The organism is Enterococcus avium ATCC 14025 (genome assembly GCF_000406965.1).
GTDB classification, from domain to species: Bacteria; Bacillota; Bacilli; order Lactobacillales; family Enterococcaceae; genus Enterococcus_A; species Enterococcus_A avium.
Genome location: NZ_KE136363.1, coordinates 57,672 through 111,433 on the forward strand (window position 1 = coordinate 57,672; position 53,762 = coordinate 111,433).

58 protein-coding genes and 2 riboswitches (1 of these 60 only partly in view) are annotated in these 53,762 nt (G+C 39.1%); of the genes, 53 read left to right on the plus strand and 5 right to left on the minus strand.

Annotated elements, in window-relative coordinates; all coding sequences use genetic code 11:
* The 12 genes from OMU_RS10395 to OMU_RS10460 all read left to right on the plus strand — a co-directional run.
* A protein-coding gene (locus OMU_RS10395; protein WP_034877103.1) for a GrdX family protein crosses the window boundary here: on the plus strand, window positions 1-94 show its 3' end. 293 nt of this gene lie to the left of the window's left edge; 94 of the gene's 387 nt are visible here — the last part of the coding sequence; its start codon lies beyond the left edge, outside the window; the stop codon is at window positions 92-94.
* A 40-nt stretch (window positions 95-134) separates the two neighbouring features.
* Entirely contained in the window at window positions 135-1,421 is a 1,287-nt protein-coding gene (locus OMU_RS10400) for a glycine/sarcosine/betaine reductase component B subunit (protein ID WP_016179870.1), read from the plus strand.
* Between the two features lie 23 nt (window positions 1,422-1,444).
* A complete protein-coding gene (grdA, locus tag OMU_RS10410; protein WP_081638476.1) occupies window positions 1,445-1,918 on the plus strand; it encodes a glycine/sarcosine/betaine reductase complex selenoprotein A in 474 nt (157 codons plus the stop codon).
* A 17-nt stretch (window positions 1,919-1,935) separates the two neighbouring features.
* Complete coding sequence (gene grdB, locus OMU_RS10415) at window positions 1,936-3,237, plus strand: glycine reductase complex selenoprotein B (RefSeq protein WP_081638477.1); 1,302 nt, start codon at window positions 1,936-1,938, stop codon at window positions 3,235-3,237.
* 62 nt (window positions 3,238-3,299) lie between these two features.
* Window positions 3,300-4,268 (plus strand): NAD(P)/FAD-dependent oxidoreductase, encoded by a 969-nt coding sequence (locus OMU_RS10425; protein WP_016179875.1) that lies wholly within the window; start codon window positions 3,300-3,302, stop codon window positions 4,266-4,268.
* Window positions 4,265-4,588, plus strand: a complete 324-nt coding sequence (gene trxA / locus OMU_RS10430; protein ID WP_016179876.1) for a thioredoxin TrxA — start codon at window positions 4,265-4,267, stop codon at window positions 4,586-4,588. The genes OMU_RS10425 and trxA overlap by 4 nt, the downstream gene beginning before the upstream one ends.
* Window positions 4,589-4,600: 12 nt before the next feature.
* Window positions 4,601-6,136 carry a glycine/sarcosine/betaine reductase complex component C subunit beta gene (gene grdC / locus OMU_RS10435; protein ID WP_016179877.1) on the plus strand — a complete coding sequence of 512 codons (1,536 nt, stop codon included), beginning with the start codon at window positions 4,601-4,603 and terminating at the stop codon, window positions 6,134-6,136.
* 11 nt (window positions 6,137-6,147) lie between these two features.
* The gene (gene grdD / locus OMU_RS10440; protein ID WP_016179878.1) at window positions 6,148-7,308 is read left to right on the plus strand and encodes a glycine/sarcosine/betaine reductase complex component C subunit alpha; all 1,161 of its coding nucleotides are present in this window, start codon (window positions 6,148-6,150) and stop codon (window positions 7,306-7,308) included.
* Window positions 7,309-7,477: 169 nt separating this feature from the next.
* Window positions 7,478-9,748, plus strand: a complete 2,271-nt coding sequence (locus OMU_RS10445) for an ATP-binding cassette domain-containing protein (protein WP_016179879.1) — start codon at window positions 7,478-7,480, stop codon at window positions 9,746-9,748.
* Between the two features lie 233 nt (window positions 9,749-9,981).
* The gene (locus OMU_RS10450; protein WP_171030587.1) at window positions 9,982-10,257 is read left to right on the plus strand and encodes a hypothetical protein; all 276 of its coding nucleotides are present in this window, start codon (window positions 9,982-9,984) and stop codon (window positions 10,255-10,257) included.
* The gene (locus OMU_RS10455) at window positions 10,238-10,456 is read left to right on the plus strand and encodes a hypothetical protein (RefSeq protein WP_016179881.1); all 219 of its coding nucleotides are present in this window, start codon (window positions 10,238-10,240) and stop codon (window positions 10,454-10,456) included. The genes OMU_RS10450 and OMU_RS10455 overlap by 20 nt, the downstream gene beginning before the upstream one ends.
* A 122-nt stretch (window positions 10,457-10,578) precedes the next feature.
* Window positions 10,579-11,445 carry an arginase family protein gene (locus tag OMU_RS10460; protein WP_016179882.1) on the plus strand — a complete coding sequence of 289 codons (867 nt, stop codon included), beginning with the start codon at window positions 10,579-10,581 and terminating at the stop codon, window positions 11,443-11,445.
* Window positions 11,446-11,474: 29 nt separating this feature from the next.
* On the opposite strand, the gene OMU_RS10465 is transcribed toward OMU_RS10460, so the two are convergent.
* Window positions 11,475-11,912, minus strand: a complete 438-nt coding sequence (locus tag OMU_RS10465) for a VOC family protein (protein ID WP_016179883.1) — start codon at window positions 11,910-11,912, stop codon at window positions 11,475-11,477.
* Window positions 11,913-11,935: 23 nt separating this feature from the next.
* A complete protein-coding gene (locus OMU_RS10470; protein ID WP_016179884.1) occupies window positions 11,936-12,664 on the minus strand; it encodes a DUF2087 domain-containing protein in 729 nt (242 codons plus the stop codon).
* Between the two features lie 142 nt (window positions 12,665-12,806).
* On the opposite strand from OMU_RS10470, the gene OMU_RS10475 reads away from it, so the two are divergent.
* From OMU_RS10475 to OMU_RS10495, 5 genes are all read left to right on the plus strand, one after another.
* The gene (locus tag OMU_RS10475; RefSeq protein WP_016179885.1) at window positions 12,807-13,715 is read left to right on the plus strand and encodes a DUF2268 domain-containing putative Zn-dependent protease; all 909 of its coding nucleotides are present in this window, start codon (window positions 12,807-12,809) and stop codon (window positions 13,713-13,715) included.
* Between the two features lie 63 nt (window positions 13,716-13,778).
* Window positions 13,779-13,870, plus strand: a riboswitch (TPP riboswitch).
* A gap of 175 nt (window positions 13,871-14,045) precedes the next feature.
* The gene (tenA, locus tag OMU_RS10480; RefSeq protein ID WP_016179886.1) at window positions 14,046-14,702 is read left to right on the plus strand and encodes a thiaminase II; all 657 of its coding nucleotides are present in this window, start codon (window positions 14,046-14,048) and stop codon (window positions 14,700-14,702) included.
* Between the two features lie 114 nt (window positions 14,703-14,816).
* Window positions 14,817-16,502: a biosynthetic-type acetolactate synthase large subunit gene (gene ilvB / locus OMU_RS10485; RefSeq protein ID WP_016179887.1), complete on the plus strand. Its 1,686-nt coding sequence runs from the start codon at window positions 14,817-14,819 to the stop codon at window positions 16,500-16,502.
* Window positions 16,489-16,989 (plus strand): acetolactate synthase small subunit, encoded by a 501-nt coding sequence (ilvN, locus tag OMU_RS10490; protein WP_016179888.1) that lies wholly within the window; start codon window positions 16,489-16,491, stop codon window positions 16,987-16,989. The genes ilvB and ilvN overlap by 14 nt, the downstream gene beginning before the upstream one ends.
* A gap of 11 nt (window positions 16,990-17,000) precedes the next feature.
* Entirely contained in the window at window positions 17,001-17,573 is a 573-nt protein-coding gene (locus tag OMU_RS10495; RefSeq protein ID WP_016179889.1) for a TetR/AcrR family transcriptional regulator, read from the plus strand.
* A 66-nt stretch (window positions 17,574-17,639) separates the two neighbouring features.
* On the opposite strand, the gene OMU_RS10500 is transcribed toward OMU_RS10495, so the two are convergent.
* Together OMU_RS10500 and OMU_RS10505 are read right to left on the minus strand one after the other, a co-directional pair.
* Entirely contained in the window at window positions 17,640-18,092 is a 453-nt protein-coding gene (locus OMU_RS10500; RefSeq protein WP_016179890.1) for a precorrin-2 dehydrogenase/sirohydrochlorin ferrochelatase family protein, read from the minus strand.
* A gap of 25 nt (window positions 18,093-18,117) precedes the next feature.
* A complete protein-coding gene (locus OMU_RS10505) occupies window positions 18,118-19,629 on the minus strand; it encodes an amino acid permease (protein ID WP_016179891.1) in 1,512 nt (503 codons plus the stop codon).
* Window positions 19,630-20,198: 569 nt separating this feature from the next.
* A riboswitch (cobalamin riboswitch) is annotated at window positions 20,199-20,368 on the plus strand.
* A 470-nt stretch (window positions 20,369-20,838) separates the two neighbouring features.
* Here OMU_RS10505 and OMU_RS10515 point away from each other — a divergent pair.
* From OMU_RS10515 to OMU_RS10690, 36 genes are all read left to right on the plus strand, one after another.
* Window positions 20,839-21,339, plus strand: coding sequence for an ECF transporter S component (locus tag OMU_RS10515; protein WP_016179892.1), 501 nt, complete (start codon window positions 20,839-20,841; stop codon window positions 21,337-21,339).
* Between the two features lie 21 nt (window positions 21,340-21,360).
* The gene (gene cobD / locus OMU_RS10520) at window positions 21,361-22,425 is read left to right on the plus strand and encodes a threonine-phosphate decarboxylase CobD (RefSeq protein WP_016179893.1); all 1,065 of its coding nucleotides are present in this window, start codon (window positions 21,361-21,363) and stop codon (window positions 22,423-22,425) included.
* Window positions 22,422-23,411 (plus strand): GHMP family kinase ATP-binding protein, encoded by a 990-nt coding sequence (locus OMU_RS10525; protein ID WP_016179894.1) that lies wholly within the window; start codon window positions 22,422-22,424, stop codon window positions 23,409-23,411. The genes cobD and OMU_RS10525 overlap by 4 nt, the downstream gene beginning before the upstream one ends.
* On the plus strand, window positions 23,302-24,657 hold the full coding sequence (locus tag OMU_RS10530) for a cobyrinic acid a,c-diamide synthase CobB (RefSeq protein ID WP_034877091.1): 1,356 nt from the start codon (window positions 23,302-23,304) through the stop codon (window positions 24,655-24,657). Before OMU_RS10525 ends, OMU_RS10530 begins: the two co-directional genes overlap by 110 nt.
* A complete protein-coding gene (cbiB, locus tag OMU_RS10535; protein ID WP_016179896.1) occupies window positions 24,654-25,610 on the plus strand; it encodes an adenosylcobinamide-phosphate synthase CbiB in 957 nt (318 codons plus the stop codon). Before OMU_RS10530 ends, cbiB begins: the two co-directional genes overlap by 4 nt.
* A gap of 15 nt (window positions 25,611-25,625) precedes the next feature.
* A complete protein-coding gene (locus OMU_RS10540) occupies window positions 25,626-26,276 on the plus strand; it encodes a cobalt-precorrin-8 methylmutase (protein ID WP_016179897.1) in 651 nt (216 codons plus the stop codon).
* Window positions 26,276-27,397, plus strand: a complete 1,122-nt coding sequence (gene cbiD, locus OMU_RS10545; RefSeq protein ID WP_016179898.1) for a cobalt-precorrin-5B (C(1))-methyltransferase CbiD — start codon at window positions 26,276-26,278, stop codon at window positions 27,395-27,397. Before OMU_RS10540 ends, cbiD begins: the two co-directional genes overlap by 1 nt.
* Window positions 27,394-28,005, plus strand: coding sequence for a cobalt-precorrin-7 (C(5))-methyltransferase (locus OMU_RS10550; RefSeq protein ID WP_016179899.1), 612 nt, complete (start codon window positions 27,394-27,396; stop codon window positions 28,003-28,005). The genes cbiD and OMU_RS10550 overlap by 4 nt, the downstream gene beginning before the upstream one ends.
* Window positions 27,995-28,549 carry a decarboxylating cobalt-precorrin-6B (C(15))-methyltransferase gene (locus OMU_RS10555; RefSeq protein WP_016179900.1) on the plus strand — a complete coding sequence of 185 codons (555 nt, stop codon included), beginning with the start codon at window positions 27,995-27,997 and terminating at the stop codon, window positions 28,547-28,549. Before OMU_RS10550 ends, OMU_RS10555 begins: the two co-directional genes overlap by 11 nt.
* A gap of 4 nt (window positions 28,550-28,553) precedes the next feature.
* Window positions 28,554-29,321 (plus strand): cobalt-precorrin-4 methyltransferase, encoded by a 768-nt coding sequence (locus tag OMU_RS10560; protein ID WP_016179901.1) that lies wholly within the window; start codon window positions 28,554-28,556, stop codon window positions 29,319-29,321.
* On the plus strand, window positions 29,314-30,372 hold the full coding sequence (locus OMU_RS10565; protein ID WP_016179902.1) for a cobalt-precorrin 5A hydrolase: 1,059 nt from the start codon (window positions 29,314-29,316) through the stop codon (window positions 30,370-30,372). Before OMU_RS10560 ends, OMU_RS10565 begins: the two co-directional genes overlap by 8 nt.
* Window positions 30,351-31,076 carry a precorrin-3B C(17)-methyltransferase gene (gene cobJ / locus OMU_RS10570; RefSeq protein ID WP_016179903.1) on the plus strand — a complete coding sequence of 242 codons (726 nt, stop codon included), beginning with the start codon at window positions 30,351-30,353 and terminating at the stop codon, window positions 31,074-31,076. Before OMU_RS10565 ends, cobJ begins: the two co-directional genes overlap by 22 nt.
* On the plus strand, window positions 31,073-31,843 hold the full coding sequence (gene cobK / locus OMU_RS10575) for a precorrin-6A reductase (RefSeq protein WP_016179904.1): 771 nt from the start codon (window positions 31,073-31,075) through the stop codon (window positions 31,841-31,843). The genes cobJ and cobK overlap by 4 nt, the downstream gene beginning before the upstream one ends.
* Before the next feature lies 1 nt (window position 31,844).
* Complete coding sequence (gene cobA / locus OMU_RS10580) at window positions 31,845-33,275, plus strand: uroporphyrinogen-III C-methyltransferase (RefSeq protein WP_016179905.1); 1,431 nt, start codon at window positions 31,845-31,847, stop codon at window positions 33,273-33,275.
* Window positions 33,272-34,054: a sirohydrochlorin cobaltochelatase gene (locus tag OMU_RS10585; protein ID WP_016179906.1), complete on the plus strand. Its 783-nt coding sequence runs from the start codon at window positions 33,272-33,274 to the stop codon at window positions 34,052-34,054. The genes cobA and OMU_RS10585 overlap by 4 nt, the downstream gene beginning before the upstream one ends.
* Window positions 34,047-34,760, plus strand: a complete 714-nt coding sequence (locus tag OMU_RS10590) for a cobalt-factor II C(20)-methyltransferase (protein ID WP_016179907.1) — start codon at window positions 34,047-34,049, stop codon at window positions 34,758-34,760. The genes OMU_RS10585 and OMU_RS10590 overlap by 8 nt, the downstream gene beginning before the upstream one ends.
* A gap of 4 nt (window positions 34,761-34,764) precedes the next feature.
* Window positions 34,765-35,508 (plus strand): energy-coupling factor ABC transporter permease, encoded by a 744-nt coding sequence (locus tag OMU_RS10595; protein WP_016179908.1) that lies wholly within the window; start codon window positions 34,765-34,767, stop codon window positions 35,506-35,508.
* Window positions 35,495-35,794 carry an energy-coupling factor ABC transporter substrate-binding protein gene (locus OMU_RS10600; protein WP_016179909.1) on the plus strand — a complete coding sequence of 100 codons (300 nt, stop codon included), beginning with the start codon at window positions 35,495-35,497 and terminating at the stop codon, window positions 35,792-35,794. The genes OMU_RS10595 and OMU_RS10600 overlap by 14 nt, the downstream gene beginning before the upstream one ends.
* On the plus strand, window positions 35,781-36,458 hold the full coding sequence (cbiQ, locus tag OMU_RS10605) for a cobalt ECF transporter T component CbiQ (RefSeq protein WP_016179910.1): 678 nt from the start codon (window positions 35,781-35,783) through the stop codon (window positions 36,456-36,458). Before OMU_RS10600 ends, cbiQ begins: the two co-directional genes overlap by 14 nt.
* 25 nt (window positions 36,459-36,483) lie before the next feature.
* Window positions 36,484-37,287: an ATP-binding cassette domain-containing protein gene (locus OMU_RS10610; protein ID WP_016179911.1), complete on the plus strand. Its 804-nt coding sequence runs from the start codon at window positions 36,484-36,486 to the stop codon at window positions 37,285-37,287.
* A 5-nt stretch (window positions 37,288-37,292) separates the two neighbouring features.
* Entirely contained in the window at window positions 37,293-38,792 is a 1,500-nt protein-coding gene (locus OMU_RS10615) for a cobyric acid synthase (protein WP_016179912.1), read from the plus strand.
* Complete coding sequence (locus OMU_RS10620; protein WP_016179913.1) at window positions 38,789-39,355, plus strand: cob(I)yrinic acid a,c-diamide adenosyltransferase; 567 nt, start codon at window positions 38,789-38,791, stop codon at window positions 39,353-39,355. The genes OMU_RS10615 and OMU_RS10620 overlap by 4 nt, the downstream gene beginning before the upstream one ends.
* Window positions 39,356-39,393: 38 nt before the next feature.
* Window positions 39,394-40,338 carry a hydroxymethylbilane synthase gene (gene hemC, locus OMU_RS10625; protein WP_016179914.1) on the plus strand — a complete coding sequence of 315 codons (945 nt, stop codon included), beginning with the start codon at window positions 39,394-39,396 and terminating at the stop codon, window positions 40,336-40,338.
* Between the two features lie 10 nt (window positions 40,339-40,348).
* Window positions 40,349-41,053: a uroporphyrinogen-III synthase gene (locus OMU_RS10630; protein WP_016179915.1), complete on the plus strand. Its 705-nt coding sequence runs from the start codon at window positions 40,349-40,351 to the stop codon at window positions 41,051-41,053.
* 106 nt (window positions 41,054-41,159) lie between these two features.
* Window positions 41,160-41,897: an AIR synthase related protein gene (locus OMU_RS10635; protein ID WP_016179916.1), complete on the plus strand. Its 738-nt coding sequence runs from the start codon at window positions 41,160-41,162 to the stop codon at window positions 41,895-41,897.
* Between the two features lie 6 nt (window positions 41,898-41,903).
* Window positions 41,904-42,491, plus strand: coding sequence for a bifunctional adenosylcobinamide kinase/adenosylcobinamide-phosphate guanylyltransferase (cobU, locus tag OMU_RS10640; RefSeq protein ID WP_016179917.1), 588 nt, complete (start codon window positions 41,904-41,906; stop codon window positions 42,489-42,491).
* A complete protein-coding gene (gene cobS / locus OMU_RS10645; RefSeq protein WP_016179918.1) occupies window positions 42,488-43,249 on the plus strand; it encodes an adenosylcobinamide-GDP ribazoletransferase in 762 nt (253 codons plus the stop codon). Before cobU ends, cobS begins: the two co-directional genes overlap by 4 nt.
* On the plus strand, window positions 43,246-43,818 hold the full coding sequence (locus OMU_RS10650; RefSeq protein WP_016179919.1) for a histidine phosphatase family protein: 573 nt from the start codon (window positions 43,246-43,248) through the stop codon (window positions 43,816-43,818). The genes cobS and OMU_RS10650 overlap by 4 nt, the downstream gene beginning before the upstream one ends.
* Before the next feature lie 304 nt (window positions 43,819-44,122).
* A complete protein-coding gene (locus OMU_RS10655) occupies window positions 44,123-45,016 on the plus strand; it encodes an LCP family protein (protein ID WP_016179920.1) in 894 nt (297 codons plus the stop codon).
* Between the two features lie 167 nt (window positions 45,017-45,183).
* Window positions 45,184-46,059: an LPXTG cell wall anchor domain-containing protein gene (locus OMU_RS10660; protein ID WP_016179921.1), complete on the plus strand. Its 876-nt coding sequence runs from the start codon at window positions 45,184-45,186 to the stop codon at window positions 46,057-46,059.
* Window positions 46,060-46,219: 160 nt separating this feature from the next.
* Window positions 46,220-47,368, plus strand: coding sequence for a radical SAM family heme chaperone HemW (gene hemW / locus OMU_RS10665; protein ID WP_016179922.1), 1,149 nt, complete (start codon window positions 46,220-46,222; stop codon window positions 47,366-47,368).
* A 122-nt stretch (window positions 47,369-47,490) separates the two neighbouring features.
* The gene (gene hrcA, locus OMU_RS10670; protein ID WP_016179923.1) at window positions 47,491-48,531 is read left to right on the plus strand and encodes a heat-inducible transcriptional repressor HrcA; all 1,041 of its coding nucleotides are present in this window, start codon (window positions 47,491-47,493) and stop codon (window positions 48,529-48,531) included.
* A 33-nt stretch (window positions 48,532-48,564) separates the two neighbouring features.
* Window positions 48,565-49,122, plus strand: a complete 558-nt coding sequence (gene grpE / locus OMU_RS10675) for a nucleotide exchange factor GrpE (protein WP_016179924.1) — start codon at window positions 48,565-48,567, stop codon at window positions 49,120-49,122.
* Between the two features lie 49 nt (window positions 49,123-49,171).
* Complete coding sequence (dnaK, locus tag OMU_RS10680; protein WP_016179925.1) at window positions 49,172-51,001, plus strand: molecular chaperone DnaK; 1,830 nt, start codon at window positions 49,172-49,174, stop codon at window positions 50,999-51,001.
* A 149-nt stretch (window positions 51,002-51,150) separates the two neighbouring features.
* Window positions 51,151-52,311, plus strand: a complete 1,161-nt coding sequence (dnaJ, locus tag OMU_RS10685) for a molecular chaperone DnaJ (protein WP_016179926.1) — start codon at window positions 51,151-51,153, stop codon at window positions 52,309-52,311.
* 89 nt (window positions 52,312-52,400) lie between these two features.
* A complete protein-coding gene (locus tag OMU_RS10690; protein ID WP_016179927.1) occupies window positions 52,401-53,396 on the plus strand; it encodes a plasmid pRiA4b ORF-3 family protein in 996 nt (331 codons plus the stop codon).
* A 120-nt stretch (window positions 53,397-53,516) separates the two neighbouring features.
* Here OMU_RS10690 and OMU_RS10695 read toward each other — a convergent pair.
* On the minus strand, window positions 53,517-53,762 hold a 246-nt coding region (locus tag OMU_RS10695), incomplete at its 5' end, for an ISL3 family transposase (protein WP_016178671.1).

Genomic DNA, 53,762 nt, shown 5'->3' on the forward strand with positions numbered 1-53,762 from the left:
CCCTAATTGGTCCTTAGCGGTGCTCAACGATTTTGCTTTTGTAGATTTTTATATCGCGCAGAGTACGTTGGATAGAATGGGGGTGGCTAGATAGGATTCAACGGTCTGCAACCAATAAGAACTGAGGTGAATAAATGAAACTCGAAATTGGTAACATTGAAATCAAGGAAGTTGTTTTAGGCGAAGAAGAGAAAATTGAAAATGGCAGATTAACCCTCGATCCTTCGAAAATCAAAGAGTTAGTTTTGGAAGACGATCGATTAATCAGCTGTGAGATCGAAATCGCTAAACCAGGCGATAGTATCCGTATCACACCAGTCAAAGATGTGATCGAACCAAGGTGCAAGGTCGGTTCAACAACCGGAATTTTTCCTGGTGTGATCAATAAAGTGGATGTGGTTGGCAGTGGTCGTACCCATGTATTGAAGGGCTGCGGCGTTATGACAGTCGGTAAAATTGTCGGCTTTCAAGAAGGAATCGTGGATATGCAAGGCCCTGGGGCTGAATTAACGCCATTTTCTCAATTGATCGAAATTTGTTTAGTGTTAAAACCGCAAGAAGAGTTAGATCCTCATTTATACGAAGAAGCGGCACGTTTTGCGGGACTCAAAATAGCTGATTATATCGGCAGGTTAGGTGAAAAGGTTGAGCCCGACAGCATTGAAACCTTCGAAACATTACCTTTGTTAGAACAGATCCAGCAATATCCTGATCTGCCTAAAATCGGTTATGTGTACATGCTGCAAACACAAGGGCTTTTGCATGATACGTATGTTTATGGAACAGATGTCAAGCATATTGTACCAACGATCCTCTATCCAACAGAAGTCATGGACGGTGCGATTATCAGTGGTAACTGCGTGTCTGCGTGTGATAAAAACACGACGTATCACCATTTGAACAACCCAGTTATCGCTGATTTGTATAAGCAGCATGGGAAAGAAATCAATTTTGTCGGTGTGATTGTCACCAACGAAACCGTTTATTTAAAAGATAAACATCGTTCTAGTGATTTTGTTGCAAAATTGAGCGAGTATCTTGGATTGGATGGTGTGATTATTTCTCAAGAAGGCTTTGGAAATCCGGATACAGATTTGATTATGAATTGCAAGAAAGTCGAAGAAAAAGGGATTAAAACAGTAATTGTTACAGATGAATATGCTGGAAGAGACGGAGCTAGCCAGTCGTTAGCAGATGCGGATAAATTAGCCACTGCAGTCGTTACTGGCGGAAACGCGAATGAAACGATCCAATTACCAAAAATGGATCGCTTGATCGGACAATTAGATTATGTCGATGTCATTGCAGGCGGCTTTGATGGCAGCTTGAAACAAGATGGCACGATTGAAGTTGAAATCCAGGCAATTACCGGTGCAACAAATGAACTTGGTTTTAACAAAATGTCTGCAAAAGGCGTTTAAATCATAATAGGGAGGAAATACTAATGACTTTAGATTTAAAAAATAAAAAAGTCTTAGTGATCGGCGACCGTGATGGTATCCCAGGTCAAGCAATCGAAGCTTGCATTGAGGGTACCGGAGCTGACGTAATATTCTCATCCACAGAATGTTTCGTCTGAACGGCCGCTGGGGCAATGGACTTAGAAAATCAACGTAGAGTAAAAGAAGCAGCAGAAAACTTCGGAGCAGAGAACGTGGTCGTTCTGATCGGTGCTGCCGAAGGAGAAGCAGCTGGATTAGCTGCTGAAACTGTAACGAACGGAGACCCTACGTATGCAGGTCCATTGACCAATGAACAGCTAGGTTTAGCTGTATATCACGCTGTAGAGCCAGAATTTAAAGAAGTTGTCGACTCAGATGTTTTTGAAGAGCAGATTGGCATGATGGAAATGGTTTTAGATGTTGATGACATCATTGAAGAGGTTTCTGAAATGAGGAATCAATACGGGAAATACTAATAATAAAGGAGCGTCTTATGACTAAGTTTAAAGTTGTTCACTACATCAACCAGTTTTATGCTGGAATTGGTGGTGAAGAAAAGGCGGATATCCAACCATTCTCAAAAGCTGAAGTAGTAGGACCAGGTCTTGCTTTTATGAATTCATTTGGCGATGAGGCAGAAATCGTCGGCACCGTCGTGTGTGGCGACAGTTTCTTTAATGAGAACTTGGATAGTGCCAAAAAGGATGTATTAGATCGGATTAAACAATTTGAACCAGATATCGTTATTGCAGGACCAGCGTTTAATGCAGGCAGATATGGTATTGCTTGCGGGGAAGTTGCTCAAGCAGTCATGTCTGAACTTGGTATTCCAGCAGTGACCGGTATGTATGAAGAAAATCCGGGAGTTGAGATGTACAAAAAGGCTGCCTATATCGTACCGACCAGAAACAGTGCGGCTGGTATGAGAAAGGCGGTACCTGTGATTGCCAGTCTTGCGTTGAAATTGTTGAAAAAAGAACAAGTTTCGCCAGAAGCGGATAATTACTTTGTTCGTTATCGTAAAAATTTTCAGGATGAAAAACGTGGTTCAGCAAGAGCCGTTGAAATGCTCGTGCGTAAATTGAAGGACGAGGAATTTACGACTGAATACCCAATGCCTGAATTTGATAACGTCGCGCCAGCCACCGCGATAAGTGATCTGTCAAAAGCGAGAATTGCGCTTGTAACTTCTGGCGGAATTGTTCCTAAAGGCAATCCAGATCGAATTGAATCGAGTAGTGCATCAAAGTATGGAACCTATTCCCTCGAGAATGTTGATACACTAACGGCAGATTCTTACGAAACGGCTCACGGCGGGTATGACCCTGTTTATGCAAATCAAGATCCAAACCGTGTTTTGCCATTAGATATAGTGAGAGAAATGGAAAAAGAAGGCGTGATCGGCAGCCTGCATAATTACTTCTATACAACGGTTGGTAACGGAACGGCTGTTGCCAATGCGAAGAAGTATGCGGCTGAGATCGCTCAAAAATTAGTAGCAGATGGAGTCGACGCTGTTATTTTAACCTCCACCTGAGGAACCTGTACGCGTTGCGGTGCAACGATGGTGAAAGAGATTGAAAAAACAGGCTTACCTGTGATTCACATTTGTACAGTTGTTCCAATTTCACAAACCGTTGGCGCGAATCGAATCGTACCAGCAGTTGCAATTCCTCATCCTTTAGGAAATCCAAGCCTAAGCTTGAAGGAAGAACAAAAACTACGTCGCGGCATTGTCGAGAAAGCCTTAAAGGCAATGACTACACCAGTAGATGAACAAACCGTTTTTGAATAAATGAATACTGCCTGAGTGAATCATCACTCAGGCGGTTAATTGAGCAGAAAGGAGTTCACTTAATGTATGACGTAATAATCATCGGCGGCGGTCCTGCTGGATTAACCGCGGCTATCTATAATGCAAGAGCTCGTTTGAATGTTTTACTTTTAGAAAAAACAAAATTAGGGGGACAAATCGTTTCAACCCATGAAATCGCCAATTTTCCCGGATCAATCAAACAAACTGAGGAAGAAACCTCTGGACCAGAATTGATCAAACGTATGGCTGAACAGGCTGAACAATTCGGGGCTGAGGTTCAGCTTCGGAAAGAAGTAACGGATTTAGAACTTGATGGGAAAATCAAAAAAATCACTTGTAAAGATGGTAGTGTCTACGAATCCCATGCAGTTATCTGTGCAAACGGTGCGTTTCCAAGAGAAATTGGCTGTAGAGGTGAGCGAGAATTAGCTGGAAAAGGCGTCTCCTATTGTGCAACCTGTGATGGGGCCTTTTTTGAAGATATGGAAGTTTATGTAATCGGAGGAGGAAACTCGGCGGTTGAAGAGGCAATGTTCATTACCACTTTTGCTCGCAAAGTTCACATTATTCAAAATCTGAGTGAGTTAACGGCAGACGCAATTGCTGTCGAACAAGCCAAGGCCAATGACAAGATCGACTATATTTTCGATTCCGTAGTAGAAAGTATCGAAGGCGACGGAATGGTCGAGGCGATGACAATTCGTAATACGAAGACCGGTGAGTTCACTCGTTTTGAAGCAGACGAAGAGGATGGCTTATTTGGAATTTTTGTCTTTATCGGCAATGTGCCCAGCACCAAATTATATGAAGGCAAAGTTCCATTAAATAAATACGGATACATGATTACTGATGAGGCGATGTGTACGCCAATTGAAGGCGTCTTTGCGGCTGGCGATATGCGACCAAAAGTATTGCGACAAGTGGTGACTGCGACTGGTGATGGTGCGATCGCCGCCTTCTCAGCTCAAAAATATGTAGAAAAAATCAAAAGGGAGGTACCAACAGCATGATCGAGTTAACTATTGATAATTTTGGTGTAGAAGTATTGGAACAGGAGACGCCTGTATTAGTAGATTGGTGGGGAGAGACCTGTGAAAACTGTCTAGCTTTGATGCCTGATGTGGAAGAACTGTATGACCAGTACGGAGATAAAATTCGTTTTACAAAATTTAATACCTCGCAGAAAAAAGTTCGTCGTTTTTGCATTCAACATAAGATTTTAGGGCTGCCGGTTATTTCGATTTATAAAAATGGTGAAAAGGTCGATGAAGTAGCGAAGGATGACTGCACGAAAGAAGCCATCGAAGAAATGATTCAGAAATACATTTAGGGCGGGATGCTTATGAATTATGCGACTTTACGTGGAGCGAGTTATGTTTTAGTTCATACACCAGATATGATCGAGCACAACGGCACCACACAAACAACAGAGAAAATTACAACCCCAGATAGTCCATATTTGGCAAATCTATATGATCATATCCGTAGTTATGATGAGGTAGTCAATTATGCACCAAACCAAACATTTATTGGAAATCTAAGCTATCAAGAATTGAAAAATCTGCCACAGCCATGGGTAAATCATTCCATTGAAGGCAAACGTGAAGGGAAATTCGGCGAGATTATGCCGGAATTAGAATTTTACGGCTTATTACAGATTGCCGATGTTTTTGAATTGGTGCATTTAGAAGAAGCTTTTGCAGAAGAAGTTCGAGCGGCTTTGGCGGCACATTCGCTTTTTAAGGAGGATGTAGATAAAATTAAAAGTGAAAAACCGCTTGAGTGGATCGAAAATGAGTTGGCTGAAAATGATGCCGAAGGATTATACTATGATCGAAAATTAGTCGGCTGTGTCAGTCCTGCTCACCAGATTGACGCGAATTTAAACGCTCATGTGATGCTGGAAAATCTTGTGGTAAAGGCAAGTGGTGTTTTGGCATTGCGACAATTGATAGAAAAGCATCAGCTTGATCCTAAAGAAATTGATTATGTGATCGAGTGCAGCGAAGAAGCTTGTGGGGATATGAATCAACGAGGTGGCGGTAATTTCGCTAAATCGATCGCTGAGTTATGCGGCTGTGTCCATGCGACAGGTTCCGATATTCGCAGTTTCTGTGCTGGCCCGACACATGCGTTGATTACCGCAGCTTCTCTAGTAGCAGCGGGTACGCATAAAAACGTCGTGCTAGTAGCCGGCGGGGCAACTGCCAAACTAGGAATGAACGGAAAATCACATGTTGGCAAAGGCTTTCCAATTTTGGAGGATGTCTTAGGTGGATTCGCCGCACTGATCAGTGAAAATGATGGCGTGCATCCGATTTTGCGACATGATTTGACTGGTAAACATGAAGTTGGCAGTGGATCGAGTCCTCAGGCGGTGACAACGGCCTTGATCGCCAGTATTTTAGAAAAGGCTCAATTAACCATCAAAGATGTCGATGTTTACTCAGTAGAAATGCAAAATCCCGATATTACGAAACCAGCAGGAGCTGGGGATGTTCCGTTAGCAAACTTAAAAATGATTGGCGCAATCGGCGTTTTACGGAAAGATATCGAGAAAAAAGATTTGATGACTTTTGTTAATGAAAAATCACTAGTTGGTTGGGCGCCGACGCAAGGACATATTCCTAGTGGGATTCCTTATTTAGGGTTTGCCGCTGAAGATTTGGTTGCTGGTGAGAAAAATCGTGCCATGATCGTTGGAAAAGGTTCGCTCTTTTTAGGACGAATGACAAATTTATTTGATGGTGTATCGATCTTAATTGAACGAAACAATGGAAAAGTATCAGATGAGAATCAGCAGGATTTAGAGGAACTAGTTAAACGAGAAGTTGCGCAGGCCTTGAGAAGTTTCGCTGCCAATCTTTCAGTAGAATAGAGGTGGATTCAATGTCTGATCAAGTAAAAGAAACAGTCAAGAAAGTGTTTGAAGATTTGGCGACTAGTCTAGAAACCGGACGAATGGAGTCCAGACTCAAAATTGGCTTGACCATTGATGGCAGTGAGCTCGGTATGGCTGTGATGAAACAGGCTGCTTATACCAGTAAGCAAAAGAATCTTTTTGATGTTGTATTGATCGGAAGTGACGTTGACTGGGCGAAAGATTTCGAGCACTACTCGACAGCCGACTGTCAAAAGGAATCCTCTGAGTTAATGGAGGAATTGCTAGACAGCGGAGAAATACAAGGATGTGTCACGTTACATTATAATTTTCCAATCGGTGTTTCCACTGTCGGAAAAGTTGTTACTCCAGCTCTTGGTCGTGAAATGTTTATTGCCACAACGACCGGGACGACTAGCGGTGTTCGCAACGAAGCGATGGTGTTGAATGCGATTAATGGAATTATCGTAGCAAAAACTTGCGGTATCAAGCAACCAACTATTGGGATCTTAAATATTGAGGGAGCAAAAACAGTTGAACGTTCATTGACTGAGTTACAAGAAAAGGGGTATGAAATTAACTTTGGCGAAAGTCAACGTGAGGATGGCGGAAAAGTTCTACGAGGGAACGATTTGTTATTAAGCAGCGTTGATGTTGTTGTTTGTGATAGTTTGACTGGCAATATTTTGATGAAGCTTTTCTCAGCAAGTTCAAGCGGAGGAAATTACGAAACGACAGGCTCAGGCTATGGTCCAGGAATCGGAAGAAATTATGATCGCAATATTTGTATCATCTCTCGTGCTAGCGGCGCTCCTGTGATTACTAATGCTTTAGAGTATGCTTACGAGTTGGCTAAAGGAAAACTTGATAGGGTAAGCTTGACGGAATATCGGAAAGCTGATGAAGCTGGACTGAAGCAAATTTGCTCAGAGCTAACCGCAACTGCAGTACCCGAAGCGAAGAAAGAGATTGATCCGCCTGCTAAGGAGATCGTTACCAGTGAAATTGCTGGGATCGAAATCATGGAGTTGGAGGATGCGGTAAAAATTCTGTGGGAAGCTGAGATTTATGCTGAAAGCGGAATGGGCTGCACTGGGCCAATCATCTTAGTTAATGAGAAAAATCTGATAGCTGCTCAAAATGAATTGAAAAAAGCGAATTATTTATAGTGAGGGGACCAGTTCAGTAATTGAGCTGGTTTTTTGCTTTGTTAAAGCAAGAAGTTTTTACTTTAAAGGTTCATTAGAATTAGATGGAATGTTTTAAAAAGAATTTCAATCCCGCCTTGACTCTCCAGTTGCGGAAGAGTTTAGACTAGATTGGTAAGGGGGGAATCAGATGAAACCATTGAGATTAATCGGTCTCACACAAAACAATTTGCAACATCTTTCATTAGAGATCGAGAAGAACAAGCTGATTGTATTTACAGGGGTGTCAGGTTCGGGAAAATCTAGCCTAGTATTTGATACAATCGCGGCTGAAGCACAACGACAGATGAATGCAAATTACTCTGCATTTGTACGGAATCGGATGCCTAAGTTCATCAAACCGAAAGCAGAAAGGATTGAGAATCTGAATCCTGCAATCGTGATCGATCAAACTCCTTTAGGTGGGAATCAACGCTCTACAGTTGGTACGATTACCGAGACCTATTCTCTATTACGTTTGTTATATTCCAGAATCGGTCAACCCCACATTGGGTCGGCGAGCCAGTTTTCATTCAATCATCCTCAAGGCATGTGTCAAACATGCTCTGGACTAGGCCGTGTAAATCAAATCAATCTTGAAAAATTAATCGATCGTGAAAAATCTTGGAATCAAGGCGCGGTTAATGATACTAGATACGCGGTTGGAAATTGGTACTGGAAGCAGTATGCAGCGGCAGACTTTTTTGCTAACGATCAGCCGTTAAAGGATTTAACCGTCTCTCAATGGAATCAGTTAATCTATGGGCATCCAGAAAAGGATTCGATTCCACTTAATCCGAAATTGGAAGGAATCTGTCGCAATTATGAGCGGATTATTTTGAAGCGCGATCTGTCCGAGCGCAGCAAAATGTATGAGGAAAAATTGAAGGAATTGTTGTATGAAGCGCCTTGTCCGGATTGCGAAGGTCGCCGTTTGAATCAGGAAACCTTGTCTGTGAAAATTAACGAGTGCTCCATTGCAGACTGTGTTCAGATGGATATGAATCAACTACTACTGTTTCTAAATCAACTATACTATCCTGAAGTGAAAGAGGTCATCGATGAAATTAAGCGACAGGTTCAACGGCTAATCGATATAGGATTGGATTATTTACAATTAGATCGGCAAACTCCGACCTTGTCTGGTGGAGAAGCACAACGAGTGAAATTGGTGAAACATATGGGAAGCGCGTTGAACGGCATGTTCTATATCTTTGATGAACCAAGCACCGGAATGCATGCGCGTGATGTTTCTCGTATCAATCGGCTGCTACAGGATCTTCGAGATAAGGAGAATACGGTATTTGTGGTGGAGCATGACCCAGATGTTATTGCAATTGCTGATGAAGTCATTGATATTGGTCCCTTGGCAGGGAAACAGGGCGGAGAAATCATTTTTCGTGGAGATTATCCAGCTCTACTTCAATCAGACAGCCTAACGGGAAAAGAAATTTGTCAGACATTACCCATCAATACTGAGCCTCGCAGCTGGCATGAAAAAATGACAATCAAAGAAGCGAATTTACACAATTTAAAAAATGTGACAGTCGATATTCCCAAATATGTATTGACAGTCATCACTGGCGTAGCTGGCTCAGGAAAATCTACACTAATTACAAAAGTCTTGCCCGAACAATTTCCTAATGAAATCTCCATCATCAATCAAGCACCAATCAAAGCGACGAATCGTGCCACTCCAGCTACGTATTTAGGTATTTACGATGAAATTCGTCGGACCTTCGCTAAAGCAAACAATGTCCCAGCCGGTATGTTCAGTTTTAATTCAACTGGAGCTTGTCCAACGTGTCATGGCAAGGGAGAGACACTGGTGGAGTTAGTTTTCATGGACCCTATTGTAAATGAATGTGAAGCTTGTGGAGGGAACCGATTTTCCGATGAAGCGTTAAGCTACCGTTTAAGAGGCTGTACAATTTTAGATGTACTAGACATGACACCGAAAGAACTGCAAGATTTCTATGAAGGGCTTGGCAGTAGAAAATTAATCGAAAAACTTCAAGCCATGATTGATACAGGACTAACCTATTTGCCAATTGGTCGAAATTTAGTCACACTTTCTGGCGGTGAACGTCAGCGGTTAAAACTAACCAAAGCAATCACACAAAATGAGTCTGTGTTTGTTTTAGACGAACCGACAACTGGTCTACATCTATCAGATATTAAAAAATTAAACGAACTATTTCAACGAATGGTAGAAAACGGGAATACATTGATCATCATTGAACACCATAGTGAAATTATCAAGCAAGCCGATTGGATCATAGATATTGGGCCAGATGGTGGTGTGAACGGTGGCAACGTTGTTTTTAGCGGTGTGCCTGAAGATTTATTAGAAAGCGGAACGATCACTGGTGAATACTTGAAGAAAAGTAGTGAAATGATCAAAAACTCGATCTCCTGCTAAGGCAGCAGGAGATTTTTGTTTAACAGAACTTGGATTGGTTAATTTTTTGCGGTCCAGTCTTTGATAAAAAACAGTTCACAGATTATAAGTTAAAAAAACGTTTAGATTGACTTTTTTAAGGCCACAAGTTCAAATAGTCTTAGTGAATATTCTTTCATTTTTTAAAAGATATTGGATGGATTTGTCACTTTTTGAAAGCCTTTTTTTGTTATACTTAAGAGGGGATGATTGTGATGGATCGATTAAAAAATATCTGTTGCTATGCACCCATGATGGTGTACGCAACACCAGAAGTAGAACTAAAAGTAGATAAATTGTGTTTGGATATGGTTACATTAGCCGCAAAAGGCTGGAGTGTGGATCAGTTATATTATTATGTTTTGGCACGCAGCAGTGAAGTAACAGGAATAGAAATGGTATTATCGGCGGATTCTAAAGGATTAGTCATTGTCTTTCGGTCAGAGCAAGAAAAACAGGAGGTGGAAGAATATGCCAGTGAATACTTTTAATTTAAGCCTCATTCATCAAAAGATGTGTGATGAATTTATTGCAGATATCTGGATTTTTGCCATTCAAAAATGCATGGATTTGCCTGAAGCATTTGTTGCGGCAAGAGAAGATGAACAACTTAAATACTTCTACCGTTTGATTGATCAGAATGAAGAAATGTCTTTGTATGTACATGAAGAATTGGGACTTGATTGTTAGTCCCGATTCTTTTTTCTTTTCAAGAGCAATTGCTTCTCATAGCAGAAGGCTTGTATACTTAAGGGAATAAATCCGTATCGGGTAAAGGTGTGAAGAAAACGGAATTGAAGGAGGCAAATTTTATGAGCAAAACGCTCCGATTAGTATTTCCTCAATGGCAGGGAGGAAATAATCCAAATTATCTTTTTGGTTCTGAATTGTTGAGACATATTGTTCCGCAAAGTAATAAAGCAGAGACAATTCAAATCACAGTTGATGAAAATACCTCAAAAGAATTACTGCTTGAAAATGGTGTAATTGGTGGGAATAGTTTATTAAAACAGCTGTCAGAGGCTTCGAGGGTTCTAACGGAAAAGCAACCTGAAAAAGTCATTACTTTGGGTGGGGATTGTTCCATTTCTCAAGCTCCCTTCGATTATTTACATGGAAAATATTCTAACTCGCTGGGAATTCTTTGGTTGGATGCGCATTCCGATATGTCGACCATTAATGACAGTCAAAAAGGGCACATGCATGTACTGGGGAATCTTTTAGGTCACGGAGCACCACAGTTTGCCGAAAAAATTCGCCACCCCTTCACAGTCGAGCAGGTTATGCTCGCGGGGCTAAAATATGAAGAACTGCGTCCGTGCGACCACCAAGTCGATGATTTGAAGATGAATTATCTCACACCAGATAAATTGGTGGAGGATAGTTATGCAATCATTAATTGGATGAATCAAAATCAATTGAAGCACTTGGCGATTCATTTTGATTTAGATGTATTGTCTCCTCTGGACTACCGGTCGATTAATCCTGGTAAACCATACTTGGATGTAGAAAAATTTCTTGCCCCGATTGGAACAATGACACTCGAACAAATTGCCCGGATCATTAGGGATGTTTCTGAAAGAGCTGAAATCGTAGGGTTTAGTATCGGTGAATATTTACCTTGGGATGCGATCAATTTACGCAAAACTTTAGAGAACGTAGAGATATTTAAAGAATGAAAAAAGTCAGCGTGGATTCGCTGACTTTTTTAAACATGATCATCATTATTCACGATCTCATACTTGATTCCATCTGGATCGTTAAAAAAAAGAGCATAATAATTTGGTCCATGTTGCGGAAAAATTTGTGGCTCATCTAAAATCTCAGCACCAAGTTCAAGTACCTTTTGATAGATTCGATTGACTTCATTTCTAGAAGGAGCTTGGAAGGCGATATGATGAACCGCTCCGGGTTTTCGTCTATGGATTGTTTCCTCTTGATACTCTTTAAGAGGTGAACAGATACCAAAATCATAGGATTGATCGAGATATTCGATAACATTCATATCCAAATCTTCTAAATAGACGTTGATTTTTTTATTCAAATCAAAGCCCAAAGCCTCCATCAACCCATCATAAAATACTTCAGCCGTATCAATATTCTTCACCGTAACTTGCAGATGATCCACTTTCATAGGTAATGCCATTCTTAACTCTCCCTTCAAAAAAGCTATAGTTTCCAATAAGTCCTGCCATCAACAGTTCGACCTAAAATTCCGTATTCTATGAGATATCGTCTAATCGTAACATAATCTTCGAACATCCTCGAAATAATCTCATTGATTTCTTTTTCGCTATATTGTTTTTCAGAAGTAAAATTTTCTGCGAGTTTTTGAATGAGAATAATTCGCTTTTTTTCTTTTTTTGGAATTTGATTGGCTTTACCATTTTCGTCGAGAAAAGTTTTAAAAACTTTTTCTCTTTCCTTTTCTGTGGAAATGAATCGTTCATCAGAATCAATGATGGAATTCGCTATAAAATTTCCCTGATCTTTTTCTTCAATGGATTCCAATAAGGCTAACAAAATTTTGGCCTGCCGTTTCTTTTCTTTAAATTTGAAGCGATGATTCCTTACGGCAGAAGTTGTAATATTCAGCTGTTCGGCTATTTCCTGATCATCAATGTCTTTATTAAACAGCGTCAGAAAGGTTTTCTGTGTGTCGCTTAGACCTGTTTGATTTTTATCAAGATTGATCAACGCGTCAAAAGGGCCGTGGTGTTCATGTTTTATATGATAAATCATTGCGCCTTCTGCTCGGGCTAGTTGGCTGTTGCCTTCATTAAGCGGGTAGACGAAGCGATCATCAAAGGTTTGATCACAATACAAGCATTGGAAAAGAAAGTCGCCTTTTTTTGAATAGCCTTTTTTTATTTCTTTGATGGTTAAATCACTCTTCATAATAATTCCTCCTATTTAAATGCTAACATATTTATTTATAGTTTGCAAATAAGGTTGCAAACGTCTTTAAAGTTTTATAAAGATAAGTGCTTGACCTTCACGTAACGTCAACGATTATGATTAAATCAAGGAGGTTACCATAATGAATAATTTTAGTGTAAAAATAATTGATACTTTGTCTTATTATGAAGCGTGTCTGCAGGGTCAGAAGGATGAAAATACTTTCCGCTATGAGTTGATGCAACCTTTCGAGGAAATGTGGCGGTATTTAAGTGTTCCCCTCATGCCAAAAACTTCGGGAGGCTATGATGTTTTGATGGCATCAGAGATGATGGGCATCTGGACGCCGCGAAAACGTAGAGAGTTGATTGAAACTAAGGTAAAACCTTTAAAAGACACGAATATTTTCGGAGAATGTCGTCAAGTTATAGAAAAAAGCGCACAGCTTTTCACTGACATTGGCTATCAAATACCGATCGAAGACTTTGTTGTAAATATCTTGCTCGGTGATCCGGAAAACAGCGTCTTGATGGCAAGTGAAGGGTATAGCGGATTTGGCGGGATACCTGGGTATATTTTGTTAATCGTTGTTCCGAATGAATTCAATCGCACACGACTAAAATCTGCTTTGGCACATGAGTTTAATCATAATATTCGGTTTACCTATGAGCCCTTTAATCATGGAGATGTGAGCGTCGAAGATTATTTAGTGATTGAAGGCTTAGCGGAGGTTTTTGCCGAAACGCTTTATGGCATCGAACATCGTGGACCATGGGTACAAGATTACGACCAGGAAGAATTGGACTATACGATCGAAGTAATGAAGGGTGGACGTAATGCTCGCGGCTTTGATCAGGTTTCTGCGTATATGTATGGGGATGAAGTTGCCCGTGAGCAGGGGTATCAACCTGTAGGACTCTCAAGAAACGCTGGATATACAATTGGTTATCATCTCATAAAGAATTATTTGAAAAATACTGGAAAAACAATAGCTGAAGCGACTTTGACACCCAGTCGAATTCTTGTTCAGGAATCAAGAATTTTTGATTAGAGGCTAGAAGATTTTAAATAGCAATCGTTTTTCTAAAAAGAGTATGCTATACTTTTACTAATTGAATGACACTAGGGGTGCTTTTGAAGCTGAGATTATACCCATTGAACCTGAAACAGTTAGTACTGGCGCAGGGAATGTGTGATGTTTAGAATTTTGCACCCGACCGTTTTTTTGCGGTCGGGTTTTCTTCAGTATGCGTGTTTTGTGCAGAGAGCCTCCTTTTCATTCTTATGAGAATAAAGGAGGTTTTTTATGTTGTGACTAGGAGACGTTGGAAGAGTCGTATCAAGTGGGCGTACTAAAAAAGTTAATAAGAGGAGATAGAGAATGAATTTTACAAAAATTGCGCGTCAAGAAGCAGCATCATTTTGGAAAGGAAGCTTTGAGCATCCATTTATCACGGCATTGGCAGATGGAAATTTGGCTCCAGAAATTTTTCGCTATTATTTACTTCAGGATCGCTATTATCTTGAACATTTTAGCAAGCTTTATCATTTAATTGCGGAACAAACAAATGATCGGGAAGTGCAGGAGCAGTTGCAAGAAAATGCTGAAAATCTTAAGCTAGGTGAAATGGCAATTCGCAAGGAGTTCTTTTCAGAATTAAGGATTACTGAACATGAGATTTTGACTACACCGATTGCACCTACAGCTTATCATTACGTTTCGCATATGTATCGACAGTTGATTGACGGTACACCAAATACTGCTTTTGCAGGGATGCTTCCATGTGCCTGGCTGTATCAAGAAATCGGTGTTCGTTTGATTGACACGGGCTCTCCTAATCCTTTGTATCAGCGCTGGATTGAGACCTATGCTGGTGAGGCCGCTGCTGAAGGGATAAAAAAGGAGTGTGCGCTCTTAGATCGTCTATATCAAGAAAGTTCAAGCAAAGAACAGCAGCAAATGATCGACGCCTTCGTGATCAGTAGTAAAATGGAATACGCCTTTTGGGAAATGGCTGTTAAATTAGAAAAATGGTAATGCATCAAGAGATCGTTCGATTGTGGACGGTCTTTTTTTTAAAACAATTTACAAATCGCATAATTTATATGTTAAAATGCAAGTTAACACTTGCATTATTAGGAGGTATGTAAAATGATTTCGGGAGCTGAATTGGTTGTTAAAGCATTAATCGATGAGAAGGTTGACGTATGTTTTGCTTATCCGGGAGGACAGGCGATTGATTTGTTTGATGCGCTTTATCAGAGAAAAGAATTTCGCGTTATTTTGCCTAGACATGAGCAAGGATTGATTCATGCCGCAGATGGGTATGCGCGATCTACTGGAAAAGTCGGTGTTTGTCTAGTCACTAGTGGTCCAGGAGCAACAAATCTGATAACAGGGATTGCTACGGCGGGCTACGATTCCTCTCCGCTGGTTTGTATCACAGGACAGGTTTCAACACAGCTGATTGGGAAGGACGCTTTTCAAGAAGTAGATATGGTGGGAATCTGTCGCTCAATTGCTAAATATGCCGTAACAGTCAGGAATCGAGAGGATTTAGGAAAAATTCTGAAGAAAGCATTTGTTATTGCGCAATCTGGTAAACCAGGAGTTGTAGTCGTTGATATACCGAAAAACATTCAGCAGGAACTCGGTTCAGAAAAATACCCAAAAGAAGTAGCAATTCGTGGTGGTCAGAAAACGCAAATGATCCCATTGGAAAAACTAGAAACCGCAGCTGAAATACTCGAAGCCGCTAAAAAACCTGTCTTGCTGCTTGGAGGTGGTGTTCATCGCGCTAGAGCGTATAAAGAAATAGCCGCCTTTATTGAAATGTACAATCTGCCAGTTGTTAGTACGATTATGGGAAAAGGGTCTTTACCTAGTAATCACCCAAATTATATTGGTAATGTAGGTATTCACGGAAGCTATGCAGCAAATCAGGCAATTTTAAACAGTGATGTTCTTTTGGCTTTAGGGACACGTTTGAATGATCGTGTGACTGGAAATGCCGCAGTGTTTTGTCCTTTCACAAAGCTGATTCATGTAGATATTGATCCAGCAACCATTGATAAAAATGTCGACACTCAAATTGGGTTAGTAGGAGACATTAAAGAAATATTGCCAAAAATCACTTACATGCTGTATTCGAAAAATCATGAGAAATGGCTACAAGAAATCAAAAATAAGGATCTACTTTCGCCTGTTCACATGAAAGAAGTAGGTTTAACACCAGAAAAAATCATTCAGAAAATCAACGAACATTTCTCAAATGCAATCGTGGTAACCGATGTTGGACAAAATCAGTTATGGACGACCCAATTTCTTGAAGTCACAAAAGAAAGACAACTGCTGACTTCAGGTGGATTAGGTACGATGGGCTTCGGTTTTCCAGCATCTATTGGGGCCAAATTAGGGAATCTGAAAAAGGATGTCCTGACAATTACGGGTGATGGCGGCTTTCAAATGAATCTTCAAGAGCTTGCGACAGTGATGCTAGAAAAAATTCCGATTATTATTTGCATTTTCAACAATGAAAGTTTAGGAAATGTTCGTCAATGGCAAGAAATGTTCTATGACAAACGCTATTCTTACACGAAGTTAAAGGACGACGACATGTCTTATCTACCAGATTTCATCGCTTTAGGCCGCAGCTATGGAGTAGACGGTATTAGAATCACTGATGAAGAAGAGCTTGACCACGCATTTATCCGAGCAAAAGGTGCTAAAAATCAACCATTTATTTTGGAGTTTATGCTTAAGACAGAACAAAAGGTCTTACCAATTGTTCCGCCAGGTCAAGGGTTGAAGGAGATGATTACTTATGCAGACAATTAAACAGAAATGGTTAAGCGTCTACGTTGAAAACGAAGTTGGCGTATTAGCAAGAGTCTCTGGATTATTTTCCGGAAAATTGTATAATTTAAATAGCTTAACGGTTGGTGAGACAGAGGTCAAAGATATTTCTCGGATGACTATCAGCCTTTTTAGCGATGAGCGAACTTTTGAACAAATTAAACATCAATTAAGCAATATGATCGAAGTGATCCAAGTGATTGATTACACCGACATTCCCATTCACACTAAAGAGGTAATGTACGTTAAGCTGCCTTATTATGAAAGTCTCGAAAACGATCTAAATGGATTGACTCAGGCAAACAGATTTATCATTATTGATCAAACAACAGATCAAATGCTGATCGAGTGTATCAATACTGATACGCAAAATAACCAACTAATTATCGATCTCCAACAAAGCATTTCTCAAGAAATCGAAGTGATTCGGGGAGGAAGTGTGGCGATCGCAAGTCTAATAAAGGAGTAAGTATTTCCTGTATGAAAAATACGCGAAGCAATATTATGGCTGCTACAAGAAAACTAATCGTCGAAAAAGGCTACAGTGACATGACAACAAAAGATGTTGCAAAAGAAGCGCAAGTAAACGAAGTGACGCTGTTTCGGCAATTTGGCAGTAAGAAAGAACTACTGTTGACAACATTAAAAGAAGCCGAGTGGATTCCTTCTGTAAATAAGGAGATTTATGATCAATTTCAATGGGATCTAACCAGCGATCTTCGTTTGATGATGGAAGCGTATCTCACACAGGTTACGCCAGAGATTGTCCGGTTTTCCTTAGGCCTTCGCGCACAAGAAATTTATCAAGAAACGATGCCTTATATTGAGAAAATTCCAACAGCCTTTATTCAGACGCTGGAGGATTATTTGATTAGAATGAAGTCAAAAAAGCAAGTCAAAATCCATGATCCGAAAAAATCAGCGGAAATTATTTTTTCTAGTATGATAGGCTTTGCTTTCCTGCACGCCTACTCTAGCAGCGATCAGTATGAAAAGGAAGTGGAAATCTTTATTTCTGATGCCATTGATCAATTTATTAATGGCCTCATTTGAATACGAATAAAAAAACACCTGAATACGCTGCTCAATTGTTCGGACAGTTTGTATTCAGGCGTTTTTTTATTCTAATGAGTTTCCTTTCAGAAATGAACGGATTTTTTCTTTTAATAGCTTGGTCTTTCGCGGATTGGCACCTTTAGTAGTTAATGCAATCCCAAAATCCTTTTCTTTAATCCATGCCATGTTGAAAAAATTGCTATTGCTTTGATTGGTTGTATCATTTACGAGTTGTCGCGGTGTCGTTTCATTCAAAACAGCTTGGTTGACTGCTGGATTATCTGTACAAATAAAAATAACTTGAAAACCAATGGTATCACCATATTGAAAGGAACGTTCCCGCAATAAAACTTTTCCACTTTTCTTTGCTGTTAGTAAGGTATCAGAAAAATTCGGCGCGATAACCGTGGGTTTTACACCTGCTTCAATCAATCCGCAAACTTTTCGAGTGGCTATTCTCCCACCGCCGATCACTAGGACAGAAAACTGCTGGATATCAATTAAGATTGGGTACATAGGCGTAACTCCTTAGTCAATGATTTTACGGATTTTCGCTGTTTTGTTTAGACAAATTCACTAGAGCTTTTTTCTGTTCAAAGCGAAAATAGATGAAGTGGGAAAGAACACCAAAGAATACTGGACCTAAAAGCAAGGTTGAAAAGTTCAGATAATTTCCTAATTTTAAAGGTTCATATATTTGAAAGGCAATTGCAACAAAAATACAGACACAAACGCTTATGGAAAGAAAATAATTCAGGTAATTATTTTTAATAATCAATGACTGTTTCTGGATGATTTTTTTCTTTAAAAAGAAAGGAAAACTAGCTGCGACAATAAAATATGGAATCGCTCGTGAAACATTCGTCATGTAGGTTAATTGATTAAATAAATCTGATAAAAAAGTATTACTAAATGACAACAGCCCAATAAATAAAGAAATCAGCAAGGCTTGGATCCAAAGTGCATTTTCAGGCATTTGATTCCTATTCAGTGCTGAGAATTTTGGCCAGAAAACTTTAGGGGTACTCTTTATCAAGCTTTTCAATGGACCATAGCTTATTGAGCTAAGAAGACTCAAATATGCCAGCCCCATTGTCAGGGCGGTGTAACGAATAAAAATCTGAGTCAATAAGTGCGTGTGACTAACTGACAGGTTGAAACTGACAGCCAATGTCTTGGCCAATTGTTCCATGACACCATACATTAGATTTCCCAAATGAAGAGACGTTTCCTCCCGTAAGCCGTCAATGTTATTTGCACAGCTCCAAATGATAATGCCGCTAACATATAAAAATAACACAACAAACGAACTGATAATCACGGCTCGCGGAAATCTGCTGCGGCTTTTTTTGGTTTTATCGGCAAGACTCGCAATCGTATCCAATCCCCCAAATGCGGTGATCGAAAAAATGAAAAAAGGCAGCTGTGAAAGCAGGCGGCTCGATGATTCTTGAAAAAAGCTTGGCACAGTTAGACTATGATGGATATTTATTGAAACCAGCTCGGGATTCTTAAAAATCAAAATTAAATTACCAGATAACGAAAGGATTAACAAACCAACCATAGCGTAACCGCTAATATGCAGAAAACGGAAAATGACTTGGAAGCCACGTTTGTTCATCCAAGTGATACCTATTACTGCCAATATAGAAAATAACGCTAACCATATTTGAGAAGAAACACCGAACCAATTCATTGACGTAGTTATATCTTGCCCGAAGAACAGAATAGAGATTGGAATGAGAATCTTCATAAATAAACTAATCATCCAAATGAAGTAGCTGCTATACCATAAAAAAACAGTTGTGAAAGCTGCCTTAGGAGAAAGGGACTCTTTTAACCAGTCATAGATCGCTCCTGAGCGATGTGCGTACTTTTTGGTATACTGCGCTACGATCAGTGCGTAGGGAATAAAATAAAAGAGGGCACTAATAAAAAACCAAATAAGTGATTGACTTCCCAGCATAAAAAATGCTGAGATCATACTAGAAAATGAGTACACAGTAGTGGTAATGATCAAAATCAGATTTTGTGAAGATTGTTTTTTAGTCATCGTCCGCTCCTTAAAGTCTTTTCTCCATCTTATTTTCTTTTAAATAAAAAGACAAGATGAATTTTGATTTAAAAGAATTACTTCATCAAAAAAGCAGTAGATAAAAATGAATGAAAAGATTGATAAATCAATGATTTTTCAAATCGAATAATAAATAATAACAATATATTGCTTTGTTTTAGGTTCGAAATAACAAAATTTGGCTGAACTTCAGCGATTGAATAGCTTTCCTTTGATTGCTTTATTAAAATTCAAGAAAAACCTTTAACCAGTAGTTAAATCTGAAAATAGCAGTATTTTATATTGCTTGAGCAGGGAAATAAGATTCTGAAGACTATCTTTTTAGAATACATATCAAGATTATTGAAGGACACAGTTCTCTTCTACATTCTAGAGCGAATGATGATGACGATTGCTTGGTTCCGTGAGGATAGTACATATTTCGATCATCATTTTTTTAAATCGTCAATCAGTTTTAAATATAGTAATATTTTGCTCTTACCTTTTTCAAAATAGCACAATGTGGCTGAGTTATGGAAAATAGCCAAGAATAAGGAGAAACGTTTGCTATAATAAAGAAAAATTGAATACTTAATAACTGATCAAGGGAATGAGGTGAAAATCCTCAACAGCCCCTTTCTACTGTATATGCGGATGAACTCTCACAAGCCACTTTTCGGGAAGGCGAGATAGTAAATGGATGCAAAGTCAGGATACCTTGTTCAGGGATTAAAAAATAATTGGATTGGGAAGATTATTTTGCTAACGGTATTATTTGGTGTATTTAGACAAATAAAAAGCGCGGCGAGACCATCTTTTCTGGACTCGCTGCGTTTATTTTTTTTGGTTATCAATCAGAATTTACTGAGAAAACAAATAGTATATCAAAACGAATAAGGATGTCAGTTCAACTTTTCGCAGGTTACTTAAAACAGAAGGATATTAAGCAATAAGAATCAAAATAAAGCTCAAGAACTTTAGTTGAATGATATACGACATTCGAATCGAACTAATTTTACTTGAAAAATTAATACATTAAAACGAATAAGGATGTCAGTTCAACTTTTCGCAGGTTACTTAAAACAGAAGGATATTAAGCAATAAGAATCAAAATAAAGCTCAAGAACTTTAGTTGAATGATATACGACATTCGAATCGAACTAATTTTACTTGAAAAATTAATACATTAAAACGAATAAGGAGTGAAACATGATGAAGTATTCAACAAAGAAATTGGCAACATTAGCAATTCTGCTGGCGTTATGTGTGATTGGGGCAAACATTAAAATCCTAGGTTCAATCGCATTAGACTCTTTTCCCGCATTTATTGGTGCAATCATTCTTGGCCCTGCCGCAGGAGCATTTTTAGGATTTTTCGGACACATGATCTCAGCGTTACTGTCAGGGTTTCCTAATACTTTGCCAATTCATCTGATTATTGCTGTATTGATGGCGGCCTGTATGTTCTTTTATAGCTGGACGCGCAAAAAGTTGCAAAGAAATAAGGTCGCAGCTTCGATAATTTCGATGCTGGTGGCTTACGTAATCAATGTACCATTGGATTTGCTATTGCTTTATCCATTGATGGGGCCGGTTGTTTTCATGCTTTTCGTCCCCCTGACCTTGGCGACAGTCGTGAATTTAACTTTATCTGAGATTGTGATTCTAGGAATTCCACAAAAATATAAAGAAGCAATCTTTCTAAAATAATCAAGAAGCGGAGTCGTTGTTATGGCAGTGAAGCATGGAGGAAATATTCAAGAAATCAGTGAATTATATCAGATAGATAAGAAAGAGCTAATTGATTTTAGTGCAAATATCAACCCCTTAGGTATTCCCCAAGGAGTCAAAGCAACACTAACGAAGGGCATTGCGGAGCTAGTTCATTATCCTGATATTCGATACCATGCACTAATCCAGTCAATCGCTGATTTTCACGAGATTTCAGCAGAATTTGTCTATCCAGCCAATGGGGCTGCAGAAGCGATTTTTATGTTGGGAAGAACGCTTATGCTGAAAAGACTATTATTGCTTGCACCGACTTTCATGGAGTATGAAGCAGCTTTTAGTCAACAAAAGACTGAATTTAGCTATTTTAATTTGGAGCAACGCAATTTTCAATGGACAATTGCAGAATTGATACAATCAGCGAAGGAGCAACAAGTTGATGGCATCTGCCTCTGTAACCCAAATAATCCAACTGGTCAAATGCTGAAACAATCAGAGCTTGAGGAATTGTCTCAATTTTGTCAGAGAAATGAGATAGCTTTAATTATCGATGAGGCATTTGTAGATTTTACAAGGGAGGAATATTCGCTTGTTTCTTCAATCAGCACTAATGAAAACCTCTACATCTTTCGATCGTTGACAAAAATGTTTGCGATTCCAGGTTTGCGTTTAGGCTACTTGCTAACTAGTAATCGTGCTGTTCTAGCTCAAATTGAAGCGAAAACTGTGCCTTGGCACATTAATACCTTTGCAGATATTGCCGGACAGCAAGCATTGAAGGAAACAAGATTTATTAAGGATAGTCAGCGCTATATCGCAGAGGAACGAAGGTTTTTAGAAAAGGGGTTGGCTCAATTTAAGGAGCTAGAAACGTTTTCTAGTCAGACAAACTTTATTTTCTTGCGATATCAGGGTTCGGGTTGTCTACAAGAAAAATTGATCCAAAAAAATATTCTGATTCGAAATTGTAATAGCTTTCATGGCTTGTCTCAAAAATATTATCGAATTGCAGTTAAATCAAGAGTTGATAACAAATCCTTACTTGATGCATTGGAGGCGATTTTATGAGAGTAACGGCTTCTTGTACCGGTTCATGCGGAGAATTAATTCAAGGCTGGCTAGGTAATTCGCAAAAATTAGTTAGTTATGGGATTGATCGATTTTCTAAAGTAACGCTTCAAACGGGAATTGCTTCTAAAGGAGCTAAACCAAAAGTCGAGAAAGCGATCAATAAAACGCTGGATCACTTAAGAATACCGACTGCTAAGAGAGAAAAGCTATCTTTCGTGATCAATTCAGAACTACCGATAGCCAAAGGGATGGCCAGTAGTACAGCGGATATTGCCGCAGCTTGCCAAGCAACGACTGCTTACTATGGAAGAAAGATTACCAGAGATGAAATTATCGACATTTGTTTGGCAATTGAACGTACAGACAGTATTCTTTTCCCAACACTTACATTGTTTGAGCAGAAAAATGGGTCAGTTAGAGAGAGCAGCGGATGGGCTCCCCATTTTTACGTGGTTGTTTTGGAGCCAGAAGAAACCTTAGAAACCGAAGCTTTTCATTCACAAGTGAACGAGCGCTTAATTTTTCAACAGCGAGCACTCTTTACAGAAGTTTATCAGTGTTATGTAGGGGCAGTGAGAGAAAAATCGTTGCAAATGCTTGGAGAGGCGGCGACACAGAGCGCTCTATTAAATCAGGAAATTTTAGCTAAACCCTATTTCTCAGAATTGATGAAGCTTAGACAGTACCATCAGTGGTTAGGAGTCAACGTTGCACATAGTGGCTCAGTAGTTGGAATCATGATTGAAAAACCAGAAGATATTCCAGCAGTTCTAGAGGTGATAAAGAAATCCAATGTGTCACGTTGGTATTCCAAGGTCAGTGTTCATCAAAGCTGCTACCGAGGAGTAGAACTGATAAAAGCGAGGAAAATGAATGAAGAAGCTGATGATCGCCGCTGTTTCCAGCGGCTCAGGAAAGACAACGATAACGCTTGGTTTAATGAAACTTTTGCAAAATCGCGGGTATCGAGTTCAACCCTATAAGGTCGGTCCTGATTACGTCGATACCGAATACCACACGCGTATTACCGGAAACCCTTCACGGAATTTGGACATGTTTCTAGTTCAAGATAATGCACGAATGAAAACACTTTTCGAAAAAGAAGCGGGAAATGCAGACATTTGTGTAATTGAAGGAGTAATGGGGCTTTTTGACGGGTTAGGGGTAGACAAGGATTTTTGCTCCAGTGCAGGAGTCGCAAAGCAGTTGGATTGTTCCGTATTGCTGGTAGTGAATGGGCAATCAGCTTCAACATCTGTGGCGGCAGTGGTTAAGGGATTCGTCGATTTTGATCCGAAACTAAACATTTGTGGAGTCATTATTAATAAAGTTGCCTCTGAAACACACTATCAATTGATTAAAAAAGCAGTGGAATTGTACACCGATGTTCCTGTTTTCGGATATTTGAAGCGAGAAAAAGGAGTAGAGCTGCCTTCTAGACAGTTAGGATTGGTCCCTGATCGAGAAATCAACGATGTGACAGAAAAAATTCAGCAGGTAGCAGAATCCTTAGAAGCGACCTTTGAGCTTGATCAGTTATTAGAGCGGCTTCCGAATGAGAAAATCCGATATACACCGCCGTATTATCCGCAATTTCCGGAAATCAAGGTCGCATATGCTCTAGATGAAGCATTCCATTTTTATTATCAAGACAATCTTGATTTGCTGAGGACGCATGGCGTGGAGCTGCTCACCTTTAGCCCAATGAAGGATGACCATCTTCCAGAGGCGGATTTGTATTATTTTGGTGGCGGTTATCCAGAAGAATTTGCTCTGGAGCTTTCAACAAATCAATCAATGCGCAGCAATATCAAGAAAAAACACGAGCAAAGCGCCTTTATACTAGCTGAATGTGGGGGGTTAATGTATCTAGGATCTGCCTTTACTAACGATGAGAAGAACTATCAGATGGTAGGTATTTTTGAAGGAGTTAGTCAGATGACATCAGGTCTTCGAAAATTTGGCTACTGCTATGGCGATCTGAATCAAGAGACTTTGCTTGGGGAAAAAGGAACAACAGTAGTAGGGCATGAATTTCATCATTCAATTTTTCAAAGTAATGAACCAACAGTTCTGGAAATGCGAAAGGAACGCGATGGAGAAGTCGTGAAGAGATGGACTGGCGGTTATCAGAAAAAGAATACGTTTGGCAGTTATCTTCACCTTCATTTTTATCAAAGTGAAGATTTTCTTCAGAATCTGCTGGAGAAAGTGAGGAATAACAGATGATCTACTGGATTATTGTTGCTTTCATTTTAGATTTATTGATTGGTGACCCTTACAGCTGGCCGCATCCAATTAAGCTGATTGGCAATTTTATCGCTTGGTTTCAGGAGAGGTTCACCCAGACAAAAAGTGATCAGGAAAACTATCGTTGGGGGATTCTATTGTGGTTGGTAACTGTTTTTGGATCAGGATTGGTAACTTTTATCCTTTTAAAACTTAGTTTTCTAATTCATCCTGTTATTGGCATCGTCTGTTACATTTATCTGTCTTATACAACGTTAGCAACCAGAAGTTTATCGCTAGAAGGTAAAAAAGTTTATCAGAAGTTAGTCAACGACAGTCTCGATAATGCTCGTAAACAGGTTGCAATGATTGTCGGAAGAGATACCAAAGAACTAACAAAAGACGAAATTACCAAAGCAACCATTGAAACAATCGCTGAAAATACCAGTGATGGTGTCATCGCTCCATTACTCTGTCTATTTCTCGGAGGACCAACTTTGGCTATGATGTATAAGGCTGTCAACACGCTGGATTCAATGGTGGGGTATGTGACACCAAAATATCGCGCAATCGGCTGGTTTTCCGCAAAAATGGATGATATTTGGAATTTTATCCCTGCTCGTTTGACTTGGTTCTATTTACTAGGAGCAACTAAAATACTGCGCTTAAATACTTCAAACGCTTGGAAAGTTGGAAAAGCTGATTGTCGTAATCATAAAAGTCCGAATAGCGGCTATCCCGAAGCAGTGGTCGCAGGTGCACTAGGAATCCAACTTGGCGGCACGCATCTTTATCATGGTGTGGAAATTTATAAACCGACAATCGGAGTCTCACTTCGTTCAGCGAAGCCAAAGGATATATTAACTGCTAATAAACTTTTGTATACAACAGCGATTTTGAGCGTAACTGTATTTAGTGTTACTGCAATCATCATCAACAAGTACTTTTTATAAGAAGGAGAAAAAAGCGTGGACTATATAAGAAATCCTCAATTAATTGAAACAGAAAGCTTCAAAATCATTCAAGGAATCATTGATCAAGAATTTCCTGACTATATTTTCTCATCAACGAAGGAAGAAAAAATTATTAAACGGGTGATTCATACAAGCGCCGATTTTGATTATTTGAAAAATCTCGTCTTTTCTAATGATGTTATTTCGGAGTTAGAGAAATTTTTCTTGGGAGGAGATGGCACAATTTTTACAGATACAACTATGGCACTTAGCGGTATTAACAAACGTCTCTTAGATAAATTAGGTATTCGTTATGAATGCTATATTGCCGATCCAGAAGTGGCTGAACAAGCAAAGGCAAAGGGAATGACTCGTTCGATGGCAGGAATAGAGCGAGCAGCAACAATTTCTGGCCCAAAATTATTTGTTATTGGAAATGCGCCAACGGCAATTTTTAAATTACTGGAGCTACATAAACAAGGAGAATTAAATACGGTTGCTGTTATTGGTGCTCCTGTTGGTTTTGTTGGAGCTGCAGAATCAAAAGAAGCATTGTTTGAAAGTGATCTCCCAGCAATCATTGCCAGGGGTCGCAAAGGCGGCAGTAATGTTGCTGCGGCGATTATCAATGCCATGTTATATCAATTGATTGAAAGGGAAAACTGATGGAAGAGTTCGTTTTCTATAATGGGAAAAAGCTGCGAAAAGGGTATACAACAGGTTCCTGCGCAACTGCAGCTGCGACCGCTGCGGCAGCATTTCTTTTTGAAGAGGAAGCCACAGAGGAGATTTGCATTGAATTACCCGATAAAAAAAATCTAACTATTCCAATCGCTTCGATTGAAGCTACCGAAGATGGTAGCCAAGCTTTTGTTGTAAAAGATGGCGGTGATGATGTGGATGCGACAGATGGGATGTTAATTGGTGCAAAGGTCGTTAAAATTGATGGAAATCAAATTCTAATTGATGGTGGAATCGGCATCGGTCGAGTAACAGAAGTAGGGTTACAAAATCCTGTGGGTCAGGCCGCAATTAATCCTGTTCCAAGAAAAATGATTGAAGCTTCCGTTCGCAAAATCATCGGTCTGAATCAGGGAGTAAAGGTGACTATTTTTGCTCCTGAAGGAGAAGTAATCGCTAAGCAAACAATGAATCGACGCTTAGGTATAGTGGGCGGCATCTCCATTTTAGGAACAACCGGTATTGTCACACCTATGTCTGAGGATGGCTGGAAGCAGTCCATCTCATTGGAACTAGAAATGAAGAAAAGCCAAGGATATTCTTCAGTCATTTTATGTCCAGGAAACTATGGTGAGGAGTTTGTTCTAAATACAATGAAGCTCAATGGCGAGAATATCGTTTCAATGAGTAATTTTGTCGGCTATGTCTTAAAAGAAGTTCAGCGCTTGGAATTTGAAAAGGTTCTGATGGTTGGGCACTTAGGCAAATTGATTAAAGTTTCTGCAGGAATTTTTTCAACTCACAGTAAAGATGCAGATGCACGAACGGAAATCTTGATCGCAAATCTAGCCCTACTAGGTATGCCTGTACCCCAATTGCAAGAAATCGAAAGATGTTTAACGACTGAGGCTGCTGGAGAGATTATTGCCAGTGCAGGATACGAAGCTGTCTATCAAGTGCTGGCAGAAAAAGTTAAGAAACGTTCCGAAGATTTATTGAAATATCGGAAACATGAGCCAAATATTGAAGCCGTTCTTTTTTCTTCACAACGAGGATACTTAGCTTCTACAAAACCTCTGGAGCAGCTAAAGGAGGAGTGGCGATGATCACTGTTATAGGTATCGGACCAGGCGGGACACAAGACTATTTATTTGGAAAAGCTCAAGCGGCTATTCAGGCAGCCGATTTGATTATCGGGAGTCAGCGTCAATTAGAGATTATTCCTAAAAACAAGAAGCACAAAACTCATTTACTTCCCCGTAAACTAGATGATCTGGAAGATTTTTTAAACGATCATCAAAAGGATGAGCTAGTAATTTTAGCTTCCGGTGATCCATTGACCTATGGCATTGGCAACTGGCTCCTAAAACGATTTTCAGGAGAAAATTTACTGATTTTGCCGGGGATTAGTTCCCTTCAGTATTTATTCAATCGACTAAATATTCCGATGGAGGATTGTTTTATCACTAGTAGTCATGGGAAATCTCCGAACTTTTCTCTTATTTTCAAGCTGCCAAAGGTCGGGATAGTAACAGACAAAAGAACAGGTCCTTATCAACTGGCACAAGAAGCACTAAAACTCGGCAATGATTCAATTTTTTATATAGGTGAAAATCTCAGCTACTATGATGAGAAAATAAGGCGTTATAAAGCTTCTGAGGTTCCCAATGAAGACTATCAAATGAATGCAGTGGTGATAATCAATGAAAGATAGTAGTTTTATTCGCGGTAATGTTCCCATGACCAAAGAAGAAGTCCGAACGGTCAGTATAGCAAAGCTGCAGTTAGCTAAAGCAGATAAGTTTTTAGATATTGGCACAGGAACAGGCAGTATTGCGATCGAAGCGGCATTGCTACATCCAAATTTAGAAGTGACAACAATTGATTCAAATCAAACCGCTGTAGCTGTTTTGAAGCAAAATCTAGCAAAGTTTCAGTTAACGAATATCCACAGTATTCTTGGCAAGGCACCGATTGAATTAGAGGATAAATTTGATGCAATTTTTGTTGGCGGAACGGGTGGAAACATGGCTGAAATACTTGCTTGGAGCTTCCAGCTGCTGAAGCCTGACGGTCGTTTAGTATTAAATTTCATTTTATTAGAAAATGCTCTTCGTGCAATGGAATGGCTGGAAACGAATCATCACTCCTTCCAGACGATTCAAATGCACGTTAGTCAGTTCACCAAACTAGGGCAAGGGCACTATTTTAAACCACAAAACCCAGTAATCATTATTGAGACGAGAAAAGAGGATTAAGTATATGACAAAGGTTCATTTTGTCGGTGCAGGACCTGGTGATCCTGAACTGATTACGTTTAAAGGCTATAAGTTGTTAAAATCAGCAGATGTTGTTATTTATGCAGGCTCACTTGTGAACCCTGAACTGCTAAATTACTGTAAAAAGGAATGCAAGATATTTAATAGTGCCTCAATGAATCTAACCGAAATCATTGATGAAATGGAGCACGGTGTTCGAGAAAATAAGGAAGTTATTCGATTACAGACAGGTGATTTCTCTATCTACGGTTCAATTCGTGAACAAATTGAAGAGCTAAAAAAACGCAAGATCGAATTTACCTGTACACCTGGTGTTAGCTCCTTTTTAGGCGCAGCCTCTAGCTTAGGCGTGGAGTATACTGTTCCAGAAATTTCTCAGAGTGTGATTATTACTCGTATGGCTGGAAGAACTCCGGTACCAGATAAGGAAAGTCTACGCTCTTTTGCCCAACATCAAACGTCAATGGTCATTTTTCTTTCTATACAAGGTATCAAGCAAGTAGTCGAAGAATTATTAGCAGGAGGTTATCAGCCTACAACACCCGTAGCGGTTATTTATAAAGCTACTTGGCCTGAAGAAAAGAAAATCATTAGTACATTAGAAAAAATCGCAGACCAAATCGAAGCAGAGGATATTACAAAGACAGCTTTAATCATGGTTGGGGAGTTTTTAGGAAATGAGTTTTACTACTCCAAATTGTATGATGCCTCTTTTAAACATGAATACCGTGATGTGAAGCGTAATGAATAAAGCAGCGATTTTAGCCTTGACGTCAACAGGTATCCAATTAGCCAAAGAACTCCGAGGTAAATGGGATCAGGAAATCCCAATCTTTGTATCAGAAGACAATTTGGATGAAGAAGTACTGCCTTTTCCGACAGGGAAATTTAGCACAGGGATTCAGGTATTATTCAAGCAATATGACGCGCTTATTTGCATCATGGCCACTGGAATCGTAGTACGCAGTATTGCAGGAGTATTGGAGGACAAACGAAACGATCCAGCGATTGTTGTAATAGACGAAAAAGGCCGGCACACGATCAGTCTTTTATCCGGTCATATTGGCGGCGGCAATCAACTGACGCTAGAAATCGCAGCGAAATTAAACAGCTGTCCGGTGATTACCACTGCAACGGATGTACAAAATGTGACGGCTCTTGATTTGTTGAGTAAAGAGCTGAATGGCTGGTATGCAGATTTCAAAGAGACAACGAAGAGAGTCAATCGACTCTTAGCAGAGCATCAAGCAGTTGGTTTGATCCAGCGGGGAAATTGGGTGAGGGATCTTCGAGGACTTTCTTTGCTCAAAGAAGGAGATTCATTTAATTCTTATGAAGCGGTATTGCTTATTTCTGACAAAAGAGAAGAGCTGGAGTCTGAAAAAATAATCCAAATTGTGCCAAGACGGTATGTATTAGGGATTGGGGCAAAAAAAGGAATTGATTTTTCAATCATCAAAGAAGAATACCTTGCTTTTTGTCAATCAATAAATATCCATTTTCGCAGCATTAAGAAAATCGTTAGTATCGATATTAAGCAACAAGAAGCTGGAATCTGCCAATTAGCTGAATGGCTGGAAATTCCCTTTGAAACCTATTCAGCAGCAGAATTATTAACTGTTTCAGAGAAATATCCGCAGTCAGCTTTTGTTAAAAAAGTAACAGGAGTAGGAAGTGTTTGTTTGGCAGCGGCTGACTTAGCCAGTAATGGAAAAGTGGTGACTGAGCGTTACGCCAATAAGGGAGTCACCTTTGCATTGGGAAAGGATGAAAACGACACATGTTATACGTTGTGGGATTAGGTCCAGGTGAGAAGGAAAAGATGTCACTTGAAGCGATTGAAGTTATTAAAAAGGTGGAAGTGATTGTTGGTTATACGACCTATGTTCGTTTAATCAAAGAGCTAGTTGGTGAAAAAGAAATTGTCAGTACAGGAATGAAACAAGAAATTGATCGCTGTAAAAAAGCGATTGAAATAGCTAAAACAGGTAAGGATGTCGCTGTCATTTCTAGTGGCGATGCAGGCGTCTATGGGATGGCAGGCCTGATCTTAGAACTTGTCAGTCAAATGGATGAAGAGCTTGCAGTCAAAGTGATTCCTGGAATTACTGCCAGTATTGCTGGCGCGGCTTTGTTGGGTGCTCCGCTAATGAATGATTTTTGTCACATTAGCTTAAGTGACTTAATGACACCATGGACAATGATCGAAAAACGTCTTCATGCAGCAGCCAGCGCCGATTTTGTAATCTGTCTATATAACCCGCGAAGCAAAGGCAGACCAAATCATTTAGCTAAGGCATTAGCAATTATTCAACAATATAAATCAAAAGATACGATCATCGGATTGGCTAAAGATGTAGGACGCAAAAAAGAACAGGCAATTTTTACTTCAATAGGTGATATTGATGAAACTTTAGTAGATATGACGACGGTTGTATTAGTTGGAAATAAAGAAACTTATCTATCGGATGGCCGAATGATTACTCCTCGAGGTTATCAATTATGATTCTATTACTTGGAGGAACCTCTGATAGTTTAAAAATTGCGCAGGAGTTAAATAAAGCGAATTTAGCTTTTTATTTATCTGTTGTATCGGATTACGGAGAGAATTTGGCTACAGCAGTAACAAGCAATGTGGTTAAGGGACGTCTAAGTACAAGAGAAATGATTGAATTCATGAAGAAACATCAAATCACTCAATTGATTGACGCGACACATCCTTATGCGATAGAGGTTTCAAAAAACGCCATGACGGCTTGTACTCAGCTTGGAACTAATTATCTTCGATTTGAACGTCCTTCACTGATTACTGATGAGATGATCACAGTTCAATCAATAAAAGCTGCTTGTGAACAGGCTTTAAATTATTCAGGAAAGATCTATTTAACCACTGGAAGTAAGACGTTAGCAGATTTTTTAGAGTATCTGCCTAAGAAACGAATTGTTGCCAGAGTGTTGCCAACAGTTGAGGTGTTAAAAGTAGTTGAAAAGCTGGAAATATCAACAGGGAATGTCGAAGCACTTAAAGGTCCTTTTTCAAAGGAACTAAATCGCGAGCTTTTGATCCATAATCAGGCTGGGGTAATGATTACTAAAGAAAGCGGTCATGCGGGTGGTTTTTTCGAGAAGACTGAAGCCTGTAGAGAGCTAAATATTCCGTGTATTGTCATTCAACGCGAGCAATTAGACTATCCTGAAAAGTTTTCTTCTATTGAAGGACTAATTGAGACAAGTAAGGAAAACCAATTATTAACGAAAAAAGAGGAGCGATGAAATGACTGGATGTATCGCCTTAATTGGTGCAGGACTAGGAGATCCAGAATTATTGACTGTTAAAGGATTGAGAAAAATCAAACATGCGGATGTGATAGTGTATGACCGTTTGATAAATCCAGCGATTCTGAATTCCTGCAAAGCAACCTGTGAAAAAATTTACGTAGGCAAAAAGCCCGATTACCATCCTGTTCCACAGGAAAAAATTGAAGAAATCATGATCGAAAAGGCTGAACAAGACCTTGATGTAGTCCGACTAAAAAGCGGTGATCCCTATGTTTTTGGTCGTGGTGGAGAAGAAGGAGTGGCTTTAAAGCAAGCGGGAATCCCATTTGAAGTGATTCCAGGAATTACTTCTTCAATTGGAGGATTAGCTTACGCCGGAATTCCAATTACTCATCGTGATTTGGCAGCAGACTTTCATGTTTATACTGGTCATTTAAATAATTCTGAGCGTGAAATTGATTGGGAGACAGCGGCTAAGGTTGGAGGAACTTTAGTTTTTCTAATGGGGATGTCTGGTTTAAAGAAAATCACCGAGCAGCTAATGCTTCATGGGAAGGATAAGAATACTCCAGCGGCAATCATTCAATGGGCGAGTCGTAAACAACAAAAAACAGTAGTCGGGACATTAGAAACAATTTTTGAAAAAGCCTGTGTCGCGAAACTACAGCCGCCTAGTTTGATTGTAATCGGTGAGGTGGTTACACGAAGGAGAGAATTAAACTTCTTTGAAGAACGACCTTTGTATTCAATCAGTATTGCCGTTCCATTTTCAAAAAAGAAACGTATGGTGAGTCGTTTAACAGATTTAGGCGCGGAAATTATCGAACTACCACCAAGTAGTATTGTATTTTTTGATACAATTATCGATTTTTCTGAACCTCGACAAGCAGTTTTCACTGATCCACTAAGTGTAGAAATGTTTATTCGAGCAATGAAAACACAGGAAATTGACTGGCGGAAATTAGCCGACTGGTATTTTATTTCTGTTGGACATCACACTGGATCGGTTCTGGAAAAGGCCGGAATACGACCTGATATGAATTATCCAGATTTAACGGAATGCCTGCAGCGATTAGAAGAAAACACGGACAGCCTATTCTTAGGTGATTCTTTAACGTTAGCAGAGCTAAAGAATCACGAATCTCCCGTTGAAAAGCTGCTTACACACGAGGAGAAAATCACTGTTGATATTCCTGATCTTTGGCAAAAGGCCGATCTGATGTATTTTCCAAATTCTAAAGCAGCCCGCCTGTTCCTAGCTGCATTAAGTAAGGAGGAGTTGGCAATTGTCGCGCAAAAGAAAGTGATTGTTATGGGGCAGAAGACAAAAGCGGTCTTTGATAGTTATCAGCTTGCTGTGGTTCAGACGGCGGAACCTACATTTGATCAAGTCGTAGAAAAAATAAAAGAGGAGATGAAGCGATGAAGCCTGCATTAATTGCTGTCAGTTTTGGGACAAGTTATCCAGAGACACGAAAAAAAACAATTGGGGCTGTAGAGGAAAAGTTAGCAGAGAAATATCCTGAATTAGATGTTTTCCGTGCCTTTACTTCCAATAAGGTGATCAAAAAGATCAAAGAGCAAGAAAATGTAACGGTTTTAACGGTAGAACAACAGATGAAAAAACTGATTACTGAAGGGTACAAAGAAATCTATATTCAACCACTTCACATCATTCCTGGAATTGAATATTCTAAAGCTCTGCATCAAGCAATGCGTTATAAGAATCAGCTAGAGCTTGTCAAAGTTGGGAAGCCATTACTTAGCAGTATTGAAGATTATCAAAAGGTCGTTGCTTGGCTCAAGACTATGGCAGCGGATCTCGATGAGAATGAGGCGCTAGTATTAATGGGGCACGGCAGTCAGCATTCCGCTTTTACAGTTTACGCTTGTCTTGATCATATGCTTTTGGAAAAACCAATCTTTATCTGTGCGGTGGAAAGCTATCCAGAAATTTCTTTATTGATTGAACGACTTAAAAAAAGCCGATATAAAAAGATCAAGCTTTACCCATTAATGTTGGTGGCTGGTGATCATGCAACAAATGATATGGCTTCTGATGAAGAGGATTCTTGGAAATCTCAGTTGGAACAGGCTGGTTTTACTGTTGAGGCGCACCTTAGAGGTATGGGTGAATTTCAGGAAATACAACAGCAATTTTGTGAGCATGCAGCAGCAATGATGGAAGGATCGACAAATGACTAAATTTTATGGAGTTGGGACTGGACCGGGAGCATCAGATTTATTAACGATTCGTGGAAAAGAAGTTTTGCAAATGGTTGACTGCCTGTATACGCCAGAACCTAAAAAAGCTGGTAAAAGTTTAGCTTTACAAATTGTTACGCCTTATTTAAAGGAAGACCTAATGATTAAACAACGTCACTTCCCGATGGTAAATAATTGGGAGGAAAAACGAAACGCTTGGGACAAGATTGCTGAGGAAATCATTTCAGATGTCAAGAGCGGGTTGAATGTAGCATTCATAACTTTAGGTGATCCTATGGTTTATAGTACCTACAGTTATTTGTTAGAACGGATGACAGAACAAATAGAAACAGAGACAGTTCCAGGCATTTCTTCTTTTTGCCAAATTTCTAATGAGTTGCAGATTCCTTTGGTAATTGATGAAGAGAGTTATGCCGTTTTACCTGCGACTGCTGATGAAGAAATACTACGAATCGCTTTAAAAAATATTTCTACAGTTATTTTAATGAAGGTTTCGATAGCACTGCCCAAAATAGTAAAGCTCTTAACGGAGCTAGATTTATTAGGACAAACGGTATTGGTCAGTGATTCTTCAATGTCGTCAGAGAAAATTATGATTGGACTAAATGAGTTGGATGAACAGGATTCCCTTTCCTATTTCAGTACCATGATTGTTTATAAAAATAGAACGTTGAAAGGAAGGTAAAAAGATGAAAATAAAAACAGTTAAAAAAATTCTCTTTGTCGCGCTTCTTTTAATTCTAGTTGTCCCTCAAAAGGCACACGCGATGCACATCATGGAAGGTTTCTTGCCACTTGGCTGGTGTTTGTTTTGGTATGCGGCATTCATTCCGTTCTTTTTCTATGGATTATTCAGTATCAGAAAAGCTGTGGCTGAGAATCCACAAAACAAAGTACTGTTAGCTTTTAGCGGGGCGTTCATTTTCATCTTATCAGCATTGAAAATCCCATCAGTTACGGGCTCTACTTCACATCCAACGGGTGTTGGAATCGGAACAGCTCTCTTTGGACCCGGAGTGATCAGTGTTTTAGGAACCATTTGTTTATTATTCCAAGCCTTATTATTAGCTCATGGCGGAATAACGACCTTAGGAGCAAATGCCTTTTCGATGGCAGTTGTTGGTCCATTTGTTGGTTATGGCGTTTATGTGCTTCTGAAAAAAGCGAATGTTTCAACGTCTGTTTGTTTGTTCTTGTGTGCGTTCATTGCAGATTTAGCGACGTACTTTACCACCTCTGTTCAGCTTGGACTAGTTTTCCCCGATCCTTCATCAGGTATTTTTGGAGCAATCATGAAATTTGTAGGTGTCTTTATGATGACTCAGATTCCAATTGCCATTGCCGAAGGGCTTTTGACCGTCGTTGCTTATAATCTTATTTCAGCGAATTTTTCTTTTCATGAAAGAGGGGTTTTGAACAATGGAAAAAAATAAATCAAAAACGGGTATAAATATTATTCTATTATTAGCGGTCGTAGCTTTGATGGTGGGGGCACTACTAATCAATCAACATGCTGAGTATGGCGGTTCAGATGGGGAAGCAGAAAACGTAATAGCAGAGATTAATCCGGATTACCAACCTTGGTTTAATTCATTATTAGAACCTAAAAGCGGAGAGATTGAGAGCCTATTATTTACTCTGCAAGGAAGCTTAGGTGTAGGAATCATTACCTATATTTTAGGTTACTACAAAGGAAAAAATAGAAATGCTGTTAATTGATAAGATTGCTTATGAAAACCGGCTACTTGATCTATCTCCAGGAATAAAAGGTTGTTTGTATCTTTTTCTATTGATCAGTTGTTTTCTATCGCCGCCAATAGTTCAAGTTCTAATAAGTCTCATTATTGGTGGAGTAACTATCTTTGTTACAAAAGTGAGAGCAAGCAGGTATTTCAAATGGCTGCTGGTTCCGGCGCCTTTTCTTGTGATTAGTATCTTAACAATCTTGTTTTCCGTCAGCTCACAGTCAAAAGATTTTATCTTTCAGATTCCAGTATTTCATCATTTTCTAGGTATATCTGAAGCATCACTTTATTTAGGAACACGCTTGTTTTTTCGGTCGGCTAGTTGTGTGATTTGTACCTATTTTTTCATTTTAACTGTTCCTTTCCACCAAATTTTATTGATTATGAAAAAAGCTCATTTTCCAGCGCTATTGATTGAATTAACCATGTTAATGTATCGCTTTATTTTTATTTTCATTGATGAACTTCTGATTATTAAACGTGCACAGGATATGCGTTTTGGATTCAAAGGATTGAAAAACAGCTATCAATCATTAGGGGTATTGATTAAGCTTCTATTTTTTCAAACCTTTGATCGCTTCAATAAGATGATTCTTTCGCTTGAAATGAAATTTTTTGATGGTGATTTTCCACTATGATTACTAAATGAAAGAAGGTGCTACCGTGTTTAAGGTAACAGATTTATGTATCAGTTACGAAAATCAAGCAGATGTCTTGCATCATCTTTCTTTGGATTTTAGCGATTATCGAGCAATCGGCGTTTTAGGAGCAAACGGTTCAGGGAAATCAACCTTATTTGCGGCGATCGTAGGACTTTTACGACCGAGTCAAGGCGAAATCATTTATGATAATCAACCGCTGAATTATAAAAAAGCGGCGCTGTATAAGTACCGACAGGAAGTTGGAATTGTCTTTCAAGAACCTGAACATCAGATTTTTTACTCGATCGTGGAAGATGACGTCGCCTTCGCACTAAAAAATCTGGGGATTGAACCAACGCAAATAAAAGCCAGAATGGACGAGGTGTTCGCATTACTGAAGATTGAACATTTGAAAAAGAAACCGGTTCAATACTTGAGTTATGGACAAAAGAAAAAGGTTGCGATTGCCAGCGTTTTAATGCTTAAAACAAAATGGCTATTATTGGATGAACCAACTGCAGGGTTAGATCCAGCCGGCAGACAACAGATGATTGAGATTATCTCTCGTCTAATCCAACAGGGGACCAAAATTATTCTCTCTAGTCATGATATGGATCTAATGTATGAGATTTGCGAATATCTGTATGTTCTTGATAAAGGAATAATCATTAAAGAAGGAGAAGCTGACCAAGTATTTTTGGATGATAAGCTTCTTGAGGCTGCAGGATTGGAGCAGCCGTGGTTGGTGAAAATTCATCAGCAATTAGGTTTTCCGCTAGTAAAAAATCAGCAAGAACTTATGCAAGTTAAAATGAGAGCGAGGTGAAGAAGATGGGAAAAAGCTTGATGATTCAGGGGACTGCTTCGGATTCAGGTAAAAGTATTTTGGTGGCAGCCTTGTGCCGTATTTTTCATCAAGACGGAATGAAGGTAATGCCCTTTAAGTCGCAAAACATGGCATTGAATTCTTATATCACATTAGATGGCAAAGAGATGGGGAGAGCACAGGTTTTCCAAGCAGAGGCTGCCGGGATTGAACCAGATGCACGAATGAACCCGGTTTTATTAAAACCTACTTCTGATCGCAAATCGCAAGTGATTTTTAATGGGAAAGTCCTTTGCGATATGGATGCTGTGGAATACCATAATTTTAAACCTCAGCTGATAGAAAAAATATCTGATTTATATCAGGAGTTGCTAGAAGAAAATGACGTGATTGTCCTGGAAGGTGCAGGTAGCCCAGCAGAGATCAATTTAAATAGTCGTGATATTGCAAATATGGGAATGGCAAAAATTGCCGATGCTCCGGTCCTTTTAGTAGCGGATATTGATAAGGGCGGTGTTTTTGCTTCGATCTATGGCACGATTCATTTATTAGAGCCTGAAGAACGCAACCGAATTAAAGGAATTATCATTAATAAATTTCGCGGCGATATCGCCTTGTTAGAACCAGGGTTAAAAATGATTGAAGAATTGACCGATGTTCCGGTGGTTGGGGTCATCCCGTATGCACAATTAAATATTGAAGATGAAGATAGTGTGGCTTTATCACAGGTGAGCCGAATGTATAATACGCAGAAAGAGTTAGACATTGCTGTAATAGGACTAGCTAAAATGTCCAATTTTACTGATTTTAAGAGTTTAGAAAGTGAGCCAGATGTGTCAGTTCGGTATGTTTTTCCTAATGATCAACTAGGAAGTCCGGATATTCTTATTTTACCTGGAAGTAAAAATACTTTAGAAGACTGTCTCTACTTGCAGCAATCTGGATTAGCGAAAGAGATTGAACGAATAAGAGCCGAAGGAAAAATGATTTTTGGAATCTGTGGTGGCTATCAATTACTTGGAAAAAAACTGCATGATCCTCATCACGTAGAATCTACTATTGGCAGTATTGATGGATTTGGTCTATTGAACACAGAAACCTTTTTTGAAGCAGAAAAAACGACTACGAGGGTAGAAGCAATAATTGATGATGAGACGATTAACGGTTACGAAATTCACATGGGTAGATCTGAAAATTACGAGCAACAGTATTTTGCTCAAGTTATTTCTGCTAATGGACAAACAGTTTTGAAGAAAGATGGAGCAATTAGTTCAGATAAAAAGGTGATCGGAACGTATCTTCACGGTGTTTTTGATAATAGTGTTTGGCGAAGAAAACTGTTAAATCAGGTTCGAGCTGAAAAAGGGTTAGCCCCGATTGACAAAATTGCGTTGCCTTATCATGAGTATAAAAATCAGCAGTATGATAAGCTGGCTAATTTAGTTCGTGAAAATGTCGATTTGGAGAAAATTTATCAAATTATGAATCAGGGGGTAAGTGTATGAATATCTATACGCGTTACGGAGATCGTGGTTTTACTAGATTGGTTGGGGGAGGAAGAGCAAAAAAAAATGCTCCCCGTGTCCAAGCGTATGGATCGATTGACACATTAAACGCTCAGGTTGGACTCACCGTAGCTTCTTTAGCTCAAAAAGATTCACTGTATGAAGAATTAGTTCAGATTCAACAGTGGGTATTTGATTGTGGCAGTGACTTTGCAACCCCTGAGGAGAAACGCCCCTATAAGGTTCAATCTCAGGTCATTGTTTGGTTGGAAGAAAAAATTGATTTTTATTGGCAGGAATCCCCAAAAATTGATCGGTTTGTATTACCAGGCGGGACGGTCACGGCCGCAAATCTACATCTTTGTCGTTGTTTTGCCAGAGAGGCTGAACGAAATGCAGTAGCTCTCTTGGAATACAATGAAGCAATTAACGAAGAGGCGTTAAAGTTTTTAAATCGCTTATCTGACTACTTTTTTGCTTTGGCTCGTTGGGTTAATGGTCAAGCTAAGCAAACCGAAATCTTATATGAGAATAGCGCTCCTGTTTTTGATAGGAAGAAGTGAGTCTGAAAAAGGGTTTATTGAGTGAAAGAAGGAAGAAAATGAAAAAGCTTAGAGTTGGCACACGAGGTAGTAAATTAGCCACGACGCAAACAAAACAAACATTAGCTGTTTTTCAAGAGCATTTTCCAGAGGTTGAAGTAGAGTTAGTAAAAATCAAAACCAAAGGAGACCACTTAGCTACACATAACTTGCAAGCAATCGGTGGGCAGGGCTGTTTTGTAAGAGAATTAGAATACCAGCTTCGTGAAGGTGAGATTGATTTTGCGATTCACAGCTTAAAGGATATCCCAACCACGATTCACGAAGAATTAGCCTTGGCCTGTATAATGAAGCGTCATTCACCAACAGATGCTCTGATTATTCGAGAAGCTGGGAAAACCTTAGAGACTTTACCCAAAAATGCTGTTGTTGGAACTAGCAGTCTTCGCAGAAAGGCTCATCTGCTGCATGTGCGTCCGGATTTTGATATCCAGCCGATTCGAGGAAATATCGATACACGGATACGTAAAATGAATGAAGGTCAGTACGATGCGATTGTTTTAGCACTAGCCGGCTTAGAACGTCTAGGACTGGATCAAACAGTTTATCATCAAGAACTATCTCCAGAGATCATGCTTCCGGCAATCGGACAAGGTGCGATTGCTTTGGAATGTCGTAAAGATAATACTGAAATTCTTCAAATGCTCAAAAAAATGGAACATTTAGAAACAGCAATAGCAGTAACTGCAGAACGTGCTTTTTTAAACAGTATGGATGGAAGCTGTACTTTTCCTGTTGGAGCGTACTGTCGGCAAAAAAATGGTTCTTATGAATTAACAGGGATGATTGGGAGCGAAAATGGGAAAATCATTCTGAAAGAAACGCTGCAGGGAGATGATCCGGTGATTTTAGGAAGAGCTGTTGCCGATAATCTGATCAAGCAAGGCGCAATTACATTGATTGAGGAGTGTAAGAACGATCAAAAAGAAACTTTTATACACTAGAGAAGCAAGTATGCCGATTGATATTCAACACGTGTTTGCAGAAAAAGGCGTGGAGGTTATTACTATTCCGATGAATCGCACGGTTTTCCAGCCACATAAAAGCCTGGAGCATGAGTATGATTGGATTTTTTTCACTAGTGTCAATGCCGTAAAATATTTTGATTTTACACAATTGAATCAGCAGGCCAAAATACTTGCAATTGGCAATCAAACGACCAAAACGTTGCAAGAGCTGGGGTACTCTGTTGATTTTCAACCGAAAGAAGGCTTTTCTGAGGGATTAGTAGAGGAATGGCTTCGCCTAGTCGGAGCGAAACAGCGTGTTTTTTGGCCCCATTCATTTCAAGCCCGGCGTGTGATATATAATGCTTTAGCTAGACAAGGACATGTAGTTTTAGAGCAGGTCATTTACAGAAATGAATTTTTCCCAGAAGATCAAGCACGGTTGCAAAAGCTGATAATGAATGAAACTATTGATTATGTATTGTTTGCTAGTCCTTCAGCCTGGACTTCTTTTAGTAAAACAATTAGAACGTTTAAGCAGTTGCCCGAAAATTTTTGGTCGCAGTTAACGATTGCCGCTATCGGCCCCGTTACAGCTAGAGTGATAGAAAAAGAACAGCATGTGGCTATCCAACCAGATATTTATGATATGCCGCATTTGTATGAATGCTTATTGAGAAGAATTGACCAAGAGAATGTCAGTTCTCTGTAATAATTACACCACTTTTGAGTTGAATTTTTATGAGAGGAATTAGCTGATTAACAGACACTTTTGATTAAGCTAATTTTTTCTTCAAAGAATAAGGAGTGATCGGCCTGTGAGTTTGATAAAAGAATACCGAGATCTTTCCATTTTACCTATTTCGAAGGGAAAATCGCTGGTGATCGCTTGTGATTCTAGTGCGGGTATTGGGAAAAAGGAACACGATGCCGTTGAAATTGATCCCGCAATAACAGCCGCTTTTTGTTTGCGTGTTCCCCTAATGGAATTATTATGTTATGGAGCAGAACCGATTGCTGTGATTGATTTGATCGGTAATGAATATGCTCCTACTGGAGAACGAATGTTAAAAGGGATAAGGGAAGAATTGGCTAGAGCTGAACTTTCTAATATCACCCTCAATGGCAGTACAGAGGAAAACATGTTTACTAAAACTACTAGTGTTGGAATCACAGTTGTGGCGGAAACTAAGGCGGGAAAAGAAAATTTTCAGATGCAGCAAGCCTGCAGTCTCCTGCAATTAGGACAGCCTTATGTTGGGGAACAGGTTGTGAAAAATCGGGAAACAATTTTTTCCTATCCTTTGGTAAAGGCCCTAAGATCAGAGCCTGGAGTTATAGATATGTTGCCCGTTGGTTCGAAAGGTATTCGTTATGAAGCAGAATTAATGGCGAAGGACTCTGAGTTCCAGATTCATTTTTCAGAGGTAGAAAATCTAGATTGTTCAGCGGGACCGGCAACAGTTATTCTAATAGCAGTTAAATCAGAACAAGAAGCCGATATTACATCTCGTTATTCCGAGTTGAAAAAAATCGGTGAATATAAAAAGAGGTGACAAAGTTTGGGAGAAATTACATTAGTTACTGGCGGAGCACGCAGCGGCAAATCAGCTTTTGCAGAGAGCTTATTGGATACAGAGGCAAAAATTAATTATATTGCAACGAATTGCTCGGCTCAAGATCCTGAAATGGCTAACCGAATATCTCTCCATCAACAGCGACGTCCTAAAAATTGGCAAACCACCGAAACGTACTTAGTTGTCTCCGACGTAATCGAACAAGCACAAGTGTCAGCGCATTTATTGGATTGCGCGACTATGCTATCGACTAATTATTTTTTTGACTTAATGAAAGAACGATTTGGTGAGGACTTCACAATAATTGACGAAGAAATCCTTAAGCTAACTCAAAAAGAGAAGGCTGCAATTGAAGCCGATATTCTCAATGAATGGCAAAAAATTCTTACAGCAGCGCGGAATAGTCAGACGGATTTGGTTGTCGTGACAAATGAGGTGGGACTAGGAATCGTTCCCGAAAATGCTTTTTCCCGTTGGTTTAGAGATGTATTAGGTCATGTAAACCAATCTTTAGGAAAGGAAGCGGATGCGGTATTTTTCGTGATCGCCGGTATCCCTATGAAGATAAAATGATTGATAGTCTAATTTTGTATTTTCAATTCTTTACGCGAATACCGATTCCGATTGCGGTTGATGAACCTGAAGAAAAAATGCGTTCAGGCGTTCGTTTTTTTTCGCTGTTTGGATTAATGATTGGCTTTTTAGAGGCTGTTGTTTATTGGCCTTTACAATATTTATTCAGTCCCAGTATCGCTTGGGTTATGATATTGTTTCTTGATGTGATGTTGACTGGTGGCTTTCATTTAGATGCATTATCGGATATGGCTGACGGCCTGTTTTCTTCTCGTGACAAAGATCGTATGCTGGAAATCATGAAGGACAGCCGCGTTGGTAGTAATGGCGTTTTGGCTATCGTCTTTTATTATCTACTTTTAGTTTTTAGCTTTTTAGTGTTGCTCCCCAATCTCAATATTCAATTGCAGACGACAATTGTTTTATTATTGAATCTTATAGGGAAAAATGGCATCAGTCTTTTGTTTTATCAGATGCAGTATTCTGGTAATAATTCTCAAGGATTAGGTACTACCTTTTTGAATGTAAAAAAGCAAAATATCTTAATTTGTCAATTGTTTTCTTTTTTTGTGTTGTTCATTTTTTTAGGTAGAGTAGGGATTGTATGCTTTATTGTCAATCTTTTAATTGTTTGGCTTTATCGCAAATTAGTTATGAACAAGGTTAATGGTCTTAATGGCGATACTTTAGGCGCCTGTTCGCCTATCTCACAAGTAGTATTTTTATTGACTTTAATTCTAATGCGAGGTTTTTTATGAAAATCATTTTGATTCGTCATGGAGAAACAGAATATAATAGAAGACACTTATTTTATGGAAAGACGGATATCTCCTTGAACGACACCGGGGTTCAACAGGCTTATTTGTTGAATGAAAAATTAGCTGGAATGAGACTTGAGGTACCCATTTATACGAGTAGTTTGAAACGAACGATCGAAACAGCAGAATTGATCTTTCCAGACCAAAAAAAAATTTCCTTAAACGAACTAGATGAAAAAGATTTTGGTTTGTGGGAAGGGTTAAGTGCGGATCAAATCAACGAAAGATTTCCAGAAGAATGGGAAAAATGGTTGATTTCTCCCTTTGAGGTAACTCCAGCAAATGCGGAAAAATTTTCGGATTTTCAGCAACGTGTCTTAGCTTGTTTGGAAGTGATGCTTCAAAAAAAGCAAGATTTTGTAATTGTTGGACATCTCGGCGTACTACGAGTCATTTTGAAAGACTGGTTTCCGGAATATGAATTTTGGGAAATCGCATTGGATCAAGGAAACTATACGCTGATTGAAGTTGGAGAGTCAACAACGAAGGTGATTGAGTGGAATAAGTAACTGTTATTCTTATAAATAGAATGAGCTGTTTTCTTAGCTATTAATTTGACTAAAATAACTACGTGACGATTGACCGTGTATCATATTACGGTTTTTTTGTCGTTGCTCTTTCATTTGAAGATCATTAATAAATTGTAATAAAAAGAGTTTATAAAAAAATCATAAAAAGTTGATGCTAGTGATGAAGACGAATAGTTTTAGTATAAACTGAACAGGTAGTTTAGAGAATTTATTTTTATATTTTATGAATCAATCAGCAGGCTTGATAATTATAATTTTTTTATTTTTAAAGTGAGGATTTCGAATGAAAGTTTTTAAGCGCTTGATCTTAATTATTTTAGGAGTACTATTAGTTTTTGAATGTTACTTAATTTTTTCATTTTTACAGGGTTATGAATCGACAAAAAATGCTCAATCGAAGCAAACGATCCCTTTTAACGGAGAAGAAGCTCCAGATCAGAATGATTTGAACATTTTGATTATTGGTACCGATTCTCGGGGAGAAGATCGAGGTCGATCAGATTCCCTAATGGTTGCTCATTATGATCAGAAAAGAAAACAACCCAAGTTAATTTCAATTATGCGCGATAGCTATGTTGATATTCCTGGTTATGGGAAGGATAAAATCAATGCGGCGTATTCATATGGTGGCATTGAGCTGGTCCGAAAAACATTAAAAGAAAACTTTGATCTCCCAATTGAATATTATGTAACAATCAATTTCGACCATTTTAAAGAAGCTATTGATAATTTGTTTCCAAAAGGTGTGACCATTGATGCGGAAAAGGATCTAGATTTAGATCAAGTATTTATTAAAGCGGGTAAACAAAAAATGGACGGCAATACATTGTTGCAGTATTCTCGATTCCGTGAAGATGAGGAGGGCGATTTTGGTCGAATTCGCAGACAACAGCAGGTGCTCTCAGCCATCTCACAGCAAGTCACAAATGTTACTTCATTAAGTAAATTGCCAAAAACAACTGGAAAGCTATTGGGATATGTCGATACAAATTTATCTGAAAGTACGATTTTAAGCGTAGGAAAAGATTTCGCTTTAGGCGATACTAAAAAAATTGAAACCCTTGCTGTACCAATCGATAAAACTTGGGAATTTAATAATGATACGCCAAGTGGAAGTGTTTTAGAACTAGATACTGAAGCAAATGCAAAAGCAATTCAAACGTTTTTAACAGAATAGTCGAATAAAACGTACTATTTTTAAGCCAATGGGATACTCGTTGGCTTTTTCTTGTGTCCTGCCAAAATCGAATAATCATTAATTTTTTTAGACAAATCGATCAATTTGTTTATTAACAAATTTGTATGATTTTAGCTATAATCCCTGTCGAGGGGATGAAATAACTAATGAAAAAATTAGCTTTGATCGTATTATGTAGTGGTTTTTCTACGAGTTTTTTTGGGTTCAACACAGACGCCTTCGCAAGTGTTGCTAATTCAGAAGTTAAGGTAACGAAAGCATCAGAAACTTCCGATAGTACAACCGCTTCTAATGAACTAACAAATAGACAGACAGAAATAGAGGCTGCTTTCAAATTGGCTCAGCAACAATTTGAAACGCGTCAAAAACAGATTGCACAAGATATTGCTGAGGCTCAGAAGTATTCACAGAAACGGCATGAGGATCTGCATAATGATTTTGCTGTGATTCAAGATCAATTAGATCAGACGCACAATGATTTTCAAAACCATTTTAATGAGGTGAATAATCGCATTCAAACAGATCACTCCACAATTGAAGATCAATGGGCACAGACGCAAAAGCAATTAGACCAAGTGCGAGCGGATTTAAAACAAAAGATTGCTGAAGCTGAAAAATTGCAAGAACAATTAAAGTCAGATCGCTCAACGCTCGATCAAAGCATTTCAAAGGCCAAAAGCAGCGCGCAGAGAGTGAAGGGTCAGTTTACTGAAGGAGCAGAAAATGCAGAGGCAGCTGTTTCAGATGTTCAAAATCGCACAGGCGATATCGAAGGCAGTATCAATCGAATCAAGGCTGTCCTCGATTCAGCGGGGGATGACCTTTCGGCAGATGGAAAAGAGGGAGAAAAAACGCCCACGACCCTGTCTGCAACGTCAAAAAAGACTGATGATCAGCAACAAAATATACAAGTAAAGGAATACCCTAAAACAAATGATCAAGCGAATCCTTCACTTTCGCTAATCGGCTTTGGGATTATTGGGAGTATCTTTTTTTACTACACACGCAAATATTACAAATAAAAGAGGCTAGATGACCTGAAATAGATTATTCAGGATCATCGAGTCTTTTTTTGAATGTAAAAATTACATTAGGAATGCTCGGTAAAAGCAAGTGTTTGTTTTTAGCAGAGAGATGTATGTTAGAATACGTCTGTTACTACTACTTAGAAAGAGGAACGAGATGACAAAATCTACTTCAGCCTATATTCAGATCCCGTTTTGTGAACATATTTGTTACTACTGCGACTTCAACAAAGTTTTTCTTGAAGGTCAGCCTGTAGATGAATATATCGAAGCGTTGTTGAAAGAGGCACGCTTAGCTTTAAGACAAAACCCAGTCGAAAAAATGGAAACACTTTATGTTGGAGGGGGCACCCCAACGTCATTGACTGCAAGTCAGTTAGAACGTTTATTGAGTGGATTGCGAGAAATCCTTCCTTATTATAATGGAGAATTTACAGTCGAAGCGAATCCTGGCGATTTAACTGCTGATAAATTGGATGTAATGAAAAACTATGGAGTCAATCGCTTATCAATGGGTGTTCAAACATTTGATGATCGTTTGCTGAAAAAAATTGGTCGTAAGCATACCGCACAGGATGTGTATGATACGATCCAATTGCTAGAAGAAAAAGATTTTAGCAATGTAACGATCGATTTAATTTATGCATTGCCGGGTCAGTCCCTAGAAAGTTTTCGTGATACGGTAACACGAGCCTTGGCTTTAGATTTACCTCATTACGCACTATATTCATTGATTTTAGAAAATCAAACGATGTTTATGAATTGGGTTAGACGTGGGAAGATGCATCTTCCTGAGCAAGAATTAGAAGCACAGATGTATGCCGAAACGATCGATGCGATGGAAAAAGCTGGGCGTAAACAATATGAGATCAGTAATTTTGCAAAACCTGGGTTCGAAAGTCAACATAACCTAGTTTATTGGAACAATCAAAATTATTTTGGTCTCGGAGCAGGTGCTAGCGGGTACCTTGGAAATCGACGCTATAAAAATCGAGGACCTATCCAGCATTACTTAAAGTCATTGAAAAATGATCAGCTCCCCGTGTTAGAGGAAGAAATCCTTACTCAAAAAGCTCAGATTGAAGAGGAAATGTTTCTGGGCTTAAGAAAAATTTTAGGTGTTGATAAAACCGTTTTTGAAAATCGTTTTGGCTTCAGTATGATGGATGTGTATGGGGATGTGATTGAAAAATTAAAACAGCAAAAGCTGATAACAGAGACGGATTCGAGGGTTTGTTTGACTGAGGAGGGACTATTTCGCGGGAATGATGTTTTTGAAGAATTTTTACTGAGTAACGCCAATTAGCACTCTCGTGTGTAGAGTGCTAATTTTTTATATTTTTTCCTTGACTTATATAGAAGTTGTTGGTATATTAATAATCGAGTTAGCACTTAAAAAGAAAGAGTGCTAACTAAAGGATGAGAAGAATGTTAACGGAAAGACAAAAACTGATTCTCAGCTTAATCATCAAAAACTTTACCAATACGGGTCAACCGGTCGGATCAAAAAGTTTGATGGAAGAAGGCGTAAAAGCAAGCTCCGCAACTATCCGCAATGATATGAAGGCGCTAGAGGAATTAGGCATGTTAGAGAAGACTCATTCTTCATCTGGAAGAATTCCTTCAGCTTTAGGCTATCGATATTATGTGGATTATCTATTAACGCCAGCGAAGGTGAGTAATCAAGAAGTAGACCAGATTCGCAGATCGCTTAAGAAAGATATTCATGAGATTGATGATATCATTCAGCAGTCTGCCAAGATACTTTCACAAGTTACTAGCTATACCGCGTTCTCACTTGGCCCTGAAATGAAGGATCGGACATTGACTGGTTTTCGAATTGTTCCATTAAATGATCGTCAGATTTTGGCGATCATCGTCACAGATAAAGGAAATGTTGAGAGTCAAGTTTTTCGCATTCCTGAGAATGTAGACAGTCAGGACTTGGAGAAAATGGTTCGAATTATCAACGATCGTTTAGTAGGCCAACCTTTGGTAAGTGTTTATCAAAAATTGAGAACTGAGATTCCAATGATTTTGCATCGTTACTTCCAGACAACTGAAGGAATCAGTCACTTATTTGACGTGATTTTGAATGATGCTTTTGAGGATAAGGTGTTTGTCAGCGGACGAATGAATATTTTGAATTTTAATCCTGATCAAGATTTTAATCATGTGAAATCAATGTATTCATTGATGCAGAATTCAGATGAGCTGACACAGCTACTGTTGCCTTATGATAGCGATATTCATGTTCGGATTGGCGCGGAGATGGGAAATGATCTGTTTGATCATCTTAGTATGATTCAAGCAAACTATGAAATTCGTGGACATGGCCGCGGAACAATTGCGTTATTAGGACCAACATCGATGCCATATTCAAAGATTTTTGGTCTATTGGAAGTTTTCCGATACGAGTTGACGAACGCATTGGACGATTATTATCGTTCTTTGGGTTTATATCACTAGAAACGATTCCTACAAAGAAAGGGAGTACGCGCAGTGGCAGAAGAAAAGAAACAAGAAGTTGAAGAAGAATTAGAAGAAGTCGAATCAGTTGAAAATGAGTCGACCGAAAAAGAAGCGGAAGATATTGATATTCCAGAAGTTTCAGAAGTTGAAGAACTAACGAATAAGTTTAACGAAATGGAAGACAAATTTTTACGAGCTCGCGCTGAGATCGCAAATATGTCTAACCGCAACAAAAATGAACGTGAACAACTGGTTCGTTACCGTTCACAAGATCTTGGCAAAAAATTACTGCCAGCGATCGACAATTTAGAAAGAGCCCTAGCAACTGAAGTTACTGACGATCAAGGCGCTAGTCTAAAAAAAGGGGTAGAAATGGTCCTTGAAAGCTTGACTGTTGCATTAAAAGAAGAAGGTATCACAGAGATCAAAGCAGAAGGTGAAACGTTTGACCCAAATCTGCATCAAGCAGTACAAACTGTTCCAGCAGAAGATGACGTAAAACCTGACACTATTGTAAATGTGCTGCAAAAAGGGTATCAGCTACATGATCGCGTATTGCGACCAGCAATGGTGATTGTAGCTCAATAAAATGTAAACTACTATATTAAACATATAATGGAAAAGGAGATTTTCAACTATGAGTAAAATTATCGGTATTGACTTAGGTACAACAAACTCTGCTGTCGCTGTCTTAGAGGGCGGAGAAGCTAAAATCATTACTAATCCAGAAGGAAATCGTACAACACCATCCGTTGTCTCATTTAAAAACGGTGAGATTCAAGTTGGTGAAGTAGCAAAACGTCAAGCAGTGACAAATCCACACACAATTTCATCTATTAAACGTCATATGGGTGAAGCTGGTTATAAAGTAGAAGCAGACGGCAAATCATATACACCACAAGAAATCTCTGCAATGGTATTACAATACATTAAAGGTTTTGCAGAAGATTACTTAGGTGAAAAAGTTGAAAAAGCAGTCATCACAGTTCCTGCTTACTTCAATGACTCACAACGTCAAGCAACAAAAGACGCTGGTAAAATTGCTGGTTTAGAAGTTGAACGTATCGTTAACGAACCAACTGCAGCAGCATTAGCATATGGTTTAGATAAAACTGATAAAGATGAAAAAATCTTAGTATTTGACCTTGGTGGTGGTACTTTCGACGTTTCAATCCTTGAACTAGGAGATGGCGTATTCGATGTATTATCTACTGCTGGTGATAACAGTCTTGGTGGGGATGACTTTGATAACAAGATCATCGACTACTTAGTTGCTGACTTTAAACAAGCAAACGGAATTGATCTTTCTAAAGATAAAATGGCAATGCAACGTTTGAAAGATGCTGCTGAAAAAGCTAAAAAAGACTTATCAGGTGTTAGCTCAACTCAAATCAGCTTACCATTTATCACAGCTGGTGACGCTGGTCCATTGCACTTAGAAACAACTCTTTCTCGTGCGAAATTTGACGAAATCACTGCTGATTTAGTGGAACGTACAAAAGCTCCAGTTCGTCAAGCATTGAAGGATGCTGGATTGTCACAATCTGACGTTGATGAAGTTATTTTAGTCGGTGGTTCTACTCGTATCCCTGCGGTTGTTGAAGCGGTACGCAAAGAAACTGGCAAAGAACCAAACAAATCAGTGAACCCGGATGAAGTAGTAGCGATGGGTGCTGCGATCCAAGGTGGGGTTATCACTGGTGATGTGAAGGATGTCGTATTACTAGACGTAACACCATTATCATTAGGTATTGAAACAATGGGCGGTGTGTTCACGAAATTAATCGACCGCAATACAACGATCCCAACAAGCAAGTCACAAGTATTCTCAACGGCTGCTGACAACCAACCTGCTGTAGATATTCATGTGTTGCAAGGTGAACGTCCAATGGCTGCGGATAACAAAACTTTAGGTCGTTTCCAATTAACTGATATTCCAGCAGCACCACGTGGAATTCCTCAAATCGAAGTTACGTTCGATATTGATAAAAATGGTATCGTAAATGTTTCTGCGAAAGATTTAGGAACTCAAAAAGAACAAAAAATCACAATCAAATCTTCATCTGGTTTGTCAGACGAAGAAATTGAACGTATGGTGAAAGATGCTGAAGCGAATGCAGATGCCGACAAAGCTCGTAAAGAAGAAGTAGATCTACGTAACGATGTCGATGCTTTATTATTCTCAGTAGATAAAACCTTGAAAGAATTAGAAGGTAAAGTAGACGCTGATGAAGTCAAGAAAGCGGAAGATGCACGTGATGAATTGAAAGCGGCAGTTGAAGCAAATGATATCGAAGAAATGAAAATGAAACGCGATGCGTTGAACGAAATCGTACAAAACTTAACGGTTAAACTTTACGAACAAGCAGCACAACAACAAGCAGAGGCTGATCCAAACGCAGCTCAAGGCGGCGCGGATGATGTCGTGGATGCTGATTTTGAAGAAGTTAACGATGACGACAAATAATTGATTCGTTACTAAAGGCCAAAGTCATCGCTTTGGCCTTTTTTCTTTCAAGATTGGTGATTCCTTTAGAAAAAATCTAAGAAAAGTATCGTATCGATTTTGAGTGTGATACAATACTAACGATTCTATGAAATTATGGAGGGAAGCCAATGGCTACAAAACGGGATTATTACGAAGTCCTTGGGGTACAAAAAGGTGCTTCGGATGATGAAATAAAAAAGGCATATCGTAAGCTTTCCAAGCAATACCATCCGGATATTAATAAAGAAGCTGATGCTGAAGAAAAGTTTAAAGAAATTTCTGAAGCCTATGAAATCCTAAGTGATCCACAAAAACGAGCTGCTTATGATCAATATGGTCATGCAGGGACTGATCCAAACTTTGGTGCCGGCGGAGCAGGCGGTTTCGGAGGCGCTGGTGGATTTGGTGGAGCAGGCGGATTTGGTTTTGAAGATATTTTTGAATCATTCTTCGGAGGCGGAGGTTCTCGTCAAGCCGATCCTAAAGCACCAAGACAAGGCTCTGACTTGCAATATTCGATTAACTTGGAATTTGAAGAAGCTATTTTTGGTGTGGAAAAGGACATTAAATACAATCGTGAAGAAACCTGTCATACATGTAACGGTAATGGTGCAAAACCTGGGACACAACCCGAAGTCTGTCATAAATGTCATGGCTCTGGCTCAATCAATGTGGAACACCAAACACCACTTGGCCGTGTAATGAGTCGTCAAACATGTGATGTTTGTCATGGAACTGGGAAAGAAATTAAGGATCCTTGTCCGACTTGTCATGGCTCAGGTCATGAAAAACGTCCTCATACAGTTAAGGTAAAAGTACCTGCTGGTGTTGAAGATGGACAACAAATGCGATTAGCTGATCAAGGCGAAGCCGGGATCAATGGCGGACCATATGGAGATTTATATGTGGTCTTTAAAGTGAAACAAAGTGATATTTTTGATCGTGATGGTGCAGAAATCTATTACACGTTGCCTCTAAGTTTTGTTCAGGCGGCGCTAGGTGATGAGATTAACATTCCAACTGTTCATGGTGATGTAAAATTGAAGATACCAGCTGGAACACAAACAGGTGCTAAGTTTAGGCTTCGCGGCAAAGGAGCGCCTAGACTTCGTGGCAACACAAATGGCGATCAGCAAGTAACAGTAAAAATCGTCACGCCTAAGAACTTGAATGAGAAACAACGTGAAGCGTTGCGAGCATTTGCAGAAGCTGGCGGCCAAACGGTTAGTGAACAAAAAGAGGAAGGTTTCTTTGGTAAGGTGAAGGATGCCTTTGGCGGAAAGAAATAATTATAGAGACTTAATCAATTCACTGTTGATTGAGTCTCTTTTTTCTTTTACTATTAGTAAGAAGAGAATATGTGTTGAAGGAGGTTCATATGGATAAATTGGACAAGCTATTTGATCGAATGACCAGAGACATGATGCATTACTTTATTGCGGGAGGACTCGCAGAACCGGATGGCCTAATTCGCACAATTGAATTCTTTTTAAGCTTTGTTGACAAAGGGAAACTGAGTAGTAAGCTGTTGGATAAACAAATTGTAGAGGATGCATTGATTCATCATATGCCTAAACATATGCCTCTATTTATTGATGAAAGCTTTTATGCCTATCAAATCCTATTAGACCTTTATAGTGCGTTGTATCATGAAAAAATTATCACAGAGGATGAGTGCAAGGATATGCACTATTTCATTTATCTTAATAAAACGGCCTTTTTGACTCGTATGAGTAATCCGAATTATTGGTCTAAAGCAAAATTAGCTATTATGGATGAGTGGCGTGAAGGAAATTTTGAAGTTGAAGACCCCTATAATGTTGAATACTATGACCTTGAAGAAGTACCAAGAAAAAAAGCACCTGACAATATTTTAGCGTTTCCTAAACAGAAGAAAGTTAAAAACCAAATAACAAGTTATTTAGTTAGAGTGGACTTGAAGGGGTTTAAACCACCTATTTGGCGTCGCTTAAAGATTCCGGCTGGCACTACTTATCAGCAACTTCATCAAATTCTTCAAGTTAGTTTTGGGTGGGAAGACAGTCATTTACATAGTTTCTTTGTAGATCGGACTAAAATGATTGGACCGAGCGAACTGGAAATGTCACAGTTTTCTGAAGAGCGACGATTGATTGACGAGGATTTTCAAGAAGGTGCAAAAATTGAATATATCTATGATTTTGGGTGTGATTGGGAACATCAAATCATGGTTGAAAAGGTTCTTGTGAATGAAGCTGTGCAATTTCAGTATGCTGTTTGTGTAAAAGCGAAAGGGGATACACCGTTTGAAGATTCTCGCGGAGAAGAAATTTGGAAGCCCTTTGATCTAGCAGAAATAAACGCCAGGCTAGAACAGAAAAGAATCAGGAAATGAGTAAAATCAAAATTAAAAAGAGTCTGGAGTAATTTAGGCTCTAAGTCAAATCGTGTTGTTTTCATTAAATCACTGAAAGGAAATGCTTCGGCGTTTCCTTTTTTCTTTTTGTTTTTTTGCTCAAATAATGTCGCAAAGATTCTGTTGAATCAGAATTCGCATACGAAGGTGGCGAAAGGTTCTAAAACCGAATGCCACTCTCTTAATCACTTTAATCAAGTTATTCTTCCCTTCAAGTTTTCCGTTCGAATAGGGGTATTTTAACGCATTGATAATCGCTTGTTTGTGTTTGTTTAAGTAAAGAATCGCTTTTTTAAATGCTGGATCAAGCATCGGAGGTAAGTGATCAATGCGTTCGTAAAAGTC

What these genes read in the sequence shown, in the direction of transcription:
- OMU_RS10630 (WP_016179915.1), top strand. Translation starts at nt 40,349, where the DNA reads ATGCCGATTGATATTCAACACGTGTTTGCAGAAAAAGGCGTGGAGGTT.
- OMU_RS10650 (WP_016179919.1), top strand. Translation starts at nt 43,246, where the DNA reads ATGAAAATCATTTTGATTCGTCATGGAGAAACAGAATATAATAGAAGA.
- grdC (WP_016179877.1), top strand. Translation starts at nt 4,601, where the DNA reads ATGAATTATGCGACTTTACGTGGAGCGAGTTATGTTTTAGTTCATACA.
- cobK (WP_016179904.1), top strand. Translation starts at nt 31,073, where the DNA reads ATGATTCTATTACTTGGAGGAACCTCTGATAGTTTAAAAATTGCGCAG.
- OMU_RS10525 (WP_016179894.1), top strand. Translation starts at nt 22,422, where the DNA reads ATGAGAGTAACGGCTTCTTGTACCGGTTCATGCGGAGAATTAATTCAA.
- cobJ (WP_016179903.1), top strand. Translation starts at nt 30,351, where the DNA reads ATGTTATACGTTGTGGGATTAGGTCCAGGTGAGAAGGAAAAGATGTCA.
- OMU_RS10595 (WP_016179908.1), top strand. Translation starts at nt 34,765, where the DNA reads ATGAAAATAAAAACAGTTAAAAAAATTCTCTTTGTCGCGCTTCTTTTA.
- dnaK (WP_016179925.1), top strand. Translation starts at nt 49,172, where the DNA reads ATGAGTAAAATTATCGGTATTGACTTAGGTACAACAAACTCTGCTGTC.
- tenA (WP_016179886.1), top strand. Translation starts at nt 14,046, where the DNA reads ATGAATTTTACAAAAATTGCGCGTCAAGAAGCAGCATCATTTTGGAAA.
- hrcA (WP_016179923.1), top strand. Translation starts at nt 47,491, where the DNA reads ATGTTAACGGAAAGACAAAAACTGATTCTCAGCTTAATCATCAAAAAC.
- cbiQ (WP_016179910.1), top strand. Translation starts at nt 35,781, where the DNA reads ATGCTGTTAATTGATAAGATTGCTTATGAAAACCGGCTACTTGATCTA.
- OMU_RS10555 (WP_016179900.1), top strand. Translation starts at nt 27,995, where the DNA reads ATGAAAGATAGTAGTTTTATTCGCGGTAATGTTCCCATGACCAAAGAA.
- OMU_RS10500 (WP_016179890.1), bottom strand. Translation starts at nt 18,092, where the DNA reads ATGTACCCAATCTTAATTGATATCCAGCAGTTTTCTGTCCTAGTGATC.
- OMU_RS10470 (WP_016179884.1), bottom strand. Translation starts at nt 12,664, where the DNA reads ATGAAGAGTGATTTAACCATCAAAGAAATAAAAAAAGGCTATTCAAAA.
- OMU_RS10455 (WP_016179881.1), top strand. Translation starts at nt 10,238, where the DNA reads ATGCCAGTGAATACTTTTAATTTAAGCCTCATTCATCAAAAGATGTGT.
- OMU_RS10465 (WP_016179883.1), bottom strand. Translation starts at nt 11,912, where the DNA reads ATGGCATTACCTATGAAAGTGGATCATCTGCAAGTTACGGTGAAGAAT.
- cobD (WP_016179893.1), top strand. Translation starts at nt 21,361, where the DNA reads ATGGCAGTGAAGCATGGAGGAAATATTCAAGAAATCAGTGAATTATAT.
- OMU_RS10460 (WP_016179882.1), top strand. Translation starts at nt 10,579, where the DNA reads ATGAGCAAAACGCTCCGATTAGTATTTCCTCAATGGCAGGGAGGAAAT.
- hemC (WP_016179914.1), top strand. Translation starts at nt 39,394, where the DNA reads ATGAAAAAGCTTAGAGTTGGCACACGAGGTAGTAAATTAGCCACGACG.
- hemW (WP_016179922.1), top strand. Translation starts at nt 46,220, where the DNA reads ATGACAAAATCTACTTCAGCCTATATTCAGATCCCGTTTTGTGAACAT.
- ilvB (WP_016179887.1), top strand. Translation starts at nt 14,817, where the DNA reads ATGATTTCGGGAGCTGAATTGGTTGTTAAAGCATTAATCGATGAGAAG.
- cobS (WP_016179918.1), top strand. Translation starts at nt 42,488, where the DNA reads ATGATTGATAGTCTAATTTTGTATTTTCAATTCTTTACGCGAATACCG.
- OMU_RS10590 (WP_016179907.1), top strand. Translation starts at nt 34,047, where the DNA reads ATGACTAAATTTTATGGAGTTGGGACTGGACCGGGAGCATCAGATTTA.
- OMU_RS10530 (WP_034877091.1), top strand. Translation starts at nt 23,302, where the DNA reads ATGAAGAAGCTGATGATCGCCGCTGTTTCCAGCGGCTCAGGAAAGACA.
- OMU_RS10505 (WP_016179891.1), bottom strand. Translation starts at nt 19,629, where the DNA reads ATGACTAAAAAACAATCTTCACAAAATCTGATTTTGATCATTACCACT.
- cbiB (WP_016179896.1), top strand. Translation starts at nt 24,654, where the DNA reads ATGATCTACTGGATTATTGTTGCTTTCATTTTAGATTTATTGATTGGT.
- OMU_RS10475 (WP_016179885.1), top strand. Translation starts at nt 12,807, where the DNA reads ATGAATAATTTTAGTGTAAAAATAATTGATACTTTGTCTTATTATGAA.
- OMU_RS10400 (WP_016179870.1), top strand. Translation starts at nt 135, where the DNA reads ATGAAACTCGAAATTGGTAACATTGAAATCAAGGAAGTTGTTTTAGGC.
- OMU_RS10495 (WP_016179889.1), top strand. Translation starts at nt 17,001, where the DNA reads ATGAAAAATACGCGAAGCAATATTATGGCTGCTACAAGAAAACTAATC.
- OMU_RS10585 (WP_016179906.1), top strand. Translation starts at nt 33,272, where the DNA reads ATGAAGCCTGCATTAATTGCTGTCAGTTTTGGGACAAGTTATCCAGAG.
- OMU_RS10515 (WP_016179892.1), top strand. Translation starts at nt 20,839, where the DNA reads ATGATGAAGTATTCAACAAAGAAATTGGCAACATTAGCAATTCTGCTG.
- cobA (WP_016179905.1), top strand. Translation starts at nt 31,845, where the DNA reads ATGACTGGATGTATCGCCTTAATTGGTGCAGGACTAGGAGATCCAGAA.
- ilvN (WP_016179888.1), top strand. Translation starts at nt 16,489, where the DNA reads ATGCAGACAATTAAACAGAAATGGTTAAGCGTCTACGTTGAAAACGAA.
- OMU_RS10620 (WP_016179913.1), top strand. Translation starts at nt 38,789, where the DNA reads ATGAATATCTATACGCGTTACGGAGATCGTGGTTTTACTAGATTGGTT.
- cbiD (WP_016179898.1), top strand. Translation starts at nt 26,276, where the DNA reads ATGGAAGAGTTCGTTTTCTATAATGGGAAAAAGCTGCGAAAAGGGTAT.
- OMU_RS10445 (WP_016179879.1), top strand. Translation starts at nt 7,478, where the DNA reads ATGAAACCATTGAGATTAATCGGTCTCACACAAAACAATTTGCAACAT.
- OMU_RS10450 (WP_171030587.1), top strand. Translation starts at nt 9,982, where the DNA reads ATGGATCGATTAAAAAATATCTGTTGCTATGCACCCATGATGGTGTAC.
- OMU_RS10425 (WP_016179875.1), top strand. Translation starts at nt 3,300, where the DNA reads ATGTATGACGTAATAATCATCGGCGGCGGTCCTGCTGGATTAACCGCG.
- dnaJ (WP_016179926.1), top strand. Translation starts at nt 51,151, where the DNA reads ATGGCTACAAAACGGGATTATTACGAAGTCCTTGGGGTACAAAAAGGT.
- OMU_RS10655 (WP_016179920.1), top strand. Translation starts at nt 44,123, where the DNA reads ATGAAAGTTTTTAAGCGCTTGATCTTAATTATTTTAGGAGTACTATTA.
- OMU_RS10690 (WP_016179927.1), top strand. Translation starts at nt 52,401, where the DNA reads ATGGATAAATTGGACAAGCTATTTGATCGAATGACCAGAGACATGATG.
- OMU_RS10550 (WP_016179899.1), top strand. Translation starts at nt 27,394, where the DNA reads ATGATCACTGTTATAGGTATCGGACCAGGCGGGACACAAGACTATTTA.
- trxA (WP_016179876.1), top strand. Translation starts at nt 4,265, where the DNA reads ATGATCGAGTTAACTATTGATAATTTTGGTGTAGAAGTATTGGAACAG.
- OMU_RS10600 (WP_016179909.1), top strand. Translation starts at nt 35,495, where the DNA reads ATGGAAAAAAATAAATCAAAAACGGGTATAAATATTATTCTATTATTA.
- OMU_RS10660 (WP_016179921.1), top strand. Translation starts at nt 45,184, where the DNA reads ATGAAAAAATTAGCTTTGATCGTATTATGTAGTGGTTTTTCTACGAGT.
- OMU_RS10615 (WP_016179912.1), top strand. Translation starts at nt 37,293, where the DNA reads ATGGGAAAAAGCTTGATGATTCAGGGGACTGCTTCGGATTCAGGTAAA.
- grdD (WP_016179878.1), top strand. Translation starts at nt 6,148, where the DNA reads ATGTCTGATCAAGTAAAAGAAACAGTCAAGAAAGTGTTTGAAGATTTG.
- OMU_RS10560 (WP_016179901.1), top strand. Translation starts at nt 28,554, where the DNA reads ATGACAAAGGTTCATTTTGTCGGTGCAGGACCTGGTGATCCTGAACTG.
- OMU_RS10565 (WP_016179902.1), top strand. Translation starts at nt 29,314, where the DNA reads ATGAATAAAGCAGCGATTTTAGCCTTGACGTCAACAGGTATCCAATTA.